Annotated in this window: 42 protein-coding genes and 1 other RNA gene (1 of these 43 cut by a window edge); 24 read left to right on the top strand and 19 right to left on the bottom strand. The window is 71.9% G+C overall.

Features of this window, described 5'->3' with window-relative positions:
* Nucleotides 1-346: 346 nt before the first annotated feature.
* Complete coding sequence (locus ACGFWI_RS20545; protein ID WP_393907393.1) at nucleotides 347-5308, top strand: NAD-glutamate dehydrogenase; 4962 nt, start codon at nucleotides 347-349, stop codon at nucleotides 5306-5308.
* A gap of 105 nt (nucleotides 5309-5413) precedes the next feature.
* On the opposite strand, the gene ACGFWI_RS20540 is transcribed toward ACGFWI_RS20545, so the two are convergent.
* Complete coding sequence (locus ACGFWI_RS20540) at nucleotides 5414-6211, bottom strand: ABC transporter ATP-binding protein (RefSeq protein ID WP_393907392.1); 798 nt, start codon at nucleotides 6209-6211, stop codon at nucleotides 5414-5416.
* Nucleotides 6204-7139, bottom strand: a complete 936-nt coding sequence (locus ACGFWI_RS20535; protein WP_393907391.1) for an ABC transporter permease — start codon at nucleotides 7137-7139, stop codon at nucleotides 6204-6206. The genes ACGFWI_RS20540 and ACGFWI_RS20535 overlap by 8 nt, the downstream gene beginning before the upstream one ends.
* Nucleotides 7140-7285: 146 nt before the next feature.
* Here ACGFWI_RS20535 and ACGFWI_RS20530 point away from each other — a divergent pair, with 146 nt between their 5' ends.
* Nucleotides 7286-7906, top strand: a complete 621-nt coding sequence (locus tag ACGFWI_RS20530) for a TetR/AcrR family transcriptional regulator (RefSeq protein ID WP_393907390.1) — start codon at nucleotides 7286-7288, stop codon at nucleotides 7904-7906.
* Between the two features lie 99 nt (nucleotides 7907-8005).
* Here ACGFWI_RS20530 and ACGFWI_RS20525 read toward each other — a convergent pair whose 3' ends face one another.
* On the bottom strand, nucleotides 8006-10366 hold the full coding sequence (locus tag ACGFWI_RS20525; protein WP_393907389.1) for a CDP-glycerol glycerophosphotransferase family protein: 2361 nt from the start codon (nucleotides 10364-10366) through the stop codon (nucleotides 8006-8008).
* Nucleotides 10367-10567: 201 nt separating this feature from the next.
* On the opposite strand from ACGFWI_RS20525, the gene ACGFWI_RS20520 reads away from it, so the two are divergent.
* Entirely contained in the window at nucleotides 10568-12772 is a 2205-nt protein-coding gene (locus ACGFWI_RS20520; protein ID WP_393907388.1) for a PIG-L family deacetylase, read from the top strand.
* On the opposite strand, the gene ACGFWI_RS20515 is transcribed toward ACGFWI_RS20520, so the two are convergent.
* From ACGFWI_RS20515 to ACGFWI_RS20505, 3 genes are all read right to left on the bottom strand, one after another.
* On the bottom strand, nucleotides 12730-13212 hold the full coding sequence (locus tag ACGFWI_RS20515) for a GtrA family protein (RefSeq protein WP_393907387.1): 483 nt from the start codon (nucleotides 13210-13212) through the stop codon (nucleotides 12730-12732). The two genes, ACGFWI_RS20520 and ACGFWI_RS20515, sit on opposite strands and share 43 nt — an antisense overlap.
* Nucleotides 13212-14198, bottom strand: a complete 987-nt coding sequence (locus ACGFWI_RS20510) for a glycosyltransferase family 2 protein (RefSeq protein WP_393907386.1) — start codon at nucleotides 14196-14198, stop codon at nucleotides 13212-13214. Before ACGFWI_RS20510 ends, ACGFWI_RS20515 begins: the two co-directional genes overlap by 1 nt.
* 78 nt (nucleotides 14199-14276) lie before the next feature.
* Nucleotides 14277-16892 carry a YfhO family protein gene (locus tag ACGFWI_RS20505; RefSeq protein WP_393907385.1) on the bottom strand — a complete coding sequence of 872 codons (2616 nt, stop codon included), beginning with the start codon at nucleotides 16890-16892 and terminating at the stop codon, nucleotides 14277-14279.
* 115 nt (nucleotides 16893-17007) lie between these two features.
* Between ACGFWI_RS20505 and ACGFWI_RS20500 the strand changes: the two genes are divergently transcribed.
* The 3 genes from ACGFWI_RS20500 (at nucleotide 17008) to ACGFWI_RS20490 (ending at nucleotide 19889) form a co-directional block, all read left to right on the top strand.
* Entirely contained in the window at nucleotides 17008-18948 is a 1941-nt protein-coding gene (locus tag ACGFWI_RS20500; RefSeq protein ID WP_393907384.1) for a glycosyltransferase, read from the top strand.
* 144 nt (nucleotides 18949-19092) lie between these two features.
* Nucleotides 19093-19473 carry a hypothetical protein gene (locus ACGFWI_RS20495; protein WP_393907383.1) on the top strand — a complete coding sequence of 127 codons (381 nt, stop codon included), beginning with the start codon at nucleotides 19093-19095 and terminating at the stop codon, nucleotides 19471-19473.
* Between the two features lie 143 nt (nucleotides 19474-19616).
* The gene (locus ACGFWI_RS20490; protein WP_393907382.1) at nucleotides 19617-19889 is read left to right on the top strand and encodes a DUF1876 domain-containing protein; all 273 of its coding nucleotides are present in this window, start codon (nucleotides 19617-19619) and stop codon (nucleotides 19887-19889) included.
* A gap of 55 nt (nucleotides 19890-19944) precedes the next feature.
* Here ACGFWI_RS20490 and galE read toward each other — a convergent pair whose 3' ends face one another.
* The 3 genes from galE to ACGFWI_RS20475 form a co-directional block, all read right to left on the bottom strand.
* The gene (galE, locus tag ACGFWI_RS20485; RefSeq protein ID WP_393907381.1) at nucleotides 19945-20922 is read right to left on the bottom strand and encodes a UDP-glucose 4-epimerase GalE; all 978 of its coding nucleotides are present in this window, start codon (nucleotides 20920-20922) and stop codon (nucleotides 19945-19947) included.
* A 53-nt stretch (nucleotides 20923-20975) separates the two neighbouring features.
* On the bottom strand, nucleotides 20976-22628 hold the full coding sequence (locus ACGFWI_RS20480; protein WP_393907414.1) for a glycosyltransferase family 2 protein: 1653 nt from the start codon (nucleotides 22626-22628) through the stop codon (nucleotides 20976-20978).
* Between the two features lie 263 nt (nucleotides 22629-22891).
* Entirely contained in the window at nucleotides 22892-26536 is a 3645-nt protein-coding gene (locus tag ACGFWI_RS20475) for a CDP-glycerol glycerophosphotransferase family protein (protein ID WP_393907380.1), read from the bottom strand.
* Between the two features lie 249 nt (nucleotides 26537-26785).
* Between ACGFWI_RS20475 and ACGFWI_RS20470 the strand changes: the two genes are divergently transcribed.
* Nucleotides 26786-27472, top strand: a complete 687-nt coding sequence (locus tag ACGFWI_RS20470) for a class I SAM-dependent methyltransferase (protein WP_393907379.1) — start codon at nucleotides 26786-26788, stop codon at nucleotides 27470-27472.
* 94 nt (nucleotides 27473-27566) lie between these two features.
* Here the strand turns inward: ACGFWI_RS20470 and ACGFWI_RS20465 are convergent, their stop codons facing one another.
* The 5 genes from ACGFWI_RS20465 to ACGFWI_RS20445 all read right to left on the bottom strand — a co-directional run bounded on the left by ACGFWI_RS20465 (nucleotide 27567) and on the right by ACGFWI_RS20445 (nucleotide 36285).
* The gene (locus ACGFWI_RS20465) at nucleotides 27567-28520 is read right to left on the bottom strand and encodes a class I SAM-dependent methyltransferase (RefSeq protein ID WP_393907378.1); all 954 of its coding nucleotides are present in this window, start codon (nucleotides 28518-28520) and stop codon (nucleotides 27567-27569) included.
* Nucleotides 28521-28885: 365 nt separating this feature from the next.
* Complete coding sequence (locus ACGFWI_RS20460; RefSeq protein ID WP_393907377.1) at nucleotides 28886-29800, bottom strand: carbohydrate ABC transporter permease; 915 nt, start codon at nucleotides 29798-29800, stop codon at nucleotides 28886-28888.
* Complete coding sequence (locus tag ACGFWI_RS20455) at nucleotides 29797-31158, bottom strand: carbohydrate ABC transporter permease (RefSeq protein WP_393907376.1); 1362 nt, start codon at nucleotides 31156-31158, stop codon at nucleotides 29797-29799. Before ACGFWI_RS20455 ends, ACGFWI_RS20460 begins: the two co-directional genes overlap by 4 nt.
* A gap of 45 nt (nucleotides 31159-31203) precedes the next feature.
* A complete protein-coding gene (locus tag ACGFWI_RS20450) occupies nucleotides 31204-32574 on the bottom strand; it encodes an ABC transporter substrate-binding protein (protein ID WP_393907375.1) in 1371 nt (456 codons plus the stop codon).
* 285 nt (nucleotides 32575-32859) lie between these two features.
* Complete coding sequence (locus tag ACGFWI_RS20445) at nucleotides 32860-36285, bottom strand: FHA domain-containing protein (RefSeq protein WP_393907413.1); 3426 nt, start codon at nucleotides 36283-36285, stop codon at nucleotides 32860-32862.
* A gap of 491 nt (nucleotides 36286-36776) precedes the next feature.
* On the opposite strand from ACGFWI_RS20445, the gene ACGFWI_RS20440 reads away from it, so the two are divergent.
* The 4 genes from ACGFWI_RS20440 to ACGFWI_RS20425 all read left to right on the top strand — a co-directional run bounded on the left by ACGFWI_RS20440 (nucleotide 36777) and on the right by ACGFWI_RS20425 (nucleotide 42450).
* Nucleotides 36777-38408, top strand: a complete 1632-nt coding sequence (locus ACGFWI_RS20440) for a serine/threonine-protein kinase (protein ID WP_393907374.1) — start codon at nucleotides 36777-36779, stop codon at nucleotides 38406-38408.
* Nucleotides 38409-38747: 339 nt separating this feature from the next.
* On the top strand, nucleotides 38748-40058 hold the full coding sequence (locus ACGFWI_RS20435; protein WP_393907373.1) for a serine/threonine-protein kinase: 1311 nt from the start codon (nucleotides 38748-38750) through the stop codon (nucleotides 40056-40058).
* 170 nt (nucleotides 40059-40228) lie between these two features.
* The gene (gene prfB / locus ACGFWI_RS20430; protein ID WP_393907372.1) at nucleotides 40229-41335 is read left to right on the top strand and encodes a peptide chain release factor 2; all 1107 of its coding nucleotides are present in this window, start codon (nucleotides 40229-40231) and stop codon (nucleotides 41333-41335) included.
* Between the two features lie 323 nt (nucleotides 41336-41658).
* On the top strand, nucleotides 41659-42450 hold the full coding sequence (locus tag ACGFWI_RS20425; protein WP_393907371.1) for a hypothetical protein: 792 nt from the start codon (nucleotides 41659-41661) through the stop codon (nucleotides 42448-42450).
* A gap of 101 nt (nucleotides 42451-42551) precedes the next feature.
* Here the strand turns inward: ACGFWI_RS20425 and ACGFWI_RS20420 are convergent, their stop codons facing one another.
* Entirely contained in the window at nucleotides 42552-42746 is a 195-nt protein-coding gene (locus tag ACGFWI_RS20420; RefSeq protein WP_393907370.1) for a hypothetical protein, read from the bottom strand.
* Between the two features lie 249 nt (nucleotides 42747-42995).
* Between ACGFWI_RS20420 and ftsE the strand changes: the two genes are divergently transcribed.
* The 5 genes from ftsE (at nucleotide 42996) to ssrA (ending at nucleotide 46909) form a co-directional block, all read left to right on the top strand.
* Complete coding sequence (gene ftsE / locus ACGFWI_RS20415; protein WP_168479372.1) at nucleotides 42996-43685, top strand: cell division ATP-binding protein FtsE; 690 nt, start codon at nucleotides 42996-42998, stop codon at nucleotides 43683-43685.
* 9 nt (nucleotides 43686-43694) lie between these two features.
* Nucleotides 43695-44609, top strand: coding sequence for a permease-like cell division protein FtsX (ftsX, locus tag ACGFWI_RS20410; RefSeq protein WP_393907369.1), 915 nt, complete (start codon nucleotides 43695-43697; stop codon nucleotides 44607-44609).
* Between the two features lie 68 nt (nucleotides 44610-44677).
* Nucleotides 44678-45898 (top strand): S41 family peptidase, encoded by a 1221-nt coding sequence (locus ACGFWI_RS20405; RefSeq protein WP_393907368.1) that lies wholly within the window; start codon nucleotides 44678-44680, stop codon nucleotides 45896-45898.
* An 18-nt stretch (nucleotides 45899-45916) separates the two neighbouring features.
* Complete coding sequence (smpB, locus tag ACGFWI_RS20400) at nucleotides 45917-46414, top strand: SsrA-binding protein SmpB (RefSeq protein ID WP_393907367.1); 498 nt, start codon at nucleotides 45917-45919, stop codon at nucleotides 46412-46414.
* 125 nt (nucleotides 46415-46539) lie between these two features.
* Nucleotides 46540-46909, top strand: a transfer-messenger RNA (tmRNA) gene (gene ssrA, locus ACGFWI_RS20395).
* A gap of 131 nt (nucleotides 46910-47040) precedes the next feature.
* Here ssrA and ACGFWI_RS20390 read toward each other — a convergent pair.
* Nucleotides 47041-48330 carry an MFS transporter gene (locus ACGFWI_RS20390; protein WP_393907366.1) on the bottom strand — a complete coding sequence of 430 codons (1290 nt, stop codon included), beginning with the start codon at nucleotides 48328-48330 and terminating at the stop codon, nucleotides 47041-47043.
* 130 nt (nucleotides 48331-48460) lie between these two features.
* Here ACGFWI_RS20390 and ACGFWI_RS20385 point away from each other — a divergent pair, with 130 nt between their 5' ends.
* Together ACGFWI_RS20385 and ACGFWI_RS20380 are read left to right on the top strand one after the other, a co-directional pair.
* Nucleotides 48461-49435: a LysR family transcriptional regulator gene (locus ACGFWI_RS20385; RefSeq protein WP_393907365.1), complete on the top strand. Its 975-nt coding sequence runs from the start codon at nucleotides 48461-48463 to the stop codon at nucleotides 49433-49435.
* A 114-nt stretch (nucleotides 49436-49549) separates the two neighbouring features.
* Nucleotides 49550-50089: a DUF4232 domain-containing protein gene (locus tag ACGFWI_RS20380; protein WP_393907364.1), complete on the top strand. Its 540-nt coding sequence runs from the start codon at nucleotides 49550-49552 to the stop codon at nucleotides 50087-50089.
* A gap of 6 nt (nucleotides 50090-50095) precedes the next feature.
* Here ACGFWI_RS20380 and ACGFWI_RS20375 read toward each other — a convergent pair whose 3' ends face one another.
* Both ACGFWI_RS20375 and ACGFWI_RS20370 read right to left on the bottom strand, forming a co-directional pair.
* Nucleotides 50096-50416 (bottom strand): DUF397 domain-containing protein, encoded by a 321-nt coding sequence (locus ACGFWI_RS20375; protein WP_393907363.1) that lies wholly within the window; start codon nucleotides 50414-50416, stop codon nucleotides 50096-50098.
* On the bottom strand, nucleotides 50416-51198 hold the full coding sequence (locus ACGFWI_RS20370) for a helix-turn-helix domain-containing protein (RefSeq protein WP_393907362.1): 783 nt from the start codon (nucleotides 51196-51198) through the stop codon (nucleotides 50416-50418). Before ACGFWI_RS20370 ends, ACGFWI_RS20375 begins: the two co-directional genes overlap by 1 nt.
* Nucleotides 51199-51351: 153 nt before the next feature.
* Here ACGFWI_RS20370 and ACGFWI_RS20365 point away from each other — a divergent pair, with 153 nt between their 5' ends.
* From ACGFWI_RS20365 to ACGFWI_RS20355, 3 genes are all read left to right on the top strand, one after another.
* Nucleotides 51352-51756 (top strand): ATP-binding protein, encoded by a 405-nt coding sequence (locus ACGFWI_RS20365; RefSeq protein ID WP_393907361.1) that lies wholly within the window; start codon nucleotides 51352-51354, stop codon nucleotides 51754-51756.
* Between the two features lie 141 nt (nucleotides 51757-51897).
* Nucleotides 51898-53379 (top strand): nitrate/nitrite transporter, encoded by a 1482-nt coding sequence (locus tag ACGFWI_RS20360; protein ID WP_393907360.1) that lies wholly within the window; start codon nucleotides 51898-51900, stop codon nucleotides 53377-53379.
* A gap of 259 nt (nucleotides 53380-53638) precedes the next feature.
* Complete coding sequence (locus ACGFWI_RS20355) at nucleotides 53639-54823, top strand: uroporphyrinogen-III synthase (protein ID WP_393907359.1); 1185 nt, start codon at nucleotides 53639-53641, stop codon at nucleotides 54821-54823.
* 104 nt (nucleotides 54824-54927) lie between these two features.
* Here ACGFWI_RS20355 and ACGFWI_RS20350 read toward each other — a convergent pair whose 3' ends face one another.
* Nucleotides 54928-55704, bottom strand: coding sequence for a class I SAM-dependent methyltransferase (locus ACGFWI_RS20350; protein WP_393907358.1), 777 nt, complete (start codon nucleotides 55702-55704; stop codon nucleotides 54928-54930).
* Between the two features lie 234 nt (nucleotides 55705-55938).
* Between ACGFWI_RS20350 and ACGFWI_RS20345 the strand changes: the two genes are divergently transcribed.
* The 3 genes from ACGFWI_RS20345 to ACGFWI_RS20335 all read left to right on the top strand — a co-directional run.
* A complete protein-coding gene (locus ACGFWI_RS20345; protein WP_393907357.1) occupies nucleotides 55939-56580 on the top strand; it encodes a CGNR zinc finger domain-containing protein in 642 nt (213 codons plus the stop codon).
* A gap of 101 nt (nucleotides 56581-56681) precedes the next feature.
* Nucleotides 56682-57221, top strand: coding sequence for a sigma-70 family RNA polymerase sigma factor (locus ACGFWI_RS20340; RefSeq protein WP_393907356.1), 540 nt, complete (start codon nucleotides 56682-56684; stop codon nucleotides 57219-57221).
* Nucleotides 57218-57671, top strand: partial view of an anti-sigma factor family protein gene (locus tag ACGFWI_RS20335; RefSeq protein ID WP_393907355.1) — the 5' portion only. Its footprint extends 290 nt past the window's final position; 454 of the gene's 744 nt are visible here — the first part of the coding sequence; its start codon is at nucleotides 57218-57220; its stop codon lies beyond the right edge, outside the window. The genes ACGFWI_RS20340 and ACGFWI_RS20335 overlap by 4 nt, the downstream gene beginning before the upstream one ends.

Raw genomic sequence — 57671 nt, 5'->3', positions numbered from 1 at the left:
GTTGTCCAGAAGGTCTAAGTTCGAGCCGGGGATTTGTACGCACACGGCCCATGACGGCACCCGTGTGGGGAGCGATAGCCTTGCACCGTGATCAGCGCGATAACCCGCGGGGGCATCGAGGCCCCTGCCGTGCGCCCGGGGCACCACCGTGACCGGGCGGTCGCTGGTCTTTGCGGCCAACATTCCCTGTCGACTTTGTCAAAAACTGTCGATAACGGCACGGCCCTCTCTCATCGCGGCATAGCGTCGACAGCGACGGGACACCCCGCGTCGCGGCGGCGTTGTGCGGCTTCCATCACGTTCTTCCACAACGTCACGCAACGGCGCGCGACAGGAGCCAGAGGACATGCAGACCAAGCTGGACGAAGCCAAAACCGAGCTGCTCGCCAGGGCCGCCCGGGTCGTAGAGAGCAGCCCGGCCGGGGGTAAGCACCCGGTACGGGGGCTCGACCCGGACACCCTTGCGGGATACCTCCAGCGCTACTACCTGCACACCGCGCCCGAGGACCTCACCAACCGTGACCCGGTCGATGTCTTCGGCGCCGCACTCTCCCACTACCGCCTCGCGGAGATGCGTCCTCAGGGCACCGCGAACGTCCGGGTGCACACCCCGACCGTCGAGGAGAACGGCTGGACCTGCACCCACTCCGTCGTCGAGGTCGTCACCGACGACATGCCGTTCCTGGTCGACTCGGTCACCAATGAGCTCTCCCGGCAGGGGCGCGGCATCCATGTCGTGATCCACCCGCAGGTGATCGTCCGCCGTGATGTCACCGGCAAGCTCATCGAGGTCTTCGACTCCACCTGCGACGCGCACGGCAGGAGCGGCCGGGGCAAGGGCGCGAAGCTGCCGCACGACGCGGTGACCGAGTCCTGGATCCATGTCGAGATGGACCGTGAGACCGACCGCGAGGACCTCAAGCAGATCACCGCGGATCTGCTGCGGGTGCTGTCCGACGTCCGCGAGGCCGTCGAGGACTGGGAGAAGATGCGCGCCGCCGCCGGCCGTATCGCCGATGAGCTGCCCGCCGAGCCGATCGCCGACGATCTGCGCGACGAGGACATCGAGGAGGCCCAGGAACTGCTGCGGTGGCTGTCCGCTGACCACTTCACCTTCCTCGGCTACCGCGAGTACGAGCTGGCCTCGGTGCCCGGTGAGGGAGGCGTCGACGAGGACGTGCTGACCGCCGTGCCCGGCACGGGCCTGGGCATCCTGCGCGCCGACCCGCCGCACCACGAGAGCGCCGACGGCCACCCCGTCTCGCCGTCCTTCAACCGGCTGCCCGCGGACGCCCGCGCCAAGGCCCGTGAGCACAAGCTGCTCATCCTGACCAAGGCCAACAGCCGCGCCACCGTCCACCGCCCCTCCTACCTCGACTACGTCGGCGTCAAGAAGTTCGACGCCAAGGGCAATGTCACCGGTGAGCGGCGCTTCCTGGGCCTGTTCTCGTCGGCCGCGTACACCGAGTCCGTGCGCCGGGTGCCGGTCATCCGCCGCAAGGTCGCCGAGGTCCTGGAGGGCGCCGGGTTCAGCCCCGACAGCCACGACGGCCGCGACCTGCTGCAGATCCTGGAGACCTACCCCCGCGACGAGCTGTTCCAGACGCCCGTCGACGAGCTGCGGTCCATCGCCACCAGCGTCCTCTACCTGCAAGAACGCCGCCGGCTGCGGCTCTACCTCCGCCAGGACGAGTACGGCCGCTACTACTCCGCGCTGGTCTACCTCCCGCGCGACCGCTACACCACCGGTGTGCGGCTGCGCCTGATCGACATCCTCAAGGAGGAACTCGGCGGCACCAGCGTCGACTTCACCGCCTGGAACACCGAGTCGATCCTCTCCCGGCTGCACTTCGTCATCCGTGTCGAGCCCGGCGCCAGCCTGCCCGAGCTCACCGACGTCGATGTGGACCGCCTCGAAAGCCGGCTGGTGGAGGCCGCCCGCTCCTGGGCCGACGGCTTCGGCGAGGCGCTGACCGCCGAGGTCGGTGAGGAGCGCGCCGCCGAGCTGCTGCGCCGCTACGGCCACGCCTTCCCCGAGGGCTACAAGGCCGACAACAGCCCGCGCAGCGCCGTCGCCGACCTCCAGCATCTGGAGAAGCTCACCGGCGAGCCCGGCCACGACTTCTCCGTCAGCCTCTACGAGCCGGTCGGCGCGGGCCCCGGCGAGCGCCGCTTCAAGATCTACCGCAGGGGCGAGCCGGTCTCGCTGTCGCGGGTGCTGCCCGGCCTGAACCGCCTGGGCGTCGAGGTCGTCGACGAGCGCCCGCACGAGCTGCGCTGCGCCGACTCCACCATCGCCTGGGTCTACGACTTCGGGCTGCGGATGCCGGAGCACATCAAGGGTGACGACGCCCGCGAGCGCTTCCAGGACGCCTTCACGGCGGTGTGGACCGGCGCGGCCGAGAGCGACAACTTCAACACGCTGGTGCTGCGGGCGGGCCTCAACTGGCGCCAGGCGATGGTCCTGCGGGCCTACGCCAAGTACCTGCGGCAGGCCGGTTCGACCTTCAGCCAGACGTACATGGAGGACACCCTCTCCAACAACGTCCACACCACCCGGCTGCTGGTCTCCCTCTTCGAGGCGCGGATGTCCCCCGGCCGGCAGCGCGCCGGCACGGAGCTGACGGACGGGCTGCTGGAGGAGCTGGACGGCGCGCTCGACCAGGTCGCCTCCCTGGACGAGGACCGGATCCTGCGGTCCTTCCTCACCGTCATCAAGGCGACGCTGCGCACCAACCACTACCAGACGGACAGCCAGGGCCGGCCGCACGCCTACCTGTCCATGAAGCTGGACCCGCAGGCGATCCCCGACCTGCCGGCGCCCCGCCCGGCGTACGAGATCTGGGTGTACTCGCCCAAGGTCGAGGGCGTCCACCTGCGGTTCGGCAAGGTCGCGCGCGGTGGTCTGCGCTGGTCGGACCGCCGGGAGGACTTCCGTACGGAGATCCTGGGCCTGGTCAAGGCGCAGATGGTCAAGAACACCGTCATCGTGCCGGTCGGCGCCAAGGGCGGCTTCGTCGGCAAGCAGCTGCCGGACCCGTCGCAGGACCGCGACGCCTGGCTGGCCGAGGGCATCGCCTGCTACAAGACCTTCATCTCCGGTCTGCTGGACATCACCGACAACCTCGTCGGCGGCGAGGTCGTCCACCCGCAGAACGTCGTCCGTCACGACGAGGACGACACCTACCTGGTCGTCGCCGCCGACAAGGGCACCGCGACGTTCTCGGACATCGCCAACGAGGTCGCCGAGTCGTACGGCTTCTGGCTCGGTGACGCCTTCGCCTCCGGCGGCAGCGCCGGCTACGACCACAAGGGCATGGGCATCACCGCCCGCGGCGCCTGGGAGTCGGTCGAGCGGCACTTCCGCGAGCTGGACCACGACACCCAGACCGAGGACTTCACCGCGGTCGGCGTCGGCGACATGTCCGGCGACGTCTTCGGCAACGGCATGCTGCTCAGCGAGCACATCCGGCTGGTCGCCGCCTTCGACCACCGGCACATCTTCATCGACCCGAACCCGGACGCGGCGACCTCCTACGCCGAACGCCGCCGGCTCTTCGAGCTGCCCCGCTCCTCCTGGGCGGACTACAACACCGAGCTGCTCTCCCAGGGCGGTGGCATCCACCCCCGCTCGGCCAAGTCCATCCAGATCAACGCCCAGGTGCGGGCCGCCCTCGGCATCGATGCCGGGGTCAAGAAGATGACGCCCGCCGATCTGATGCGGGCCATCCTCAAGGCGCCGGTCGACCTGCTGTGGAACGGCGGCATCGGGACGTATGTGAAGTCCTCGGCGGAGTCCAACGCCGATGTGGGCGACAAGTCCAACGACGCCATCCGGGTCAACGGCGAGGACCTGCGGGTCAAGGTCGTCGGCGAGGGCGGCAACCTGGGCCTGACCCAGCTGGGCCGGATCGAGTTCGCCACGGCCGGCGGCAAGATCAACACCGATGCGATCGACAACAGCGCCGGTGTGGACACCTCCGACCACGAGGTGAACATCAAGATCCTGCTCAACTCCGTGGTGGCGGACGGCGATATGACGGTCAAGCAGCGCAACAAGCTGCTGGCCGAGATGACCGACGAGGTCGGCGCGCTGGTGCTGCGCAACAACTACGCGCAGAACACCGCACTGGCACTGGCCCTCGCCCAGTCCTCCAGCATGCTCAACGCCCAGCAGCGCTTCATGCGCCGCCTGGTGCGCGACGGTGATCTCGACCGGGCGCTGGAATTCCTGCCCACCGACCGGCAGATCCGTGAGCGGCTGAGCGCAGGCCGCGGACTGACCCAGCCCGAGACCGCGGTGCTCCTGGCGTACACCAAGATCACGGTCGCCGATGCGCTGATCCAGACCGGGCTGCCGGACGACGCGTACCTCCAGCGGCTGCTGCACGCCTACTTCCCCTCGGCGCTGCACGAGCGCTTCGCCGAGCAGGTCGACGGGCATGCGCTGCGCCGCGAGATCGTCACGACGGTGCTGGTCAACGACACCGTCAACACCGGCGGTACGAGCTTCCTGCACCGGATGCGGGAGGAGACCGGCGCCTCCCTCGAAGAGGTCGTGCGGGCTCACACCGCGGCCCGTGTGATCTTCGGGCTGAACCAGGTCTGGGACGACGTCGAGGCGCTCGACAATGTCGTCGCGGCCGATGTCCAGACCCGGATCCGGCTGCACTCGCGCCGGCTGGTCGAGCGCGGCACCCGCTGGCTGCTCAACAACCGCCCGCAGCCGCTGGAGCTGTCGGAAACCATCGACTTCTTCGCGGAGCGGGTCACCGGGGTCTGGAAGGAACTGCCGAATCTGCTGCAGGGCAGCGACCTGGAGTGGTTCCAGACGATCCTGGACGAGCTGACCGGCGCGGGCGTGCCCGAGCCGCTGGCCGTCCAGGTGTCCGGCTTCTCCTCGGTCTTCCCGGCGCTGGACATCGTCGCCGTCGCGGACCGGATCGGCAAGGAGCCGCTGGATGTCGCCGAGGCCTACTACGACCTGGGCGAGCGGCTGCGGATCAACCAGCTCCTCGACCGCATCCTGGAGCTGCCGCGCAACGACCGCTGGCAGTCGATGGCCCGCGCCTCGATCCGCGAGGACCTCTTCGCGGCCCATGCGGCGCTGACCTCGGATGTGCTGTCGGAGGGCAATGGCACCTCGACTCCGGAGCAGCGGTTCAAGGCCTGGGAGCAGGCCAACGCGGCGATCCTCAGCCGCGCGCGGGCCACGCTGGAGGAGATCTACGGGTCGGAGGGGTTCGATCTGGCGAACCTGTCCGTGGCCATGAGGACGATGCGTACGCTGCTGCGCACCCACAGCTGACCTGTCCGGTACGGCGGACGGCCCCGGAAGCTCAGGCTTCCGGGGCCGTCCCCGTTTCCGTGCGTGCGGCGCCGGCCCGGCTCTGCCGGTGCGTCCGCGGCGTTGCTAGCGGTGCTCCTCGTACGCCTTGACCACTTCGTCCGTCGGGCCGTCCATCAGCAGCTCGCCGTGCTCCAGCCACAGGGTCCGGTCGCAGGTGTCGCGGATCGAATTGTTGTTGTGGCTGACGAGGAAGACCGTGCCGGCTTCCTTGCGCAGTTCACGGATGCGGGCCTCGGAGCGCTTCTGGAAGCTGCGGTCGCCGGTGGCCAGCGCCTCGTCGATCATCAGCACGTCGTGGTCCTTGGCCGCGGCGATGGAGAACCGCAGCCGGGCCGCCATGCCGGAGGAGTAGGTGCGCATCGGCAGCGAGATGAAGTCGCCCTTCTCGTTGATGCCGGAGAAGTCGACGATGCCGTCGTAGCGCTCCCGCACCTGCTCGCGGCTCATGCCCATGGCCAGGCCGCCGAGGACGACGTTCTTCTCGCCGGTCAGGTCGTTCATCAGCGCCGCGTTCACGCCCAGCAGCGAGGGCTGGCCGTGGGTGTAGACCTTGCCGCGCTCGGCGGGCAGCAGGCCGGCGACGGCCTTGAGCAGCGTCGACTTGCCCGAACCGTTGGAGCCGATCAAGCCGATCGACTCGCCTCGGTAGGCGGTGAAGGAGACGCCCTTGACCGCGTGCACCTCGCGCACGCCCGTGGAGGGCTTGCGGCGCACGATGCGGTTCAGGGCGGCGGTGGCGCTGCCCCTGCCGGCGCCGGTGCCGTAGACCCGGTAGACGATGTGCAGATCGTCCGCGATCACCGTCGGGATGCGGGCCTCGGCGGCCTTCGCCGGCTCGATGCCGTTGCTCTGCTCAGCCACGTCCGTACCGCTCCTCAGCCTTCCAGAAGTACACAAAGCCGATGACACCGGCCAGCAGGGCCCAGCCGGCCGCGAACGCCCAGACGTGCGGCGGCAGTTGCTTCGAGGTGAAGCTGTCGATCAGCGCGAAGCGCATCAGGTCGATGTAGACCGCGGCGGGGTTGCCGTTCAGCAGCACCACCACGAACTGCGGGAGGTGCTTGCCCTGGAGGATCACGCTGATGCTGAACATCACGCCGGAGGCGTACATCCAGGTCCGCATGATGAAGGGCATCAGCTGCGCCAGGTCCGGGGTCTTCGACCCCAGCCGCGCCATGACCATCGCCAGGCCCGTGTTGAAGATGAACTGCAGCGTCAGCGCCGGCACGACCAGCAGCCACGACCAGGTCGGGACCTGCCCGAAGCACAGCAGGATGACCGCGAGCACGCCCATGGAGTACAGCAGCTGCTGGAGCTGTGCCAGGCAGAACGAGATCGGCAGGCAGGCGCGCGGGAAGTGCAGCGCCCGCACCAGGCCGAGATTGCCGGAGATCGCCCGCGTACCGGCCATCACCGAGTTCTGCAGGAAGGTGAAGACGAAGACGCCGGTCACCAGGAACGGGATGTAGTCCGGGACGCCCTTTCGCGTGCCGATCAGCACACCGAAGATCAAGTAGTACACGCCGGCGTTGAGCAGCGGGGTGATCACCTGCCAGAGCTGGCCGAGCTTGGCGGTGGTGTACATCGCGGTGAGCTTGGCACTGGCGAACGAGGCGATGAAGTGCCGCCGGTGCCACAGCTGGCGGGTGTACTCCGACAGCGAGGGGCGGGCCCCGCTCACCGTGAGGCCGTGGCGTTCGGCCAGCGCGTGCAGCTCGGGATCGGAGGCTGCGCCGGGGGCGGGCGCCGGGGTGGGCGTCGGGGCCGGGGGCGCGAGGGTCTGGGGCATGGAGGAGGCCGCTTTCGCTTGCGTACGGGGGCGGTGGAACGAGAACGGGGGCCTACGACGGAACGGGTCCGTATCGTCGCGACGCCGAGACTAAAGGGAGTTCACGTCGAAACGCAACCGTAGCGTCGTGACGCTATGCTCAAGGCATGGCAAAGGGCAGCGGGAACGACTCCGCGGCGGCGCGCCGGACCCCGGCAGGCGCCGCCGTACTACGCGAGGACAAGACCGAGGCGATCCGCGCCGCGGTCTTCGAGGAGCTGGCCGCGGCGGGCTTCGCCCGGATGTCGATCGAGGGCATCGCGCGGCGGGCGGGCGTGGGCAAGACCGCCGTCTACCGGCGGTGGCGCTCCAAGCTGCACCTCGTTCTCGATGTGGTCTCCGCGGTGGCAGCGGCAGGTATGCCGACCCCGGACACCGGCTCGCTGTCCGGCGATGTCCGGATGCTGCTGGAGGTCGCGGCCCGGGCGCTGCGGCATCCGATGGCCTCGCAGATCATTCCGGACCTGCTGGCGGAGGCGGCCCGCAGCCCCGAGCTGGCGACCGCGCTCAAGGCCGCGCTGCACGACGGCCAGGAGGGCGTCGCCACGGCGATGGTGGCGCGCGCCGTCGAGCGCGGGGAGATCCCGGCCGGCGCGGACGGCCGGCTGGCCCTGGACCTGCTGACCGGGCCGCTGTACTGGCGGCTGCTGGTCGTCCGCGACGAGGTGCCGGCCGGCTATCTCGACGAGCTGACGGCGGCGGTGGTCAGCGCGCTCGGCGGGCGCTGAGACGGCAGGACCGGGCGCCGGGCCGGATCCGGAAGAGCGTGCGGGGTGCCGCGGCGGTGCATCCGCCGCGGCACCCCGCAGGTGTGCGTATCCGGTGGCTCAGCCCGCGAGCCCGATGTCCGATTCCTGGTCGGACGGCGTGCCCTCCCGCGGGGCGGGCAGCTTGTTCCCCTGGAGCGGCAGTGCGACCGGGCCGGACTCCCCGGCCGCGGCACGCGGGGACGGGGCGACGGTGCGCTCCGCCGGCGGCAGCGGGGCCGGGGCCGCCTCCTGGCCGAGGAAGACCCGGCGCACCACCCGCTCGGCGGCGTGCCCGTCGTCCCATGCGCAGAACCGCGCGCGGAACGCGGTCCGCAGCCCGGCGGCCCGCTCGTCGTTCCAACGGCCGCTGCGGAACGCCTCGATGAGCTCGTCCTCGCTGGTGGCGATCGTGCCCGGGGTGTCGCCCGGCCGGCCCGAGAGCAGGTCGAAGGTGACCCCGCGGGAGCGGACGTAGGTGTCCCAGTCGTCGGCGTAGTTGATGATCGGCCGGTCGAGGTTGGCGTAGTCGAACATGATCGACGAATAGTCGGTGACCAGGGCGTCGGCGGCCAGGCACAGCTCCTCGACGACCGGGTGGCCGGAGACGTCGATCAGCGCACCGTCCTCCTGCAACCGCTGGAGGCCGGGGTCCTGGTCGTAGAAGTAGTGGGTGCGCACCAGCAGCACGAAGTCCTCGCCCAGCTCGCGGGAGATCTTCTCCAGATCGAGCCGCGGGACATAGCCGACCTGGTAGTCGCGCATCGTCGGCGCGTACAGCACGGCCGTCTTGCCGGGGGCGATGCCCAGCCGCTCGCGGATGTCGCGCACGTCCTGGGCCGTGGCCCGGTAGTAGACGTCGTTGCGGGGGTATCCGGCGTCCACCGACGCGAAGCCGCAGGGGTAGACGCGCTCCCACTGCTCGGTGGTGTGCTGGTTGGCGGAGAGCGAGAAGTCCCAGCGGTCCGCGCGGGCCAGCAGCTTGCGGAAGCTCATGCCCTTGGCCGCGGCCGGATAGCGCTTCTGGTCGGTGCCCATGGACTTCAGCGGGGTGCCGTGGTGGGTCTGGAGGTGGATCTGGCCCTCGCGCTTGACCACCCCGTCCGCGAAGTTGACGTTGTTGACGAGGTACTTGGCGCGGGCCACCACCTCCCAGTAGCGCGGTGAGTTCAGTACGACGTAGTCGATACCGGCCGGGACCTCGCCGGCGTCGGCGAGCTGCTTCTTGACGACCCAGACGCCGTGCACCTGCGGCGCCAGCTCCTTGGCCTTCTCGTAGATCGCCAGCGGATTGCAGGACGGCAGCCGGTTCCAGTACGCGGAGTAGACCGCGAGGTTCTCGTCCAGCGGCTGCCGCATCAGCGCCTGGTAGCGCAGGTCCATGGCCTTGCGCTTGGCCTGTCTGACCCGCTTGCCGGCGTGCTTGCGCACGGTGCGCTGCACCTTGCCGGCGACCTTGAGGCCGGCCAGCGCCGGGTAGACGTCCTTGGCGAGCAGCGCGTACTTGCCGCCGGTCACCCCGCCGGGACGGACGAAGCCGGCCGGCACCCGCACGCGGTAGTCGCGGGCGGCGCGGTGGAAGAACTCGGCCTGGGCGTTGTGCGGGAGCCGGCCGGGCTTGTCCAGGACGGTCAGATAGTGGTCGACCATCTTGCGGAACATGTCCGGGCGCCAGCGCGACAGTTCGGGGTGCGCGTCCAGGTAGGTGAAGACCCGGGCGTACTGGTCGAAGACGTCGAAGTGCTTACGGCTGGTGGTGCGCAGGATGTTGCCGCCCTGCCGGCGCTGTCGGTAGTACAGACAGACCCGGTCGAGGACCGCGATCCGCTGTGCGGTGATCAGCGTGCAGAACGTCCAGGGGGCGTCCTCGTAGTAGCCCTCCGGGAACGCGAAGCCGTGCTCCTCGATGAAGTCGCGGCGGTAGGCCTTGTTCCAGACGATCTGCAGCAGATCGAGGAGCTGGGGGCGCTCGGCGAGCGGGAAGGACGGCGCGCCGGACTCGTCGAGCAGCTCGGAGAGCGCATTGCGCCGGGTGGAGCCGTCCCAGTAGGTCCGGGAGTAGTCGAAGATCAGGATCTCGGGGTTGTCGGTGGCGGCCAGCCGCTCGGCCAGGGCGCTGAGCGCGCCGGGGACGAGGGTGTCGTCGCTGTCGAGGAAGAGGACGTAGTCTCCGCGGACCTTCTCCAGACCGGCGTTGCGGGCCTGGCCCAGGCCGACGTTCTCCGGGAGGTGCAGGACCTGGACGCGGTCGTCGCGGGCGGCGTACTCGTCCAGGATGGCGCCGCTGCGGTCGGGTGAGCAGTCGTCGACGGCGATGAGCTCGAAGTCCGCGTCATCCTGCGCCAACACCGAATCCATGCACTCGCGCAGGAAGCCCTGCACTCTGTACACGGGCACGACGATGCTGAAGCGTGGTACGGAGTCGATGCCTATCTCGGACATGCGGTGCTACTCCTCGTGACGGGCTGAGTACAGAACGCAAAAAAGCCTCAAAGGGGTCTTTGCATTGTCAGCCTTCTGACCGCTGTTCACCCAAAAAGGTTGTTGTTCTTCACCTTAAAGTTCTGTGGTCGTCATCACGGATCTGGTTAAGTGGCGAATTTTCGGGCGGCGGGATCTTCCGGCCGACCGAATACTGAGGGCGTGTCACCCGCCCGTCCGCCCCGTGTATCCCGCCGTCGGCTGCTTCATGCCACCGGTGGCGGTGTGCTCGCCGCGACGGCGGGCGCGGGCGTATGGGCCTGGCTGTCGGACGACGTTCCCCGTACGGCCGAACCGGCGGGCTCCGGACGGTCGCTGACGAATCCGGCGGACCAGTCCTTCCTGCATGTCATCGCGCATGCCGATGACGGTCTGTACTTCATGAACCCCGATCTGGAGCAGTCCCTGCGCAGCGGGGCGCGCTCGGTCACCGTCTGCCTCACCGGCGGCGAGGCGGACGGCCGTAACGTCAGCCGGCACGCCCACGACCCCGCCCGCGTCCCGAGGAACCGGGCCGCCTTCTCCCGGGCGCGGGCCAACGGGCTGCGCGCCGCCCACGCCGCGATGGTCACCGGCGACCCGGCCGCCCGCTGGGACGTCGCGGCGCTCTCCCTGCTGCCCGGCTTCGAGGTGGAGATCCAGACACTGCGCGACGCCCCGCAGCACCAGTTGATCTTCCTGGAGCTGGTGGAGGCCAGGGCCGTCTGGCAGGCCCGTGCGACGAGTCTGCGCGGTCTGTGGCTGGGGGCCACCGGCACCCTCCCCACGCTGCGCCCCGCCGGCACCCCCGTGAAGCGGCAGTTCCACTACACCCGCGACCAGGTCACCCAGACCCTGGTGGCGGTGCTCGACCGGGTCGGGCCCACGGTCGTACGCACCCTGGACCCGAACGCGGTGCACTCCAGGAAGCGCCCGCCGGCCACCCCGGACCGCGACCCCCGGCTGGCCGGGCTGCGCTACTACGACCACCAGGACCACACCGCCTCCGCCTACTTCGCGCAGGCCGCGCTGGCCGCGTACGGGGGCCGCGGCCGTCCGCCGATCGTGGAGAACTACCTCGGCTACGAGGCCGGTGTGCTGCCCCATGACGTCGACCTCGGGACCGCCCGCCGCAAGGCCCGGCTGCTGTCGGTCTACGGCTGGGCCGACCACCGCGCCTGCGGCGACCCGGCCGGCTGCGGCGACCGCAAGGTGGGCGCCTCGGCACTCAACGGCGGCTCACGCAACTGGACCCGCAGCACCCGGCTGCGCGCACCCGGCTCCAACGCCTGGATCCGCCCCGCCGCTGACGGCCGGCTCGCCGCCTTCGCGGTGCTGGGCGGGACGGCGCACTGCTGGACGGAGACCCGTCCGGGCAGCGGGAGCTTCGGTGCGCCGGTGCCGGTCGGCGGAGACCTGTTGCAGGGTCAGATCCATGTGGTGCGCCGCCCCGGCGGTGCGCTCCAGCTGTTCGCCTCCCGCACCGTGCTGCCGGGCCGCAACGTCGCCCATCGCCGTGAGCTGCTGACCGCACCGCAGACCGGCACCGCTCCGGACGGCGGGCCCGTCTTCGCGCGCTGGGAGTCGCTGGGCTCCCCGGACCCGGACCCGGTCCGGTCGCTGGAGATCGGCTTCCCCGCCGCGGTGGCCACCCCGGACGGCACGGTGCACGTCTTCGTCCGGACCTGGGACGGCAATGTGGCCCACCGTAGCGGCCCGCACGGTGTGCACTGGTCGCTGTGGCAGCGGCTGGAGGGCCCGGTCAGCACCCTGAACGCCTCACCGCGGATCGTCGACGGGCTGGATGCCTGTGTGGACTCCGACGGGCTGATCCATCTGGTCGCGCCGACCGTAGGGACCGTGCAGCACTGGGTGTCCAAGGAGCCCGGGCACCTGCCGCGGCCGGCCGCGGCCACCGGGCTGCCGCAGCCGGCCGGCCCGGTCAGCGTCGTCCCGCTGGCCGACGGCGCGGTGCGGGCCGTCTTCCGGCGGTCGCTCACCGCCCAGGTGCTGATCGCCGAGCGGCAGCGGATGGTCGGCACCTGGCGGGTGTCGGCGCGCTGTGCGGCGGTCGGCGGCTACGGGCGGGTGGCGGTGGCGACGGTCGGCAGCGGCGACCGGATGGTGCTCGCGGCGCGCGATGACGCGGGCGAGGTACGGATGGCGATGGCCCAGGACGGCCCCGGGTCCTGGCAGCGGGGCAGGGTGTCGCACTCGGCGGCGGCCGGTGTCGCCCAGGACGCCGTCGGGCGGGCGGTGGTGGTCGCGCTGGGCCTCGACGGCCGGCTGTACTCGGCGCGTCAGATGTCGGTCGGGCAGACCGCCCGGTTCGGGCGCTGGCGGGCTCAGGCGGGTTCGCCGGAGCGGGCCGGCGGCGGGTCGGCCTGAGCGGAGGGATCGGTCCGGGCGGCGGGGCCGGTCCGTACGGAGGGGCCGGTCCGGGCGGGCGGGCGCAGAATGCGCCGGGAGACCAGATAGGTGAACGGGAGCGCGCACAGCGCCGCCGCCAGCGGCGCCACCGCGGTGTTCACCCCGCACCACCCCACCAGCGCCATCAGCCCCACGCTCTGCACCCCGTAGTTGGTGACCTGCGTCAGCGGGAAGAGCAGAAACTTCGTCCAGGTCGGGCGGGCGCGGTAGGTGAAGCAGGTGTTCAGGAAGAACGAGCCGACCATGCTCGTCACAAAGGCGGCTGTGTAGGCCGCGAAGTACGGCAGCAGGCGGTGCAGCGGCAGATAACAGGCGTAGAACGTCAGGGTGTTGACCCCGCCGACGGCGGCGAAGCGCACGATCTGGCCGCCGGGGCCGGGCGTCGGCAGACCGCGCATCAGCCGGCCTGCGAACCGGCGGTGGCGGCGCCCGCCGGGCCGGGGGCCGGTGCCGTGGCGGGGACGGCGGCGTTGCTCTCCTTGACCAGGAAGTGCGGCCGCCGCTTGGTCTCGTAGTAGATCCGCCCGATGTACTCGCCGATCAGCCCGAGCATCACCATCTGCAGCCCGCCCAGGCCCACGATGATGGCCACCAGCGTCACATAGCCCGGGGCGGTGACCCCGCCGACAACGGCCGCGCCGATGATCCACAGGGTGTAGACGGCGGCGAGCGCGGCCAGGCCGAGCCCGGCGTAGATGGCCCGCCGCAGCGGACGGCAGTTGAAGGAGAGCATGCCGTCGATGCCGTAGTTGACCAGTGCGCCGAAGTGCCACTTCGTCTCGCCGGCCTCCCGGGCGGCGTTGCGGTAGTCGAAGGTGACGGTGTCGAAGCCGATCCAGGAGAACAGGCCCTTGGAGAAGCGGTTGTACTCGGGCAGCGAGAGCAGCGCGTCCACGGCCGTGCGCGACAACAGCCGGAAGTCGCCCACACCATCGGTGAGTTCGACATCGACCCACTTGTTGACGGCGCGGTAGTAGAGCCTGCTCAGCGCGGTACGAAGCCGCCGGTCGCCGGTCCGGTTGCGCTTGGCGACGACCTGGTCGTGGCCGAGCTGGTAGAGGTCGAGCATCGTCTCGATGAGCTCCGGCGGATGCTGCAGATCGGCGTCCATGATGATCACCGCGTCGCCGGTGGCCGCCCGGAGGCCGGCCAGTATGGCGGGCTCCTTGCCGAAGTTACGGCTGAAGGAGAGATAGCGGGTGGTGCCGCGGTGCTGCTGGGCGAGGCCGCGCAGCCGGGCCAGGGTGCCGTCGGCGCTGCCGTCGTCCACGTAACACAGCTCGTACTCGACGGCGAGCCCGGCGAGGACCGCGCGGACCGTCTCGTCGAAACGGCTTAACACGGCCTCTTCGTTGTAGCAGGGGACGACGATGGAAAGCTTCATCAGCAGGCCTTTTCGCCGGGTTCAGGGGGCGGCTCAGGCACCGCCCCCTGGGGGTAATTCTACAAATCTGTTGGAATGTCACGATGTAAATAGCGTGGTGGCGTGAAGGCGCCGCCGACCGGGGACGGCACCGAAGCCGGCCACCGCGGCGATCGCCAGCGCCGCCGCACCGCTCGCCGCAAGCCCCGTGTGCAGGCCCGGCGGCAGATAGGAACACGACAGCCGCCGGGCGCCCCGGCCCAGCGGAACGGCCAGCAGACCGCCGAACGAGTGCGGTTCGTGCAGCGGTCCGCCGTCCACCGAACAGCCCCATCCCGCAACGGCGGGCAGCGCCAGCACCGCGCTGCCCCTGCTGCCCGGACGCAGCCGGGCCGTCAGCCGATGGCCGTCGGCCGTCAGTTGCGCCGGGCCCCGGGCGCGCAGCGCGCTCACCGCCGCCGTCAGCTGGCGTCCGGACAGACAGCCGATCGCCCGCGCGGGGACGTGCTGCGCGCCGTGGCCGGTGAAGCGCACCGACACCGTGCCGTCCGCGGGCACCCGGCCCAGGGTGCCCACCGGGTTGGCGGTGACGTCATGACTGCCGATCGCCGTGGTGTGCCCGCCCGGGCCGCTGACCTCCCCGGAGAACCAGGGCGCGTACCAGAGGGCGGTGCTGCCCGGGGTGCACCGTGCGCTGAAGGTGGTCCCCGCGCCGTTCGGGTCCGCGGCCGGCCGGCGCACGGCGGGCAGCAGCCAGCCGCCGCGCTCGGGCAGCGGGGCCGCGCCCGCGGTGGGTGTCAGCGCCGGCACCTGGTAGACGGTGGCGCCCAGCACCCGCTCCTGGCGGGCGAACACGGTCTCCTCGCCGGCGGGGCGCGGGAGGGTGCTCCGTACGGTCAGCAGCGGGGCCGGGCGCGCCGGATGCGGGGTGAACAGGGTGCGGCGCTGAGGCACCGGGGACAGATAGCTGCCGACGCCCATGAGCGCCCGGCCCACCGGGTCCTCGAAGCTGAGGGTGTGACGGCCCTTCATGTACCAGCCGGCGCCCAGGCCCCGCAGGGTGCGGGCGGTCACCGCGGGCACGAAGCTGCTGTAGTACGAGCCGCCCTCGCCGCCGATCAGCAGCGGGTCGTTGTTGGCGAACTCGTGCGGGCCCGGGTCGGTGCGGGTGTGCGGCCAGCCGGCGCGGGCGAGCAGCCCGTCCCGGGCGGTCAGCGCCGGCCCGGCCAGCGTGATCTTGGGCTGGAACCAGGCGATCTCGTCCCGTGCCTCGGTCACGGAGAGCGCCGTGTACGCCGAGCCGAGCAGGACCGTGCCGGTCAGCACGGCGCGGACGGCGGCACGGGTACGGGAGGTGTGCGGCACGGTGAGCGCGGCCAGTCCCAGGAGGGTCGGCGCGCCGCCGCCGGCCACCAGGATCCAGGTGGCGGTGCCGACCGCGCCCTCGTCGCGGCAGAGCCAGGCCAGCAGCGCGACCAGCGCGGCGCCCGCGGCCAGTTCGCGGGGCCGCGGGCGGTGCGCCAGGGCGAGCCAGGAGATCATCACGAGGATGCCGCTGAGGACGAAGGCGGCGCGGTACGGGCTTCCGTTGGGCAGCGCGAAACCGTGCCACAGCAGGATCGTCGGCTCCCAGGTGAAGGAGGCGGCGACGGCCGTCGCCAGGGCGTACCAGCCGAGGCGCATCCGGAGCGGTACGGCGCGCACGAACGGGAAGGCGGCCACCAGCAGCAGCCCGGGGACCCCGATGGAGATGTTGGGGACCGGGGCCTCGCCGTGGCCGCCCGGCAGCAGCTGCGCCATCTGGTAGAGCAGCGTCGGCGGGTCGTCGTAGGACATCGCGGGGGCGGGCTGGGCGGCCCGGCCGGCCTGGAGGGTGACGGTCAGCACGGGCGCGGCCAGCAGGATGCCGGTCAGCGCCATCGAGACGGCGCGGGCCAGCGCGTGCAGCCGGTCACGCCACGGCATCCGGGGGGCCGTCAGCAGCCGCATCACCAGCACCAGCGCCATCGCCAGGGTCGCCATCGCGGCCGTATAGAAGTTGCCCGCCCAGGCGAGGGCGACCAGCAGGGTGCCGGCCACCCAGCGGGTGCGGCGCAGACACCAGTCCGCGGCGATCCCGAGCAGCGGCAGTGCCACCAGGCCCCACATCCACATCGGGTCGGCGAAACCGTCGTTCAGCACCCAGGCGCACAGCCCGTAGCCCACCGACAGCAGCGCCCGCAGCAGCCCGGAGCCCTGCCGCAGCCGGCCCAGGAAGACGGTCATCAGGGCGGCGCCCAGGCCGATGCTGAGCAGGGTGACCAGGAAGACCGGCAGATCGGCCAGCGCGCGGGGGAAGAGCCCGACGAGCCAGGAGAACGGGTTCATCAGGTAGGTGAAGAAGTCGGCGAGGAACGGGACGCCGTAGCCGCTGCTCCAGTTGAAGAACAGGTCGCCGCCGGCGGTGCCGTGCATCAGGTCCCACAGCCGGGCGTGGAACGGCACGAACTGATTGCCCAGGTCATTGACGGCGCGTGAGCGCGGGCCGAAGGGGTAGCTGCCGTAAAGGGCGAGCGCGAGGCAGTACGCCCCCATGGACAGCGCCGCCGCGAGCGAGGGCGCCGTCAGCCGCCCGCGGGTCCGGCGCGCCGCGGCCGGGCGTTCACTTCCGGGAAGGGGCCGGGCAACCTCCAGGGGCCGGACCGCCTCTTGTGGGGTGGCGGGCGTCGGAGCCACCGGCACTCCTCCACGATCGGCGAACGTTCACCCAACGTTATATGTCTACGTAGTCCCTTTTATCCGGCTGGGACGCCGGGTATGTCGAGGGATTGCTGAAAGAACGGAGGGCACGGTGCCCGTCCCTGACGACCTCGTGACCGCGGCTTCCGCCGGGGCGGACGCCATGACGACACCGACCGTCTCCGTGATCGTGCCGGTGCACAACACCCGGCGTTACCTCGACCGCAGCCTCGGCTCGGTCTTCGCCCAGACGCTGGACCAGCGCCGGATCGAGGTGATCGCGGTCGACGACGGGTCCACCGACGGCAGCGCGGAATGGCTGGCCGAACAGGCCCGCCGGCACCCCAACCTGACCGTGCTGCGCCAGGAGGCCTCGGGCGGCGCGGGCAAGCCGCGCAACGCCGGGCTGGACCGTGCCACCGGCGACTACGTCTTCTTCCTCGACTCCGACGACCGGCTCGGCCCCGAGGCGCTGCTCGGGCTCACACGCATGGCCCAGCAGTGCGGCTCGGACGTCGTCTGCGGCCGGATCGTCGGCGCCGACGGCCGCGCCGCCCCCGTCGACCTGCGCACCACCAGTGAACAGGTCTCCGTCTTCGACTCCCCCGTCTACTGGTCGCTGGCCGCCTACAAGCTCTTCCGCCGCGCCTTCCTCGAAAAGCACCGGCTGCGCTTCGTCGAGGGCCGGCTGCTGGCCGAGGACCTGCCGTTCGGTATCGCCGCCCTGCTGCGCGCCGAGGTCGTCTCCGTCCTCGCCGACCACGACTGCTACTACCTGCACGGACGCGACGACAACAGCAACGCCAGCCGTCAGGACATCGACTGGTGCGAGTACCTCGACTACATCGCCACCGTCCTCGACGGCGTCGCGGCCGAGGTCCCGCCCGGCGAACAGCGCGACAAACTGCTGGTCCGGCACTTCCACGGCGAGATACTCATGCCCTTCGGGGCCGCCTACCTCGCCCGCGACCCGGCCGGCCGGCAACGGATGGCCGCCGCCGCCCGCCCCCTCGTCGCGCGCTACCTCACCGACCGGGTGCAGGCCGCCCTGCCGCCCGGACTCCGGCTGCGCGCCCACTGTCTGCGCGCCGGGCTCGACGAGGAGCTGACCGCCGTCGTCCGGGCCGACACCGAGCGGCAGCCGGACCCGCCGCACCTCGACGACAACGGCCGGGTGTACGCCGGCTACCCCTGCTTCCGCGACCCGCAGCACGCCGTCCCCGACGCCTGCTACGACCTCACCGACCGCGTGATACTGCGCCAGCGGCTGCTCCGCCGGAGCTGGGCGGGCGGCGTACTGCATCTGCGGGGCACCGCCGCCCTTCCCCCGCTCGGCGGCGACACCGTCGAGATCCTGCTGCACCGCAGCGGCGCCACCCACCGGGTCCCGGCCCGGTACGCGGACGGCGCGTGGCAGGCCGCCGTCGACCCGGCGACCGCGGCGGACGGCGGGCCGCTGCCCGACGGCACCTGGGGCCTCAAGATCGCGGTCACCGCGTACGGCGGAGCGGATGCGGCGGGGCCCGCCTTGTGCCGCGAGGCCTGGCTGGTCCCGGAGGGCGGGGCGGACGGGGACGAGTTCGCGCCGCGGATCGTGGGACGGGGCCCGGCCGGCCCGGCCGTCGCCGCGCTCTTCCTCTCCCGGCCGCACGGCCATCTCCACCTCGACCTGGACCGCGACGGGGCACGCCGGCCGCTCGGCGACGATCTGCGCGGCGCGGCGGACTGCACCCGCTCCGGGCGGGCCACCCTCACCGCGCGCCTCACCCTGCCCGGCTGCCCCGTGGACGCCGAGCTGCGGCTGGTCCTCTACGACGCGACGCGCACGGTGGCGCTGCGCACCACGGCCGAACGGGGCGCCGGCGACCACTACACCGTGCGCTCCGTGCTGCGCAGCGGCCCCCCGGGCACCTGGCGGGTGGCCCTGCGGGTGACCGCGGGCCCGCTCCGCCGCGAACTGCCGGTCCGGACGGCCGGCGGGCGGACACCGCTGACCCTGACCGTGCCCGGCGCCCGTTCCGCGAAGACGCTGCTGCGCCGCTCGCGCGGCTGACGCCGGGACCGGCCCGTTCGGCCACCGCCGAAAACCATTGTGCGATCCGCCCCGCTGGAACAGGCTGACCAACCATCAGGCACCCGTAGGGGTGCACCCGCGACCTTCATCTCGCGGGGCCGCTTGACCAAGGGGGAGCAACTCATGTCCGTATTGAAGCGAGCCGGAATGGCGGCCATGGCCGTCGCGGCGCTTGTCGTCCCGGCGGGCGTGGTGGTCGGCACGGCCGGAACCGCAGCAGCCGCGGGAGGCACCGTCCAGGGCTGTCCCTACGGGGCGGTCTGCATCTACCCGCAGAACGCCGGATGGAACGGCGGCCACCCGTCGCTCTTCTACTACAGCTATGGGGCCCACAACCTCAGCAACCAGGTCGGGACGCACCGCATTTACAACAACCAGTCCGGCGGCGCGACCATGCGGACCTGCACGGGTTACAACGGCACGGGGTGCCAGGGCTACCTCCCGGCCAACAACTACATCGACAAGGACCTCACGCCGATCAACTCGATCACCCTGGAGCGGTAGGGGACCGGCCGGCGTGAGCGCGCCCGGGGCGGGCCTCCAGCGGGAGGTCCGCCCCGGGCGCGGCCGTGCCGGGCCGGGGCACATCGTGCGCCGGCCGCCCGGCAGGCGCACGCTGGTAACAGGGGCCCCCGGAGGTGATCGTGATGCTGCAGACGACCGTCGGATGGCATGTCGAGATGGAATTCGAGGAAGACGCCCACCGCACCCGCGCCGCCGCCCTCGTACGGCTTCCCGACGGGAGCGAGGTACGGGCCCACGGATACGCCAGCCGCCACCCCGTCGACTCCAACCAGCCGAGGGTCGGCGAGGAGGTCGCGGGAGCCAGAGCGCTCAACGAACTGGCGATGACTCTGCTGACCAAGGCCCATGACGAAATCGACGAGGCTTCGGGCCGGACGTCGCACCCGCTGACCTGACCCGCGCCCCGGATCCCCGCCGGGCACCCGCGTACGCGCGCGGCGCGGCCCGCGCTCAGGCCTGCGGGCGGTGGTGCTGCCAGCCCGCCCACGCCGAGGTGATCATGTCGCGCACATCGTGGCGGGCCTTCCAGCCCAGCTCCGCGGTGATCCGGTCGGCGGCCGCGACCACCCGGGCCGGGTCGCCCGCACGACGCGGGGTGACCTCGGCGGTGACGCCCCGGTGCCCGGTGATCTCGGTGATCAGGTCGACCATCTCGCGCACCGAAATGCCCTCGCCGCGCCCGATGTTCAGCGTCAGATCGCGCACCGGACCCGGCTCGGCGAGCTTGCGGGCGGCCGCCACATGGGCCTCGGCGAGATCGGCGACATGGATGTAGTCGCGGATGCAGGTGCCGTCGGGGGTGTCGTAGTCATCGCCGAAGATGAGCGGTGCGGCGCCCTCGGTGAGCTTCTCGAAGACCATCGGGACGATGTTGTACACCCCGGTGTCGGCCAGCTCAGGGGCGGCCGTCCCGGCGACGTTGAAGTAGCGCAGACAGGCGGTGCTGATGCCGTGCGCCTTGCCCGCCGCACGGGCCATCCACTCGCCGACGAGCTTGGTCTCGCCGTACGGGTTGATCGGTGTGCAGGGGGTCTCCTCGGTGACCAGCTCGACATCCGGCATGCCGTAGACCGCGGCCGAGGAGGAGAACACCAGCCGGCCGACACCGCCTGTGGCCATCGCCTCCAGCAGCGTCTGCAGACCGTGCACATTCTCGCGGTAGTAGTGCAGCGGCATCTCGACGGACTCGCCGACCTGCTTCTTGGCGGCCAGATGCACGACATCGGTGACACCGTGCTCGGCGAGGGTGGCATCGAGCAGCCCGCGGTCGAGCGTGGAGCCGACGACGAGGGGGACGTCCTCGGGGATCCGGGCGGCCACGCCCGTCGTCAGATCGTCGAGCACCACGACCGTCTCGCCCGCCTGACGCAGGGCCCGTACGACATGGGCGCCGATGTAGCCGGCACCACCCGTGATCAAGTAAGACATAGCGCCAATCCTAGGTCGGGGTCGAAGAGTGCGGGGAGCGGGCCCGGGGCGGCTCAGCCGCGCAGCCGCCGGGCGGCGATCCGCCATACGCTGCGCAGGCCGGAGGCGACCCGCAGTGACAGGGCGCCGCCGGTCGTCGCATACGGCTGCACCAGCAGCACGGCATGGCGGCGGCTGGGCAGCACCCGGCGGCGCAGCCCCGGCCCCAAGGCCCGCAGCGCGGCCCGGAAACCGGCCCCGTCCGCGCAGCTGACCTGTGCCATCAGGTCCCAGGGCTCGGGGTCGGCGGAGTGCCGCCCGCCGCGCTCGGCCAGCGCCGCGAGATCCAGTACGACCTCGGCGGTCCAGCAGGCCTGGGACCCGCCGACGGCCGGAGCCGGGGTGAGGGCCGCGGTGTGGACCGGGCCGCGCCGGTCGTCCCGGCGGCGCCGCAGCTCGATATCGATGCTCTCCGGCCCCGAAGCGGCCAGCCGCCCGTACAGATCGTGCACCCGCAGCCGCAGCACACCGGGGCCGCCGGCCGTCGGTTCCGCGTCTATGGTCACCGGCAGCCGGTGCATCGGCTTGGTGCCGAGCGCGTCCAGCTCGACCTCGGGCAGGTCCTTGGACCACACCGCGCGGCCGTCGGCCTCCGCGTACGGCGGCAGCAGCCGGCCGGGCCGGGCCGCCAGCTGGGTCAGCCGTTCCAGGTCCCGCGGGGCCGGCGAGGCCAGCACGACCCGGGCCAGCCAACGGGCCGGGGCACGGGCCGCGCGCAGATCGCCCTCGTCGAAGCCGGCCAGATAGTCGCGGGTCAGCCGCCACCACTCGGCGCGGTAGTCGGCGCCGCGGGTGTGCAGCTCGCGGACGTACATCCGCAGATCGTGGTCGAGGAACTTGGTGTCCGCGGCGTGCGCCAGCGCCTTGTGCCCGGCGTCCTGGAAGATCTGCACGCTGGCGCGGTGCGCCGCGATCCGCGCCTGCCAGTTGGCGACGTCCTTGCGGTCCAGCGAGATCGACTGCCGGGCGGCCGAGCGGCGCACATGCCAGACGTAGACCCGGTCGGGGATCGTCGCCACGCGGGGGGCGGCGGCCAGCACCCGCGCGGTGAACACGAAGTCCTCGTAGGTGAAGCGGCCCTCGGGGAAGGTGATGGCGTGCCTGTCGAGGAACGCCCGCTCGTAGAGCTTGTTGACGCACAGCGTGTCCCGGACCAGCTGGGGGCTGGATTCGGGGGAACTGTGGACGGCCGGCTCGCGGTAGAGGCCCGGCTGCCAGGGGACATCGCGGTGCGCGGGCAGCTCACGGCGTACGCAGGCGCCGGCCGCGACCGGGGCGTCATGCTCCAGAGCGGCGGCCAGCAGCGCCCGGGCCGCGCCCGGAGGCAGCACATCGTCGCTGTCGAGGAACATCACGAAGCGTCCGGTGGCGGCGCGCAGACCGTCGTTGCGCGGGGTGCCGCAGCCGCCGCTGTTCTTGTCGCGGTGGATCACCCGGAGGCGCGGTTCGGTGTGGGCGAGGGCGTCCAGGGCGGCGCCGGTGCCGTCGGTGGAGGCGTCGTTCACCGCGATCACTTCGGTGACCGTTTCGCCGGGGGGCCCCTGCGCGAGTGCGGAGCGCACCGCATCGCAGACATGGCCGGCATCGTTGAAGGCGATGACGACGATGCTGACCTGCGCGGATGGCGTGATGGTGGGCCCCGTCAGCGGATCGAGGGCTTCTTTCACAGTCACTGAATCTACATTTCGTGTCGACAGCATCTCTTGGCGCGAGCGGGGTCCGAACCCATTTCTGATGGTTCAGAGGGCGAATCCCGTCGAGCGGTTGCACCCCCCGCTCCGCTTTTCCCGCCCTCTTGCCGTCTTCTTACCCGGCGGGAGCCGGGGCTCGGGGTGTGCAGGCCCGTAAGAGCGCCTGCACATGCTGTAACGACGCGAGTGCCGCACGATGCCGATCCGCACGCCACCACCTTGCGGCGGGCCGGCCCCGCTCACCCCTCCATCAGATCCGCGACCCGGCCCGCCGCACCTCCGTCGTCCCGGTGGCAGAAGGCTTCCCGGAAATCCGCGTACGCGTCCGCGCCTGCCGCGGCGATCGCCTCCAAGTCGCCCAGCGCGTCGATCAGTTCACCCGTCGAGGTGAGCAGCGGGCCCGGCACCCGGGCCTCGAAGTCGAGGGTGAAGCCGCGCAGGGTGTCGCGGTAGTGCGGCAGATCGGGCGTCAGAAACAGCATCGGGCGCCCGGTGTTGGCGAAGTCGGCGGCCAGCGACGAGTAGTCGGTGACCAGCACGTCCGAGGCCAGCAGCAGCTCGGTGGCGTCCGGGTGGGCGGAGACATCGAGGGCGAAGGGGGCGTGATGGGCGGGCAGCCGGTCGGCGACCAGCGGATGGCTGCGGACCAGGAGGACGTGGTCGTCCGCCAGTTCCTGCCGTGCCAGCTCCAGGTCGAGCGGCAGATGCAGCCGGTGGTGGCCCGCGTCGTAGGCCAGATCGTCGCGCGGTGTCGGCGCGTACAGCACCACTTTCCGGCCGGGCTCGATGCCCAGCCGCTCGCGGACCGCGGCCGCGGTCCGGTCGCGGTCGGCGGCGAAGAAGGCGTCGGTGCGCGGCAGCCCGGTCTCCAGCAGCCGGCCGGAGTAGCCGAGCGCGGAGCGCAGCACCGGGGTGCTGTGCGCATTGGGCGACAGCAGCACACTCCACTGCCGGCTGACCCGCGGCCGCGGCGCCAGATGGGCCAGCCCCGCGCACAGCGTCCCGGCCAGATCGGCGCCGATCCGCTTGAGCGGGGTGCCGTGCCAGGTCTGGATGATGCGCTGCCCGCCGCGCCGGGTGAACCAGCGGGGCAGATGGGTGTTGGTGACCACCCAGCGGCTGTGCGCCAGCGCGCCGTGCCATTCGGCGCTGCCCACCAGCACCGCACGGGCCGTCTCCGGCACCGCGGTCTGCGCATCGCGGACCGCCCACAGATGCTCCACGTCCATGCCCCGACGCACCAGTTCCTCGTGCACCGCACGCGGCGAATCCCCGTACGCGCGGCCGCCGAAGCTGCTGTAGAGGACGGTGTCGCGCAGCGGACGGGAGCGGTGCAGCGAGTAGTGCTGTTCGCGCAGCATCCGGCGGCGGTAGGGGCCGCGGTCGGTGGCGGGCAGCGCGGGTCCCGCCACCACGAGCGTCTCGTCGTGCCGGTGCCGGTCCAGGGTCAGCGGCTTACCGCGGACCGTACGGGCGGCCGGCAGCCCGTCGAGGAGGGACGGGGTGCAGCGGACCGGGGCGTCCAGCGCGGAGCCGGGCGCACCCTGCTCGCGCAGATGCAGTGTCCAGCGGCCCTCGCGCAGCGGCAGCGGGCCGGCGAGCGACGGCAGCGCGCCCAGCGGCAGCGCGCCGTGGAACCGGCCGTCGTCGTGGGTGGTGGGGAAGGCCAGCTCGGCGTCGTGCTCCCCGTGTTTGAGGACCAGTTCGGTGGCGTGCGGCGCGGCGTCCGGCAGCCCGCCCGCCACCAGCAGGGTGCCGTCGGCGCGCCACATCGCCCGGTCCAGGTACGGCTGCGGGGTGCGGTCGTGCAGGACGAGGTTCCCGGCCGGGCCGGCCGCCACGACCAGCTCGCGGCCGTGCGGGAGCGGATAGGCGACGGGCGCGAGCCCGGGGCCGCAGGCGATCGGGTCGGTGCCGCCGTCGGGCAGTACCACCTCGGGCGCCCAGCTCTCGGTGTGCGCCGGCGGGATCGCCCGTGGCGCGCCGTCCCGGGAGGGCCGGGCGGCGGCCAGCGCGTCGAGACGGATACGGAAGGTGAGCGGCGGGGACGCGGGGCCGGACGCCTCGCCGGCCTCCCGCGGCCCCGCCTCTGTCTGCGTCCCTGCGCCCGTGCCCGACCCCGCAGAAGGCTCCGTCTCCACCGGGAACGACACCACCGTGCCGGTCCCCTGGTGGGTCAGCCGCAGCGCGGCGGGCGGTGGTCCCGGTGTGGTGACGGTCAGGTCCAGGGCGCCGGCCGCCGCCGCATGGTGGCCGGTCAGCCGCCGGGCCGGGCGGACCACCGACAGCCGCAGCCGCCCGTCCGGGTACCGGGGCGTGATCCGTACCCCGCCGTCCGTGCCGTCCCCGGACCGCTCATGGGTACCCGGAGCGGCGCCGGAGCCGGTCTCCGCGGCCTGCAGCGCCGCGGCCCGCACCACGCCCGCCGACGCCAGCAGCACCCCGACCGACCAGTCGGCCTCCTCCCAGCGCCCGCCTTTGCGCAGCCGGGCCGGATCGAGCCGCAGCTCGAAGCCCGACCAGTCGTAACAGTGCAGCTCCTGACCGGACTCGGCGGTCGCCTCCGGCATCGCCGCCGCCCGCAGCGGCAGCAGGATCCGGCGCCGCCCGCACGACAGCACCGCCGTCCTGAGGTAGCTGTGCCGGTGCGCCGCGTCCAGATTCCGGATGTAGGCGTAGCCGCGCAGCACCAGCACGCCGTTCCGCCACACCGCTTCCCGGACCCGGGCCCGTACGGGGAAGTCGGCGCGGTCCAGCCGGGTCACCCCCGGCGGCAGCTCCAGCGGTGGCGTCAGCGGCAGCACCGCGCGCTTGCGCAGCGGCGGCCCGGCGACGGTGAACCCGGCCGGGTTGCGGGCCTCGTGGGTGAGCAGGGTGAGCAGGTCGGCCAGGCGCCCGGTGCGGATCAGATACCAGCGCATCCGCAGCTCGACGGGCAGCGTGGGGAACAGCCGCGGATCGACACCGGAGAGGAAGTCGCGGGCGCAGTCCAGGAACGCCGTCCGGCACTCCGGCGAGGCTCCCGGCAGCGCGTCGACCAGATCGAGCAGCCCGTCGGTGAGCTGCGAGCGGTCGTAGTCGCGCTGATGGACGCGCAGCCGGGCGTGGGCCGGGTCGGCGAGGAAGCGCCGGATGCCGGCCACCGCCGCGAACCGGTCCCGCACGCCCCGGGCATCGAGTCGCCGGTGGCGGTCGGGCCCTTCCGGCAGCCGCCAGTAACAGACGTGCTCCTGCAGGACGTCGATCGCCCCGGCGAGAAAGAGCGCGGGCAGCGTCACCGCCGCGTCGTGGCACAACTCGCCCTCGGGGAAGGCGAACCGATGCTTGTCCCAGAAGGCGCGGCGGAAGACCTTGTTGCGGGCGAAGTGGTCGGACAGCAGGCCGAGGTCTTCGCCGAGGTGGGTGCGCAGCGCGGTGGCACGGGCGGCCGGATGGTGCGCGGACTGGCTGCGGCCTGCCGCACCGAGCCGGTAGACGTTGCCGGTCGCCAGGTCCGCGCCGGACCGGTCCAGCAGGCCGACCAGGTCCTCGTACGCGCGCGGCAGCAGCACATCGTCGGCGTCGAGGAAGGCCAGATAGCCGGTGTGCGGATAGGCGTGCCGGGCACCGGCGTTGCGGAGCGCGCCGCAGCCGGGAGCCGGATCGCCCCCGGGATGGTGGACGATGCGGAACCGTGGGTCACGCTCGGCGAAACGGCGGGCGAGCGCGGCGGGAGTGCCCTCCGCGGCGGCGGCGCTCCCGTCCGCTGGCGGGCCGTCATCGACCATCACCACATCCAGATCGGTCAGCGTCTGAGCCGCGACCGACTCCAGGCACTCCTCCACATTCCGCTCGGACCCCTCGATGCGATGGACCGGGACGACGACGGTGAGCCGAGGCTTCATACGCGGACCAAGCCTTTCCGGACGGGCGATGCACAGGACCGGTCCGTTCAACTCGCCCGCGGCGGCACGGTCACCGGATCTGCGCTGAAAGGGTGAGAGGCCGCATCGGCAGTACGTGTGTGCATGATGACGCGCGGTGCGCGAATTCGGCGCGCCGCAGCGCCAGGGCCGTGTCCGATGCCGTAGACCCGTTGCACAGCTTTACGGCGCCCCACGCCGTGTTTCCCCAGGGAAGGTGACCGCGTCCCGATGCCCGGCCGAACCGACAGCTCCGCCGCCACCGACAGCCCCGACGCCGGGCCGCCCGGCAGCGACACCCGGACCGCCCGGCCCGCGCGCCCCACGGGTACCGCGCCCGCCGCCTCCACCGCGCGGCTGCCGGCCGACCGGGGACGCGGCGGCCCGGCGCGGCTGCTGCCCGCCCGGTCCCCGTACCGCAGCCAGCTGCGGCGGATCGGCAGCGGCCGGGTGCTGGAAATCGGCTGCGGGGCCGGCGACACGCTCGCCGACTGCGCGCGCGGCAGCGTCGGGGTGGACCACGACCCGCAGTCCGTGGCGCACTGCCGGCAGCGCGGACTGACCGCCTACACGGCGGACACCTTCCTCACGAGCCCGCATGCCCGGCCCGGCGCCTTCGACGCCCTGCTGACCGCGCATGTCCTGGAGCATCTGGACGACGAGCAGGTCGAGGGCCTGCTGCGGGCCTACGTCCGGTACGTACGGCCGGGTGGCGGGGTGCTGCTGATCACCGCGCAGGAGGCGGGACACCGGGCCGGCCCCACGCCGGTGCGCTTCACCGACTTCGCCCTGCTGCGCGCCTTCGCCGAGTCCGCCGGCCTGGTCGTACGGCGTAGCTACTCCCACCCGCTGCCGCGGCCGGCCGGGATGCTGCTGCGGTCCAACGCGTTCGTCCTGGTGGGGCAGGTGCCCCGCTAGGACGTGTCACCGGCTCCTCCGGCGCCGGACCGCCCCGGGCGCGGCAGCGCGCGGGCCGGGGCGGAGTGGCGCGCCCCGGCCCGCGCCGGGTGCCTCAGCGCGTACGGGCCCGCTTGCGGGCCTTCACCAGGGCGCGGGTGACGACCGGCGGCAGCACGTCCAGGGCGACCCGGCGCAGCGTGCTGCGCGAGGGGACCGGCGGGCGCGCGGCCGGGCGGGCCGCGGAGGCCTTCGGCGACTGCGCCGTCGGCCGCTGCGAAGTGCGGGCGGCGGACTTGTGCCGGGAGACCGGGTGCGCGGGCTCCTTGGCGCCCTTCGCGCTCAGCCGGACCAGCGGGGCGCCGTTGACGTACTGCACCTCGTGCCAGATGTCACCGCGCGAGGTGATCCACTCCACCAGCGCCTTCTGCAGCGGCTCGGGATCGCCCCAGGTTCCGTAGAACTTGGTGCCGGTGATGCAGATGGGGCGCAGCCCCTCGTTCGCGACGGCCTGCCAGGTGGCGGCGGCCACCCCCGGGCAGTGTTCGGCACGGTAGTCGTCCATCACCACGACGCCGTGGTCGGTGAGCAGCTTGCGCACCGCGAGGATGTCGCCGTGCACATGCTCGTACAGATGCGAGGCGTCGATATGGGCGAAGCGCACCGAATCCTCGTCGACATGGTCGCTGACGACCGAGCTGAGGCCCTGGACGATGGTGGGCAACTCGTCGTGGAAGGCGAGGTAGTTGGCCTCGAACGCGCGGCGGGTCAGCGTCGCATAGGACTTCTTCATCTCCTTGGAGTTGGAGGAGTCCTCGGCGGGGGAGTCGAAGAGGTCGCAGACCGTGAAGCGCTCCTCGTCGCGCAGCCGCGCACCGAGGAAGATGGCGCTCTTGCCCATATAAGCGCCCAGTTCGAGCAGGTCACCCGGCTCCGAACGGTCCTGCTGGTGCGCCAGGAACCAGTCGAAGAGCAACTGGTCGGCGGTGAAGAACCAGCCTTTGACATCGGACAGCCGGGTAGGGCGCGGGAGCTGTTCGGCACTCTGGTCTGCGATGGGGGCAGTCATGTGCGGTCCGTCTCCAGACGGTCGGGAACGTAGGGCTGAGTACGACGCGTGCGTGGGGGAGTACGTGCGGTATGTGCCGGCGCTGTCTGCCGTGGATGTGCCCGGTATGCGGGGATACGTCTGCTGTTGTTGCTAGCTCTGCAGTTATGGACGCGCCCGGCGTCCTGGCCGCTGCGCAGGGGCGCGGCCCCACGGGGACCGGGGCGCCCTCACTCGATTCGAGAGACGTTCGAGCGACACCCAGGCAGTCTCCACGACGAAGCCCGGTCGCACCATGCGTTTCACGGCAGTGACGTCATCGTAGGGGGAGGAAAATGAACGGGAGATGGCGCGGAGGCGGGCGCCGGCGGGCCCCCGCGCGGATCTCACTTCACCGCGCCGGCCATCACCCCGGAGACGAACTGACGCTGGAAGGCGAAGAAGACGATCAGCGGCACCACCATCGACAGAAAAGCGCCGGGCGCCAGCACATCGATGTTGTTGCCGAACTGCCGCACCTCCTGCTGCAGCGCGACCGTGATCGGCGGATTACCGCTGTCCGCGAAGATCAGCGCGACCAGCATGTCGTTCCACACCCACAGGAACTGGAAGATCCCCAGCGAGGCGATCGCCGGACCGCCCAGCGGCATCACCACGCGGGTGAACAGCCGCAGCTCCCCCGCCCCGTCCAGCCGGGCCGCCTCCAGCAGCTCGCGCGGGATCTCGGCGAAGAAGTTCCGCAGCAGGAACACCGCGAACGGCAGCCCGAAGGCCGTATGGAAGAGGATCACCCCGGCCGTCGTCTCGAAGAGCCCGACCGCACCGAACAGCTTGGCCACCGGGATCAGCGCCACCTGCACGGGCACCACCAGCAGCCCGACGACGACCATGAACCAGCCGTCCCGGCCGGGAAAGTCCATCCAGGCGAACGCATAACCGGCCAGCGAGCCGATGACCACGACCAGCACCGTCGCCGGCACCGTGATCGCCGCCGTGGTCAGCAGCGAGCCCATCACCTTGTCGTTGGACAGCAACTGGCTGTAGTTGTCCCAGGTGATCTGGGCCGGCTTGCTGAAGACCTGCCACCAGCCGGACTCGGCGATCTGCTGCGGGCTGCGCAGCGAGGACAGCAGCAGCCCCACCGACGGCATCAGCCAGAACAGGGCCACGAGAACCAGGGAGATCCGCATCGCACCGCCGCCGGTCCTCGCCACGATCCGGGCGGCGAGCGGCCGCCTGGCCCGTACGGCACCGGCAGCCCCGGCGCGCTCGGCCGGTACGACACCGTCCACGGTCGTCATCGGCGACGCTCCTTCCGTATGCGCCGGAGATTGACGTACATCACCGGCAGCACGAGCAGCAGCAGGAACACGGCGATCGCGCTGCCCAGGCCCTCGTCGACATCGGTACCGAACGACGACTGGAAGAGCTGGAGCGCCAGTACATTCGCGGATCTGATGCTGGAGCCCGGCGCGATGATGTACACCAGGTCGAAGATCTTCAACACATTGATCATGAGAGTGACCAGCACGACCACCAGAACCGGCGCCAGCAGCGGCACCGTGATCCGGCGGAAGACCTGCCACTCGCCCGCGCCGTCCACCCGCGCCGCCTCCAGCAGCTCACGCGGGACACCCGCCAGCCCCGCCGCGATCAGCACCATCGCGAAACCGGCCCACATCCAGACGTAGGAGCCGATGATGGCCGGGGTGACCAGCGCCGGGCCGAGCCAGTCGACGCCGTTGTAGGCCTCGGCGAAATTGGCCGCGGGCAGCCGGAGCCGGGCGCCGTCGGCCCGGCCGGACGGCAGCGCATAGGTCCCGTCCGCCGCCGTCGTCGCCGAGGCGACCACCCGGCCGCCCCTGACCGCCTCCACCGTCAGCCCGGCCAGCGCCTTCTCGTTGCCGTCGAGGGCATTGGGGCGGCCGCCGCCACCACGGGTGAAGTCCAGCCACACGGTGCCCGTGACCATGCCCGGCCGGGGCCCGGCGGCCGCCGCGGGCCGTGCGCCGCGCAGATCGTCCGGCCGGACGGCGACCAGCGGCAGATTCACCGGGGACCCCGCCCGTACGGCCGAGCGCGTGGTGAACGCACCGCCGCCGGACGGCACGAGGGCGGCTCGGGGCCGCGGTTTGGCGCCGGGGAACGGCGCCGGGTCGGAGAACGTGTCATGGATGCCGACCCACACCGCGTCGGCGACTCCGCGCTCCGGGTCCTGGTCGTAGACCAGCCGGAAGATGATGCCGGCCGCCAGCATCGAGATCGCCATCGGCATGAACACGATCAGCTTGAAGGCGGTGCCCCACCGGATCCGCTCGGTCAGCACCGCGAAGATCAGCCCCAGCACCGTCGAGACCGTCGGCGCCACCACGACCCAGATGATGTTGTTCCTCAGCGCCGTACGGATGCCCTCGTCCGAGAACATCGCACCGTAATTGCCCAGCCCCACAAAGCCGTTGCCGGACGCGTCGAACAGGCTGCGGTAGACGGAGAAGACGATCGGGTAGACGACCAGCGCGCCGAGCAGCAACAACGCCGGCAGCAGAAACGCCGCGGCGGTCCACGGGCGGGTGCCCGGAACACGGCCGCGCCGCCTGCCGCCACCACGCCGGCCGCGCTCCCTGCTGTCACTGACCTTGCTGACCTGTACGGCGCTCATCGTGACGGTCCCCCGGTCCCGGTCGAGGCGGTCGGCGGCAGCCGCTCAGTGCCCGAACGACTTCGCGGCGTCCTTCTCCAACTGCGCCTGGGTGCCCGCGATGTCCTTGGGGCTCTTCAGGAAGTCCTGCAGGTCCTTCCACTCGCCCTGCCCCGGCTTGCCGCCGAAGGAGGCGGGCGCCTGATCGGACATGTCGAAGCGGAAACCGTCGCCCGCCGCGATCAGCGCCCCGGCGATCTCGCGCATCACACCGTTGGCGTACGCCGCCTGGTCGAGCTCCTTGTTGGGCGAGACGAACCCGCCCGCCTGCGCCCAGATCTTGGCGGCATCCGTCGACGCCAGGAACGTCAGCAACGCCTGCGAGGCCTTGGTGTCCTTGAGAGCCACCGCCACATCGCCGCCGGTCACCACCGGGGACTTGGCGCCCACCGCGGGGAACGGGAAGACCTTGGCGTCCGTGCCGACCTTGGCCTTGGTCTGGGTGATGTTGGCCGCCGCGAAGTCCGCCGAGGAGACCATCGCGGCCTTGGGGGTGTCGCCGCTGAAGGTCTGGGTCACCGAGGTCGGGAAGTCCGTCTGCAGCGCACCGGAGTTGCCACCCGCGAGCAGGTCCTTACGGCCGAAGAGCTGACCGAGCGTGGTCAGCGCCTGCTTGACGGAGGCATCGGTCCACTTGATCTTGTGCTGCGCCAGCTGGTCGTACTTCTCCGGCCCCGCCTGGGAGAGATAGATGTTCTCGAACCAGTCGGTCAGCGTCCAGCCGTCCGAACCGCCCACCGAGACCGGCTCCACGCCCGATTCGGAGAGCGTCTGCGCCGTCTTGAGGAAGTCCTGCCAGGTCTTCGGCTCCTTGGCGCCGGCGTTGTCGAACGCCTGGGCGTTGTACCAGACCAGCGACTTGTTGCTGGCCTTGAAGTAGACGCCGTACCGGGTGCCCTTGTGGGCGCCGAGATCCTGCCAGCCCTTGGTGTAGTTCTTGGCGAGCTGCGCCTTGGCGGCCGTACCGAGCGGCTTGAGCCAGCCCTTCCCGGCGAACTCGTTGAGCACACCGACCTGCTGCAGCATCGCGACGTCCGGCGGCCCGCCGCCGGCGATCTTGGAGCCGATGAAGCCGGCCATGTCGTCGCCGCTGGGCACGAAGTCGACCGTGGCGCCGGTGCGCTTTTCGAACTCGTCCAGCACCTTGACGAAGTTCTCCCGCTCGGGGCCCGTCCAGACCGCGGTGACCTGCAGCTTCTGGCCCTTGAGCTGGGGGAGTTGCACGGTGGGGGCGGTGCTGCCGCCCTTGCTGCCACCACTGCCGCTGTCCTTCGTGCCGCCGCCGCTGCCGCACGCGGCCAGCGTCAGGGCGAGCGCCGTGGCCGCCGCTACAGCGGTGGTGGCGCGTACAGCCGTGCGGTCGAGTCCTCTGCGCATCCCCGTAGCCCCTTATCGCTGCGCCTGCCGTGCCGGGTGCGAAGGGGGCCGTGTCACGTCCTGCCGCGGCGCCCCTGCCGTGCCGTTCGCGTCGTGCCGTGCGGTGGTGCGTGATCGCGCTGCGCCTCGTCGTGCTCCGCGGTGTGCGGTGGTGCTCTGCGGTGTGCGACAGTCCTACGCCCTGGCCACGGGGTCCGCAATACCGCGTTCGGTGTCAACTGGCCTTTCGTGACGGTGCTGTTATGGGCGGCGCACCGGGGTTCACCACAGGCGGCGCACCGGGGTTCACACCAGGGGCGGGGCGGAGGGTGCGCCCGAGGACTGTGCGGCCCGCTGCAGCGCGCTGGCCAGCAGGGCCAGGTCCGTCGGGCCATTGCCCAGCTCGCGCAGCGGGCGCCGGGCCGGCGGGTCGCCCATCCGCTGCCACTCCAGCGGCACGACCGTCGGCCGGAGCGTGGACGTCCGGGGTATCCGGCCGGTCACCCGGCCCGCCTGGAACGGTGTCGAGGAGCCGTCGGCCGCGCGGTGCAGCCGTCCGCGGCCCGTGGGCACCGGCTCGGACGGATCACCGATGGCGCCCAACTGGACACGCAGACCGGCCCGTTCGCTGGTCGCGGTCTCCGCCGTACGGTCCGGATGGCCGGTGGCGGCTATCAGATGGACCCCGAGCGCCGCTCCGTCCCGGGCCACCGCCTCCAGGGCTCGCACCACGGAACCGGCGGCCGGCCGGCCCGTGCTGCCCAGTGCCGGCGCCACCAGGGCGTCGAAGTCGTCGACGAGCACGAAGAGCCGGGGCATCGGCGCGGCCGCTTCGGTGTCGCCCTCCGGGGCCGCCGGGCCGGCGGGCGGTGTGCTGCGTGCGCGCAGTCGCAGGGTTCCGGTCGTCGACGGGTTCGCCGCTGCGCCGCCGTCCGTTCCACTATCACGGCAACGATTACGGAGAGTAATCGGTTCCTGCTCTCCGTCACCGCCCTCGGCCGGGCGTCGGGGGGCGACGATCCGGGGGGCCGGCAGATGCTTGGCCCGCCACTCGGCGAACGGGGTGCCGGCCAGTATTTCCGCCCGCCGCTTCAGCTCGGAGGACAGCGCCTGGGCGAACTCCCGCATCCGGACCGGGTCCGAGGAGGCGAGATAGGTCGTGACATGCGGCAGGTCCGTACAGACCCGCAGCCCCTCGCCGCGCTCGCTGCCGCCGCCGTCCACCAGCACCAGCGACAGCAGGTCCGGGCGGTCGGCGGCCGCCAGCGAGGCGGCCAGCGAACGCAGCAGTTCGGTCTTGCCGGTGGCCGCCGCGCCTTCCAGGACGAGATGTGAGCCGTCGGCGACGAGATCGGCGCACAGCGGGCCGTGCGGTCCGGCACCCAGCACCGCGGCGGTGCCCGGCCGGTCGGTGTCCAGCGCGGCGGCCCAACGGGCCATCAGGGACGCCGGGGTGGCGCGGGCGAGCCCCAACTCGTCCAGCAGCCGCGCCGTATCGGGCAGCGGGACGGCCGCGCGAGGCGCCCTCCCGCTCCCGGAAGCGGCCGCCGCATCGGTCTCGCGCAGCGGCGCCAGCGCCCGCGCGAACCGCTCGGCCCAGGCGCCGGAGACCGCATCCACCGTCGCGACCGTGCCGTTGGGCCCGGAGCCCGGCTGGACGACGCGCAGCGCCGTGGCGACATCGCCGCTGAGCACCGCGACGGCCCCGCACTCACCGAAGGCCGGCGACGCCGCCCGGGCCGCTTCGTACGTCGCGGCCAGCGGGAAGGCGGGCGAGGCTGCCGGGGTCTCCGCCAGGCACAGCAGATGGATACCGGCGGCCGGGCCGCCCGCGGCGAGCCGGGCGGTGGTCTCGCGCAGCGCGGAGCTGCCGGGGTCGCCGTCCACGACGACGAGCGTGTACGGGCCCTGGTGGCGGGCGGCGGCGGAGGCGATCTCCGCCCGTTCGGCGCCGGCCCAGCCGGGGCCCAGCGGGCCGTCGTCGAGCCGGCGCACCAGCTCGGACGTACGGGCCGCGGCCTGGTCCTTGTCGTACGCGAGCAGCAGCCGGCAGTCCTGGCCATGGGCCGGGCGGACCTGCGGCAGCCAGCCGAGCCAGGACCAGTCCGCCACCCGCTCCTCGGCGGGGCGCGTCCGGTCGGTGCTGATCAGTACGAGGTCGAGGGTGCCGGGGGAGTGCAGGGCGGTGAGCTGGGCGAGGGTGCCGCGGGCCAGCCCGGTCAGCCGCGCACGCGGCCCGGCGAGGCCGAGGGAGCCCGCCCGGCGCAGATCGACGGTGACCGGTACGGCGGCCCGGCCGCCGTACCGGGCGGCCGTCCCCAGCCGGACGGTCAGTGCGTCGGGGTGGTCCGGGCCGCGCTCCCAGAGCCGGGGTCCCGGGCCCAGCGCGGTGAGCAGGACCGCGGCGGCATCCGGCCAGCGTTCGTCCGGGGCCGGTCCGGAGTGCGTTTCGGGTGCCGGGGCGGCCTCGGCGGCGTCCGTGAAGGCTGCCGTGGCGGCGCCGGCCGGTTCGTACTCCGGCGCGAAGGTGTCGTCCGGCTGTTCCAGGGCGGGCCGGCCGCCGGCCAGCCGCCGCGCCCAGGCGCCGATGCCGCCCCGCCGCCCGCCTTTACGGGCCCCCTCATCGGCCGGTGCCAAAGACTGCTGCCCGCCGTGTGTCCGGTCCTGTGCACCGGCGGGAAGGCCGTCGGTGCGCTCCCGGACCCCGGGGCCGAAGCCGTCCGCCGGGCCGCCGTCGGTGGTGCGGTCGTAGACATGGCCCGTGGCGGCGGCCGGGAAGGGCGCGGCGGCGCCGCCGCGCGGGGAGTCGTGGCCGGGGGCGTCGTACCGGGCCGGGGTGCCGCGCAGGGGCGTGTCCCGCCGCCGCGTCGAGCCCGCGGCCTGCGCGGAGGCCGGGGCCGGTACGGGAGCGGTTGCGCCGCCGGGCACCCGGGAGTGGGCCCCGGCTCCTGCGTACGCCCCTTCCGCGGCGGATGTGGCTGCGCGCGGACCCGGTGCCGTCCCGAGGTCTCCGTAACTCTCCGTCCGGTCCGCCGCCACCGCGTCCGGGCCCGCGCCGGCCGTCCCCGGGGCGATCCGCAGATGCCCCTCGCCGTCCGGGGCGGTCGGCAGGGCGGGGTCCGGGGCGCCGGGCGCGGCCTGGAGGCGCAGGGCGGATTCGCCGATGCGCAGCAGGGCGCCGGGCCGCAGGGGTGCGGGGCGTTCGCCGAGGTCGGTGCCGTCCACGGCGGTGCCGTTCGTGGAGCGCAGGTCGGCCACGTACACCGAGCCGTCCGGCTCGACGGTCACGGCGCAGTGCAGCCGGGAGACATCGGGGTCGTCGAGGGGGACATCGGCGTCGGCGGAGCGGCCGATGCGGATCTGGCCGCCGTGCAGCAGATGTACCCCGCCGGCATCGGGGCCGGAGATGACGCGCAGGCGGGCGGAGCCGTGCGGCAGGCCGTGAGCGGGGGCGGGGCCCGGGCTCTGGAGGGAGAGCACCGCGCCGTCGATCAACGGGGGTTCGCCGATCGCCGCGCGCTGCGGATCGAGCCGCTCGGTCCCGGCGTACAGCACGACGGGGCCGCTGCCGCTTCCGGAGCCGCCGACGTCCGCGCCGGAGCCCGCCACGGAGGCCGCGAGCGAGCCCGCCACCGCCGCCAGCGCGGTCCCGGCCGGGGCCGTCACGAGCACATCGCAGGTCCGTGTGGTGTGGCCGCTGCGCGGCCCGAGGACGGTCAGCCGGATCTGCATCGCCGTCAACGGTCCCTTCTGCCGGGATCCGGCAGGGGGCCCGCTCGCTCCCCCCACCACACCCGAGCACGTCGGCACGTACAAGTCCCAAGTGCACGTCGCGACAAAGACCGCGCGCCCCCACCGCATCGTGCTGGGTGCATCCTCGCACCTGCGACTGACAACACGCCCGCCGACCGCCATTCAGTGATCTTGATTGGTCTTCTAAGGGCGAAAAAGTGCCTGCTTGCGTGCCGTGCCCGGCCGGATTTCGACCGCCGTGGTCAGCTCGGAACGGTCCCCGGCAGGGTGCTGCGGGCGGTGCCGGACCAGGCCGGACGCGGCAGGCAACCATCCGTTCCCAAACTGCGTCTTCCCCACAAGCCCATCCCGGGCCGCCGGACCGAAAAGTTTGTACGACGGCACTACAGTGGGTCGGACGGCCGCGCGGAGTTGATCAGCTGACCCGGCGGGCCGGGTAAGAGAACCACCACGACCAGGGAGCGCATGACGTGCGGCCGGTAGGCAGCAAGTATCTGCTCGAGGAGCCGCTGGGACGCGGTGCCACGGGCACCGTCTGGCGTGCCCGCCAGCGGGAGACGGCGGGCGCCGAGGCCGCCGTGGCAGGAGAGCCCGGCGAGACGGTCGCGATCAAGGTCCTCAAGGAGGAACTGGCGCACGACCCGGACGTGGTGATGCGCTTCCTGCGGGAGCGCTCCGTCCTGCTGCGGCTCACCCACCCCAACATCGTCCGCACCCGCGACCTCGTCGTCGAGGGTGATCTGCTCGCCCTGGTCATGGACCTGGTCGACGGCCCCGACCTGCACCGCTATCTGCGCGACAGCGGCCCCTTCAGCCCGGTGGCCGCCGCGCTGCTCACCGCCCAGATCGCCGATGCGCTGGCCGCCAGCCATGCCGACGGCGTGGTGCACCGCGACCTCAAGCCCGCCAACGTCCTGCTCGCCGGGTCGGACGGCAGCAGCGAGATGCACCCGATGCTGACCGACTTCGGCATCGCCCGCCTCGCCGACTCCCCGGGCCTGACCCGCACCCACGAATTCGTCGGCACTCCCGCCTATGTGGCGCCGGAGTCCGCCGAGGGCCGACCGCAGACCTCCGCCGTGGACATCTACGGCGCCGGCATCCTGCTGTACGAGCTGGTCACCGGCCGCCCGCCGTTCGCCGGGTCGACCGCGCTGGAGGTGCTGCACCGCCACCTCAGCGAGGAGCCGCGCCGCCCCGGCACGCTCCCCGAGCCGCTGTGGACGGTGATAGAGCGCTGTCTGAGCAAGCGCCCCGAGCAGCGGCCCAGTGCCGAGAATCTCGCCCGGGCGCTGCGCACCGTGGCCTCCGGTATCGGGGTGCACGCCACCCCGGCCGCGGCCGAGGCCGCGCTCGGCGTCGCCGCGCTGCTCGCCCCCGACCCCGCGCCCGCGACCGTCCCCGGAACGGGCGGCGACGGCAGCCAGGGCGCCGGCGGCGACGCCGACCCCACCCAGGTGCTGCCCTCGGGCGCCGGTTCCTACGACCCGGCCGCGGCGACCAGCGTGCTGCCCTCCACGGGTGGACCGGGCCGCCCCGGCGGACCGGGCGCCGACCCGACCCGCGCGATGCCGCCGATGCCCATGGGCGCACCGGCCGGCGGGCCGCAGGAGGGCGACGGCCCTCATCCGTGGGAGTCCCAGATGCGGGCCGCACGGGACCGCAACGAGCAGACCCAGGTGCAGTATCTGGACCCCGCCGAGGATCCGCTGCGCCGGCGTCCGCAGCGCCAGGCCGCTTCCCAGCAGCCGCAGCAGTACCGCCGGCAGCCCGCTCCGGCGCCGTACGCCCAGCAGCAGCCGCAGGCCCCCCAGCGCCGCCAGGAGCCGCCGCCGCAGCGCTACGAACCGCAGCGGCCGCCCGCCCAGGAGCCCCGGCCCCGGCGTGAGCCCCGCCAGCGCAGCGCCAACCCGATGAAGATCCCTGGCCTCGGCTGCCTCAAGGGCTGCCTGGTCACGCTGATCCTGCTGTTCGTGGCGGCGTGGCTGGTCTGGGAGCTGACCCCGCTCCAGGAGTGGATCGGCACGACCCGGGGCTTCTTCTCCCAGGTCGGGCACGTCTTCCACAGCGTGCAGCGATTCGTGCAGAAACTCGGCGGCTGACGCCGGCCGTCCGCGGGCTCATCCGGCCCGCGGGCGCCCCGGAACCCGTTCCGGGCGGTCATCGACGGGCCCGCGCCACCTGTTCGCAGGCGGCCGGGCCCGCGCCGTTTCTCCGGTCCTGACGCGCCGGTCCCCGGTGCGCCGGTGCCTCACTTCGCCGACGCATCGGACAGGTGCGGGAACCAACCCGGTGGATTTGTCGACTCCTGACGGACAATTTCGCTCACAGAAGTGAAGGTTGCCACGTTCCGGGGCACTGAACCCCCTGGCACCCGCGTAGCTTTGACGCCAACCTCAGCCCCCGCAGGACGCTCGGGGGCCCGACACGTCGGAGCAGTCTTGGCACGGAAGATCGGCAGCCGGTACACCGCCCACCAGATCCTGGGGCGCGGCAGTGCCGGCACGGTATGGCTGGGCGAGGGGCCCGAAGGGGCCGTGGCCATCAAGCTGTTGCGTGAGGATCTCGCCTCCGACCAGGAACTCGTGGGCCGCTTCGTTCAGGAGCGGGCGGCGCTGCTGAGCCTGGACCACCCGCATGTCGTCGGCGTCCGTGATCTCGTCGTCGACGGCAACGACCTGGCGCTGGTCATGGACCTCGTACGGGGCACCGACCTGCGCACCCGTCTGGAGCGCGAACGCCGGCTGGCCCCGGAGGCCGCCGTCGCGATCGCCGCCGATGTCGCCGACGGGCTCGTCGCGGCGCACGCCGCCCGGATCGTGCACCGTGACGTCAAGCCCGAGAACGTCCTGTTGGACATGCAGGGTCCGCTCGGCCCCGGCGGTGCGCACCCCGCGCTGCTCACCGACTTCGGCATCGCCCGGCTCGTCGACTCGCCGCGCAGGACCCTTCCCCAGCCCCCGGCCGGGGGGACCGCCGTCTCGCTTCGCTCGACCAAGGTCATCGGCACCCCCGACTACCTCGCCCCGGAGATCATCGAGGGCCTTCCGCCGCGCGCCTCCGTGGACGTCTATGCGCTGGCGACCGTCCTGTACGAGCTGCTCGCCGGGTTCACGCCGTTCGGCGGCGGGCACCCCGGGGCGGTGCTGCGCCGCCATGTGACCGAGAGCGTGGCGCCGCTGCCCGGCATCCCCGACGAGCTGTGGCAGCTGTTGCTGCAGTGCCTGGCCAAGGCGCCGGCCTCCCGGCTGCGCGCCCCTGAGCTCGCCGCCCGGCTGCGCGAGCTGCTGCCCGGCCTGTCCGGTATCCCGCCGCTGGACATCGACGAGCCGGAGGACGAGCAGCCGGAGGACGAGCAGGAGAGCACCGCCGCATCCCGCGACGAGCCGTACTACCCGTCGGCGCCCCCGGGGGAGGCCACCCCGCCGCGCGGCGCCGTCCCGCTCGTCCAGGGCGCGGTCCCCGACTCCAACCGGGAGACGCACACCAGCATGCGGGTCCCCGGCCCGGACGAGCTGGCGGGCGGCGCACACGGCACCGCCCGTACCCCGCGCGCCGCCGGTGAGCGCCGGGCCGGCTCGGCCCGGCACCGCTCGTCGCCGGACGCGCTGCGCCGCCGCCGGATCAAGCTCGGCGCGGCCGCCGCCGCGGTGGTCGTGGCGGCCGGTCTGGGCGGCTGGCTGGCCTCGGGCGACGACGCGGCGGGAGACGCCACACCGGGTGTCCACCAGTCGGAACCCGATACCCCGTGACGGCTCCGCCGTGCGGGCGCCGGGCCCGGGACACGGTCGTCCGGCCCGGGTACCGGCCGGTGCACGGGTCTGCCCACGACCTGCAGGGGGATCCGCCGCCCGTGGTTCCGGGCGGGTCCGACCTGCCGGGGCCGGGTCACGCTGACGGCGGCAGCCGTTAGGCTGGGTGCGTGGCAGTCGTCGATGTATCCGAAGAGCTGAAGTCCCTCTCCTCGACCATGGGGTCGATCGAGGCCGTCCTGGACCTCGACAAGATGAGGGCCGATGTCGCCGTGCTCGAGGAGCAGGCCGCGGCGCCGTCCCTGTGGGACGACCCGGAGAACGCACAGAAGATCACCAGTCGGCTGTCCTACCTTCAGGGCCAGCTGCGCAAGGCCGAGGAGCTGCGCAGCCGGGTCGACGACGTCGAGGTGCTCTTCGAGCTCGCCGAGGCCGAGGGCGACGAGGACGCCAGGGCCGAGGCCGAGACCGAGCTGACCTCCGTCCGCAAGGCGGTCGACGAGCTGGAGGTCCGTACCCTCCTGTCCGGCGAGTACGACTCCCGTGAGGCGCTCGTCAACATCCGCGCCGAGGCCGGTGGCGTGGACGCCGCCGACTTCGCCGAGAAGCTGCAGCGGATGTATCTGCGCTGGGCCGAGCGGCACGGCTACAAGACCGAGCTCTACGAGACCTCGTACGCGGAAGAGGCCGGCATCAAGTCGACCACCTTCGCCGTCCAGGTCCCGTACGCCTACGGCACGCTCTCCGTCGAGCAGGGCACGCACCGCCTGGTGCGCATCTCGCCGTTCGACAACCAGGGCCGCCGCCAGACGTCGTTCGCCGGTGTCGAGGTGCTCCCGGTCGTCGAGAAGACCGACCACATCGAGATCGACGAGTCCGATCTGCGGATCGATGTGTACCGCTCCTCGGGCCCCGGCGGCCAGGGCGTCAACACCACCGACTCCGCGGTCCGGCTGACGCACCTCCCGACCGGCATCGTCGTCTCCTGTCAGAACGAGCGCTCGCAGATCCAGAACAAGGCGTCCGCGATGAACGTCCTCCAGGCCAAGCTCCTCGAGCGCCGCCGCCAGGAGGAGCAGGCGAAGATGGACGCGCTCAAGGGCGACGGCGGCAATTCCTGGGGCAACCAGATGCGTTCGTACGTCCTGCACCCGTACCAGATGGTCAAGGACCTGCGGACCGAGTTCGAGGTCGGCAACCCCACCGGTGTGCTGGACGGCGACATCGACGGATTCCTGGAGGCCGGGATCCGCTGGCGCAAGCAGCAGGAGAAGTAACGGGTTCGGCCCCTTCTGAAAGCGAAACAACTGCCTCCTTCGGGGAGGCAGTTGTTTTTGCTGTGGCGGTTTGGTCACAGTCGTATGTCCAGGTACCGCCCACTGCTTGGCAATTCGGGCATCAGGACTTTATTCGACCTTGACGAGGATGGCCGAACTGGGAAGGCTGAGCGCGGCATGCGTATGTCTGGGGCGCGTGTAGGAACGGGGAATTGAGTGGCCTGCCCGCAGTGCCGGGCCGAAGCTCGCGAACCCCGGCATCGGCTCGTCGCCCCGTACAGCGGTGTTCCCATGACGAGTTCAGCTACTGGGGGTAGCAGTACATGACGAAGAAGACGCGGCTGCGCGTAGCGCGCATTGCGGCCGGCGCAGTGATTGCGGCCGGTGCGTCGCTCACCGCCGCCGGAGCTGCATCTGCGGCTGAGGTCGGCGGCTCCGGCACGAACCAGGACGGCGGCGGCCTGCTCGGCGGCATCCTCGGTGGTGTCTTCGGCGGCGGCACCGGTGGTGACGACAGCACCGGTGGCACCACCGGCGGCGACGACAGCACCGGCGGCACCACCGGCGGCGACGATGGTGGCCTGATCGAGGGCCAGAGCGGCGGTGACAGCACCATCGGTGGCCAAACGACCGGCGGTGACACGACCGGTGGCGACACCACGGGCGGTGACACCACCACCGGCGGTGACACGACCGGTGGCGACACCACGGGCGGTGACACCACCACCGGCGGTGACACGACCGGTGGTCACACCACCACGGGTGGTCAGTCCGGCGGCGACACCACCGGCGGTCACAGCACCGGTGGTCAGACGGGTGGCGACACGACCGGCGGTCACAGCACCGGTGGTCAGACCGGCGGCGACAGCACCGGCACCGGTACCGACAACGAGGGCTCCAAGCCGATCGAGCAGCCCGGCCAGGGCAAGGAGCAGATCGCTGACACGCCTGGCAAGGCAAAGCAGCAGGCCAAGGGCGGTGAGCTGGCGGAGACTGGTTCCTCCGGCACCACCTTCCTGCTCATCGGCGCCGGGACGATGATCGCGGGCGGTGTCGGCTTCCGTCTGCTGCCCCGTCTGATCAACAAGAACGGTGGCGGCGCCGCAGCGGCCTGACGCCGACGCGGTACAGCTGGAGGGGCCCGGGACGCGCTTGCGTCCCGGGCCCCTCGGCGTTGGCGTGACCGGCCGCAGCCGAGTAAAGCCTCGTACGGGTGTCAGACAGCCTGGTGGAGCAGTACACCCAGCGCGATCAGCACGATCATCAGCGCCACCAGCATCGCCGGGCTGAGCTGGGCGAAGATACCGCCCGCTTGCTGCTGAAGACGTTCTCTGCTCGCCCGGCACACGGGGCAGCGGCCCTCGCTCACAGGGGCCGCGCAGTTGGCGCACACCAGTCGGTCGTACGTCATGCGACCTCCTTCTCCACTGCACCAACGCACCGGAAGGTGCATTGGTTCCCTCTCCCACTGTGCCAGCTCATGGCCGGAACGGCGCGTCCCGCGAGATTGTGCGCCTTTTGTCCCGTAGGTGCCGTGAATAAACGCACCAACCCCCTACGCCGACTGCGCCGCCCTGCGAGGTTCGCGTATGGTCACGCACACCGACGGGAGCCGCAACTCGGCAACCGTGCCCCTATTCAGGTCGACCGTGGTGCATCAGTGATCCGATTCGACAACGTCTCCAAGACCTACCCGAAGCAGAACCGTCCTGCACTCAGGGACGTCTCGCTCGAGATCGAGCGCGGTGAGTTCGTCTTCCTGGTGGGCTCCTCGGGCTCCGGTAAGTCCACCTTCCTGAGGCTGCTGCTGCGCGAGGAGCGCACCAGCCACGGCCATGTGCATGTGCTCGGCAAGGACCTCGGGAAGCTCTCCAACTGGAAGGTCCCGCAGATGCGGCGCCAGGTGGGCACGGTCTTCCAGGACTTCCGGCTGCTCCCCAACAAGACCGTGGGAGAGAATGTCGCCTTCGCCCTCGAGGTGATCGGCAAGCCGCGCGGCCAGATCCGCAAGACGGTTCCCGAGGTCCTCGAACTCGTCGGCCTCGGCGGCAAAGAGGACCGTATGCCGGGTGAACTCTCCGGTGGTGAGCAGCAGCGCGTCGCCATCGCCCGGGCCTTCGTCAACCGCCCCATGCTGCTCATCGCGGACGAGCCCACCGGCAACCTCGACCCGCAGACCTCGGTCGGCATCATGAAGCTGCTGGACCGGATCAACCGGACCGGTACGACGGTGGTCATGGCCACCCACGACCAGCAGATCGTCGACCAGATGCGTAAGCGGGTCATGGAACTAGAGAAGGGCCGGCTCGTACGCGACCAGTCGCGCGGCGTGTACGGCTACCAGCACTGAAAGGACGCCATGCGCGCCCAGTTCGTCCTGTCGGAGATCGGCGTCGGTCTCCGCCGTAACCTCACGATGACGTTCGCCGTCATCGTCTCCGTAGCCCTCTCGCTGGGCCTGTTCGGCGCCTCGCTGCTGATGCGCGACCAGGTCAGCACCATGAAGGGCTACTGGTACGACAAGGTCAACGTCTCCATCTTCTTCTGCAACAAGAACGACGCCGACTCCGGCGCCAACTGCGCCAAGGGTGCGGCCACCCAGCAGCAGAAGAACGACATCAAGGCGGAGCTCGACCGGCTGCCGATCGTGCAGAAGCCGGTGACGTACGAGTCCAGTGACCAGGCGTACAAGCACTACAAGGAGCAGTTCGGCGACACCCCCGTTGCCGGGCTGGTGACCCCCGACCAGCTTCCGGAGTCCTACCGCGTCAAGCTCAAGGACCCGACGAAGTACGCCGTCATCAAGTCGGCGTTCTCCGAGCGGCCCGGCGTCCAGGAGGTACAGGACCAACGGGACACCGTTGAGCCGCTGTTCAACCTCCTCAACGGCATGAACATCGCCGCGCTGGTCGTGATGGGGCTGATGCTCATCGTTGCGCTGATGCTGATCGTCAACACCGTGCGGGTGTCGGCGTTCAGCCGGAGACGAGAGACCGGGATCATGCGGCTGGTGGGAGCGTCCAGCTTCTACATCCAGATGCCGTTCATCCTGGAAGCCGCCATCGCGGGCCTGCTCGGCGCCGCTTTCGCCTGTGTGCTGATCGTCGGCGGCAAGTACGTCCTCATCAACAACTGGCTGGCGAAGAAGATCCAGGTGATCAACTTCATCGGCTGGGACTCGGTGGCGGCGGTCCTCCCGCTGGTCCTCCTGATCGGGCTGCTGATGCCCGCGCTCGCCGCGTTCTTCGCGTTGCGCAAGTACCTCAAGGTGTGAGCTTTGCCAAGGGGCGCCGTACGGTCAACTTGCCGTACGGCGCCCTTTTGTCCCCTAGACTCACCGGCATGTCGGGCCCGTGTTCGTACGACAGGCCCCGCCGCATTCGCCGCGGGGCGGCCCTGACGTTGTTCCTCGCGAGTGTCCTCGCCACCGGCGCTGCGACCGGCACGTGGAGCGACCGGGCGGAGGGTGCGGCGGAGCGGACCGCCGCGGGCCGTACGGCGTTCGGCGCGCATGCTCCCGAATCCGCCACGGCGGACCGCGAGGCCGTCGAGCGGGCCGCTTCCGAGGCCGTCGCGGACGGCAAGTCCGGTGCGCAGGCCGCCGCCGACGCCGTCAGCCGCAGCGGCGACCGCTGGTCGACGATCTACAGCGCGGGCGAGTTCAAGGACTTCCAGGCGCAGTTGGACGGCGCCTACGTCGGCGTCGGGCTCTGGGTGCGGCAGGTGCCGCACGGCCGGATCGAGGTGTCCCGGGTCCAGCCCGGCGGACCCGCCGCACGGGCCGGTATTGCCGCGGGCGACCGGCTGCGCGCCATCGACGGCCGCCCGTCCCGGGGCGCACCGGTCACCGAGGTCGTCGGCCGGCTGCGCGGTGCCGCCCCCGGCGGCTCCCACGGCCCCGCCGCCGCTGCCGGCACTCCCGTGACGCTGGACCTGCAGCGCGGCACCCGTCGCTGGACGGCCACCCTGCACCGCACCCGTCTGAGATCCCGGAACGTCGTCATCGACCGGCCGGCCGGTGCGCACGGCCCGACCCGCGTCAAGATCGCCGCGTTCGCCAAGGGCACCGGCGCCGCGGTCCGCCGGGCGGTGCGCAGCGCCTCCCCGCACGGCGGCATGCTGCTCGATCTGCGCGGCAACACCGGCGGTCTGGTCACCGAGGCCGTGGCCACCGCCTCCGCCTTCCTGAACGGCGGTCTCGTCGCGACGTATGACGTACGCGGCAGCCAGCGCGCGCTGTACGCCCGGCGCGGCGGCAACACCCACCTCCCGCTGGTCGTCCTCGTCGACGGCGGCACGATGAGCGCCGCCGAGCTGCTGTCCGGCGCCCTCCAGGACCGCGGGCGGGCGCTCGTGGTGGGTTCCCGGACCTTCGGCAAGGGCTCGGTGCAGATGCCCAGCGAGCTGCCGGACGGGTCGGTCGCCGAGCTGACCGTCGGGCACTACCGCACTCCGTCGGGCCGGAACGTCGACGGCGCCGGCCTCACCCCCGATGTTGTCGTCGGGAGTGGGGCGGAGAATCGGGCCCGCACAGTATTGAGTGGCCTCGGGGGCGGTGCATAGTGCGAAAATGGCCGCACTATGGCTAAGGACAAGGGCAAGGACAAGGACCCCGGGCGCAAGCTCGTGGCGCAGCACAAGAAGGCGCGGCACGACTACCACATTCTGGACACCTATGAGTGTGGCCTGGTGCTGACCGGCACCGAGGTGAAGTCGCTGCGGCAGGGCCGGGCGTCGCTGGTGGACGGTTTCATCCAGATCGACCGGGGCGAGGCCTGGCTGCACAACGTACATATCCCCGAATACGCCCAGGGCACCTGGACGAACCACAGCGCGCGGCGCAAGCGGAAGCTGCTGATGCACCGCATCGAGATCGACAAGCTGGAGTCCAAGAGCCAGGAGTCGGGGCACACGATCGTGCCGCTGGCCCTCTATTTCAAGGACGGCCGGGCCAAGGTCGAGATCGCTCTGGCCAAGGGCAAGAAGGAGTACGACAAGCGGCAGACGCTCCGCGAGCAGCAGGATCGCCGGGAGACGGACCGCGCGGTCTCGGCGGCGCGGCGCCGGCAGCGGTCCTGATCTGACCCGACGGACCGGTTCCGGCCCGTCCGCCGGGGAATGCGCTGGCAACGGCACGCGTTGGTCACGTACGATGGCATCACACCCCCGCGAGGGGTGTGGGTACCACCTTGATAAATCAACATGGGGATGATCGGTTTCGACAGCGGATGTCGAAGCAGGGGAAGCGAGTCGAGGAAGCGGCAATGATCTCGTAAACCATATGTCGCAACCAATAATCGCCAACACCAAGCGCGATTCCTTCGCCCTCGCTGCCTAAGTAGCGACTTGCGAAGTGTCAGCCCGGGGCTGTTCCCGACCCGGATCCTGGCATCGACTAGGGAACTAAACTTCTAGACCCGGTCACGGGGTCCAGAAGGAAATCAAACAGTGACTGAGCCCGTCGGAGACTTGTTCGCGTGATCTCCGGGGCCGAGAAAATCGCAGCGAACTGCACTCGGAGAAGCCCTGTTTCTGCACCGTTGGACGCGGGTTCGATTCCCGCCATCTCCACTCATCCCATGTGAGGCCCAGGCCCCGTCTGTCCGAGAGGACAGCGGGGCCTGAGTCGTTTCCGCCCGAGTTCGTTTCGCGGCCCGGCCCGGTCGTGGCGACCTTCCCCCGGCGGCTGCGGCACACGGACCCGATCAGCTGGCGGGCGCCGGCGGGCGGTCCGGGCGACGGCGTGCCGTCGGCAGGGTGACGGTCAGCGCGAGGGCGGCCGCCGCCGCGGGAACCCCGTAGGCCGCGCCCGCCCCGCCCAGGTGCTCGACCGCCCAGCCGCCGCTCGCCGATCCGGCCGCGATACCGCCCAGCAGCGCGGTCACGGCGAGCGTCATGCCCTCGTTCAGCTGACCGGGCGGCGTCAGCGACTGGACGAGTCCCATGCCGGTGACCATGGTCGGCGCGGTTGCCGTACCGGCCAGGAGGAGCGCGACGGCCAGCGTCGCCGGGCTCCCCGTCGCGGCCGCGAGCAGCGGGAGCAGCATCAGGGCCGCCATCGCCGCGGTGCAGGCCAGGAAGCGGTGGCCGGCACGGCCCGTGGGGCGCAGCAGGCCGTAGAGCAGCCCCGCCGCGCAGGAGCCCGCCGCCTGCAGGGCGAGCAGTCCGCCCGCCGCGGTCCGTACGCCGTGCCCGTCGGCGAAGGCGATCGTCACGACCTCCAGGGAGCCGAAGACCGCGCCGGTGGCGAGGAAGATCACCAGGAGCGGCGGCAGCCCCGGCAGACGCAGCGGGGAGCGGGGCCGGCCGGTGGCCGGTGGCGGCGCTACGGGGGGTTCGGTGCGGCGCTGGGCCGCGAAGAGCAGCACGCCGGTCAGCAGCAGCGCCGCGGCCACCGCCGTGCCCGCCTCCGGGAAGAGCACGGTGCACAGCAGCGTGGCGAGCACCGGCCCGAGCATGAAACACAGCTCGTCCGCGGCCTGTTCGAAGGAGTTGGCGGTGTGCCGGGCGGCCGGGTCGTCGCGGAAGAGGTGCGCCCAGCGGGCGCGGGACATCCCGCCGGTGTTGGGAGTGGTGGCGGTGGCGGCGTAGGAGGCGAAGAGGGTCCAGTCGGGCGCCCCGTAGCGGACGCACAGGAGCAGCGAGAGCGAGCCGAGGACGGCGACCGCGGTCGCCGGGACCGCGGTACGGGACTGGCCGTGGCGGTCGACCATCCGGGCGGTCCACGGCCCGACCAGCGCCGTTGCCGCCAGCCCGGTCGCGGTGACCGCCCCGGCCAGCGCGTAGGAGCCACGCGAGCCGGCGATCATCAGCACCGCGCTGACGCTGAGCATCCCCATGGGCAGCCGCGCCAGCAGGTTGGCGGCCGTGAAGGCGCGGGTGCCGGGGACGGCGAAAATCCGGCCGTAGGGGGCGAGGGCGCGGAGGCGGGCACGCTGCGGGGCCGGGCGTACGGGCGGGGCGGTGACCGGCCGGGCGGCGAGGAAGAGGATCATGCCTCTACGGTCGCGGACGCTCCCGCCGCCCGTCCAACACCTGATCAGCGCGCATTCACGCACTGGTGTTGTCAATGCGCATCGGCCCTCTGCATGCCTCGGCGGACACCGCTGCTGCCAGGATGACCCGATGCCGTACGACATCGATCCGCGTCTGCTCCGGGCCTTTCTCGTCGTCGCCGAGGAGCTGCACTTCACCCGGGCCGCCGCCCGGATGTACGTCGCCCAGCAGGCGCTGAGCCGCGACATCCGGCGCCTGGAGCGGGAGCTGGGCGCCGCGCTGTTCCTGCGGACCACCCGCCAGGTCACCCTGACCGCTGACGGGGCGCGCCTTCTGCCGTACGCACGGCGGGTGTTGACCGCGTACGACGAGCTGGCCGCCGCGTTCCGGGCCGCGCCCGAGCGGCCGTTGCTGGTCGATGTGGGTGTCCCGGTCGGTACCGCCCACGGGGTGCTGGAGGCGGCCAGGGACCGGGTGCCGGACATCTGTGAGCTGGTGGCCCGCTTCCACAGCGGGCTGACGGGTGCGGCGGCCGAGGTGGCGGCCGGACGGCTCGATGTCTCCTTCGGCCGGATCGCGGCGCTGCCGGCCGGCGTACGGGCCGGTCTCGATCATCAGCCGGTCCGGCTGGAGCCGATGGCCGTCCTGCTGCGCGAGGACCATCCGCTGGCCGCACGGCCCGCCGTCGCCCTCGCGGAGCTGGCCGGCGAGACGCTCTACGCGGCCGCCGGCAACCCGCGGACCGCGGAGTGGACGGACCTGGCCGAGCGGCTCTTCGCGGGGCGCGGCATCGCGACGGCCGAGCCGTTCCCGGAGATCGAGGGCTCGCAGGAGTTCGTACGGGTGGTGCGCAAGCGGGGGTGGTCGGTGCTGGCGAGCGTGGAGTTCATCGAGGTGCCGGGGATGGTGCTGCGGCCGCTCGTCGACCCCGTACCGCTCTCACCGGTCTCGATGGTGTGGCGGCGGGGGCTGCGGCATCCGGGGCTGGACGCGTTGCGGGCGGCGGCCCGCGAACTGGCCGACCGGAACGCCTGGTTGACGCCGCCCGGGAGTGCGTGGTGGCTCCCGGAGGAGGATGCGCGGGTGATGGGCGTACGCCGGTGACCGCCGGGCGTCCGCGGCGGCGCGGGCAAGAATGTTCGGCGCCGAGGCAACCGCCAACGCGCGAAATGTTTCCTTAACGGCAGGGAATTCTGTGCCGAACGAACAGGGGGAGCCGTGCGACGGCGTTCACTTCTCGCGGTGGTGGCGGCCGCGCTGGCCTTGACCGTCACAGCGGGCCTGGCCCTGACCGGCTGCGGCTCGGCGCGGATGGCGGCGCTGCACGCCAACTGCACGACCAAGGGCCTGCGCTGGCAGCTCACCGTCCTGAAGAAGAAGCCGCACACCGAGCAGCGTGAGGCCCGGCTGTCCATCGCCAACACCGGCGCGGGCCCCTGTGTGTTCCAAGGCTTCCCCCTCTTCGAGGTCCATGTCGGCAAGGGGCCCGAGTCGGATGCCGAAGGGCATGGCAAGGCCCTGCCGATAGACCTGGGGCGTGGCGGGACGGTCCTGGCGGCCCTGCGCTACAGGGACTGCCCCGGGAGCACACCGCCGAGCGCCGCGATGGTCAGCAACGACAGGGCCGTGGTGGCCGCGCCGCGCGACTACCGGGGCGCGCAGCTGGTCGAGGCACGGGACGAGAAGGGCAAGCGCCTGCGGATGACCCTCTGCGCGGACCGGATATGGATGGACCCGCCGCGCGAAGCGGCCGAGTAGCCCCGGTTACGGGGCCGTTGAGGCGGCAGCGGTACGCGCGGCGTACGAGGTGAACGAGGCCCAGGAACCCGGCGAGAAGTCGAGGTGCGGGCCCCGCGGGTCCTTGGAGTCGCGGACGTGGATGGTGGTGGGGTGGGCGGCCACCTCTACGCAGTTGTCGCCTTGTTCGCTGCTGTGGCTGGACTTGCGCCAGGTGTAAGCGACTTCCAGGCAGTTGCCGCCTTCGCTGCCGCTGTAGCTGGACTTGTGCCAGTCGTACGCCACTTCGAGGCAGGCGCCGCCCTCGCTGCCGCTGTAGCTGGACTTGAACCACGTCAGATGGGTCATCACTCTCCTAGCAGCCGGTCCAGCAGGCCCACGGTTTCCTCTGCGTTGAGGGCCTGCATTCGCAGCATTCCATATTTCTGAGCGAGGATGCTGACCTCATCAGCGTCCGAAGTCAGCTCGCTGCTGCGTTGCGCCTCGGTATAGGCGAGGTGTTGATGGTCGGCGGTTTCCAGCAGTACGAACGGTCCGTCGAGCCCGGCGTGATGCTCTCGCTTCAGTGGCAGGATCTGAATGGATACGCCGGTGAGTTCCGCGCACTGACGCAGGTGGGTGATCTGGCCCCGCATGACCTCGCGGCCCCCGATGTTGCTCAGCACGACGGCTTCGGAGATGACGAAGCTGGCGGAGACGGGGTTCAGCTTGTGCAGGATCTGCTGACGATCCAATCGGTCTGTGACGCTCTGCTCGACCTTTTCCTCGCTGAGGTGCGGAATTTTGCTGCGGAACGTGGCGCCTGCGTAGCCCTCAGTCTGGAGCAGGCCAGGGACGACACCGTTCTCATAGCCGCAGAGCGAGATCGCCTGCCGCTCATGCGCCATGAAGTCCTCCGCCCAGATCGGATACTTCTCCTTCGGCGGCAGCTTCGCGACCCCCGCCGCCAGCGCCCCGCCCGTGTTCAGGAGCTGGTCGAACTCGGTGGCCAGGTGCGGCATCAGGGCACGCCTGCCCTGCTCGATGGAGGCGATGGTCTCCTCGGAGGCGGTGGTGCGGTCTCCGAGGCTGCGCTGGGTGAGGCCGGCGTTGATGCGGAACAGCGCTAATTGGGCGCCGATGACTTCCATGGCTGCGGAGTGTCGGTTCTTGGGCTTGCTTCGCGGCTGCATGGCGTTCCACTCCCCGTACTTCGGTGCCGGTGACCGTGTGTGCGCCCGTACTCACCGCGAGTACGGGTTCGCGTACTGGGCAGCGTAGTGACCCACTGCGACCGTCATCGCATGAACGCAGAGACTCAACTCCCCTTTCCGCGCGAGCGGTTCTACCGGCGGGAGCGGCGATCGGTGCCGTTGGCGCGGGAGTTCGTGCGGGCGGCGCTCACGGAGTGGGGGGCCGGGGAGCGGGCGGACGCGGTGTTGCTGTGTGTGAGCGAGCCGGCGACGAACGCGCTGCGTCACGGGGTTCCGCCGGGGCGCGGTTTCCGGCTGTACGTGTGGCCGCCCGCGGGCGGGGTGCTGCGGCTGGAGGTGCACGACAGCGGGGACGGCTGGCCGGTGGTGCGGACCGGCGCGGGGCCGGTGGACGAGGGCGGGCGCGGGCTGCTGCTGGTGGAGGCGCCGGCGGACAAGTGGGGCGTGGGGGAGCGGAGGCCCGGCAAGGTCGTCTGGTGTGAGTTCGGCCTGTGACGAGGGGCGCGCCCCGCCCGCCCTCACCGGCCCCCGCTCCATCGCGTGAGTGCAAGGTTTCGTCCGCGTCACCGGGCGGCACGGTACGGAAACCCGTCGTCCCTAGCGTCAGGGAGCAAGGACCTGACCCCTGGAGGCGCCATGACGGCCGCGGCAGCCAAGACCCGTAGCGACAGCCCTGATGACATCCCTGCCGAGACTCTCGCCGAGAAACCTGACGACGGCCGTAGTGGCGGCCGGGTGCGCAGGGGCGGGCGGTGGATCGAGCACTGGGATCCGGAGGACGAGGGCTTCTGGCGGGAGAGGGGGGAGCGGGTCGCGCGGCGGAACCTCGCCTTCTCCGTGCTCTCCGAGCACATCGGGTTCTCCATCTGGAGCCTGTGGTCGGTGATGGTGCTGTTCATGGGGCCCGAGTACGGGGTCGATCCGGCCGGGAAGTTCTTCCTGGTGGCGATGCCGACGCTGGTGGGCGGGGTGCTGCGGGTGCCGTACACCTTCGCGGTGGCGCGGTTCGGCGGGCGCAACTGGACGGTGCTGAGCGCGGCGATGCTGCTGGTGCCGGTCGCGGTGGCGGCGGTGGTGATGGAGCCCGGTACCTCGTACGGCACGTTCCTGCTGGTCGCGGCGCTGGCGGGGGTCGGCGGCGGAAACTTCGCCTCGTCGATGACCAACATCAACTCCTTCTATCCGCTGCGGAAGAAGGGGTGGGCGCTGGGGCTGAACGCCGGTGGCGGCAACATCGGGGTGCCGGTGATCCAGCTGCTGGGGCTGCTGGTGATCGGGACGGCGGGGGCCGCGCATCCGCGGATCGTGCTGGCCGTCTATGTGCCGCTGATCGTCCTCGCGGCGGTGCTCGCGGCGCTGTTCATGGACAACCTCGCGCCGGTGACGAACGACACCGGGGCGGCCCTCGACGCCGCCAGGGAGCCGCACACCTGGGTGATGTCGCTGCTGTACATCGGCACCTTCGGGTCGTTCATCGGCTACAGCTTCGCCTTCGGCCTGGTGCTGCAGAACCAGTTCGCGCGCACGCCCCTCCAGGCCGCGTCGCTGACGTTCATCGGGCCGCTGCTGGGCTCGCTGATCCGGCCGGTCGGCGGGCGGCTGGCGGACCGGTTCGGCGGCGCCCGGATCACGCTGGGGAACTTCGCGGCGATGGGCCTGGCCACGGGTGTGGTGATCTACGCCTCGGCGGCGCGGTCGCTGCCGGTGTTCCTCGTCGGGTTCATCGCGCTGTTCGTGCTGACGGGGCTCGGCAACGGCTCCACGTACAAGATGATCCCGGGGATCTTCCAGGCCCAGGCGCTGCGGCGCGGGCTGGCGGGGGAGGAGGCCGCGGTATACGGACGGCGGCTGTCGGGGGCGGCGATGGGGCTGATCGGGGCGGTGGGCGCGCTCGGCGGGCTGGCCATCAATCTGGCCTTCCGGCAGTCGTTCCTGGTGGCCGGGTCGGGCACCCCGGCGTTTGTGTCGTTCCTGGTCTGCTACGTGGTGTGCGGGGCGGTGACCTGGGGCGTATATCTGCGTCCCGCGGTGCGCGGGCGGCGTACGGCACAAGCGGCGGACGGGGCGGACGCGGCGGCCGTGGAAGGGGAGCGGCGCCCGGTGTACGCGGAGGTGTGAGCGGCGGGACGGGCGCGGGGGACCGGTCCGATCCGGGCCGCCGCGCCCTGTTCCTGCCCCCTGTTGCTGCGCCGTGTGGGCGGCAGGGGGCAGGGGTGGGCATGCGGCCCGTCGTAACCGTGGGGAAATACTGGAGGACCGGGGTCGTCACGTGCCGTTGGCACCTTGGCACCTTGACACCCTGGAAGTTCGTGCCGCCCGAGCCGCGGCGGTACGGAAGCACGAGGCAGTACACCACTCTGGGCGGAGCGGGACGACCATGCACGATCAGCAGCAGGAGCACGGCGAGCAGGAGCGGACGGCGCCGGAACCGGCCGTACGGCCGCTGGACGGGTTCACCGTCGGGGTGACCGCGGCCCGGCGCGCGGAGGAGCTGGGCGCCCTGTTGGAGCGGCGCGGCGCGCAGGTGATGCATGCGCCCGCGCTGCGTATCGTCCCGCTGTCGGACGACACCGAGCTGCTCGCGGTGACCTCGGACCTGATCGACCGGGCGCCCGATGTCGTCGTGGCCACCACCGCCATCGGCTTCCGCGGCTGGGTCGAGGCCGCGGAGGGCTGGGGCCTGGGCGAGGCGCTGCTGGACCGGCTGGCCGGGGTGGAGCTGCTGGCGCGCGGGCCCAAGGTGCGCGGTGCGATCCGGGCCGCCGGGCTGACCGAGAAGTGGTCGCCGGCCTCCGAGTCGATGGCCGAGGTGCTGGACCGGCTGCTGGAAGAGGGCGTCTCCGGGCGCCGGGTGGCCGTACAGCTGCACGGGGAGCCGCTGCCGGGCTTCGTCGAGGCGTTGCGGGCCGGCGGTGCGGAGGTGGTCGGCGTCCCCGTGTACCGCTGGATGCCGCCGGAGGACATCGGGCCGGTCGACCGGCTGCTGGACGCGGTGACCTCGCGCGCCGTGGACGCGGTGACCTTCACCAGCGCGCCGGCCGCCGCGTCGCTGCTGCGCCGGGCCCAGGAGCGCGGGATCCGTGCGGAGGTGCTGGCGGCGCTGCGGCAGGAGGTGCTGCCGGTGTGCGTGGGGCCGGTGACCGCGCTGCCGCTCCAGGCGGAGGACATCCCCACGCTTCAGCCGGAGCGCTTCCGGCTGGGGCCGCTGGTGCAGGTGCTGTGCCGTGAACTCCCGGGCCGGGTGCGGCCGCTGCCGGTGGCCGGGCGGCGGCTGGAGATCCGCGGGCACGCCGTCGTGGTGGACGGCGCGCTGCGGCCGGTGCCGCCGGCCGGGATGGCGCTGCTGGGGGCGCTGGCGCGCCGCCCCGGCTGGGTGGTCTCCCGTGCGGAGCTGTTGCGCGCACTGCCGGGGGCGGGCCGGGACGAGCATGCGGTGGAGACCGCGATGGCCCGGCTGCGGGGGGCGCTGGGCGCGCCGAAGCTGATCCAGACGGTCGTCAAGCGCGGCTACCGGCTGTCGCTCGACCCGCATGCGGACACGGACAAGTACGGCGGGGAGTAGCGGCCTCGCGCGGGGCCGGAGCCGGGGCCGGTCCGGCGGGGAGCCGCGGCCTCGCGGGCGGGGGAGCGGGGACCGGCCCGGCGGCTCGGGGGCGGTCCGGCGCCCTACGCGGGGTTGTTCACCCGGATCTTGGACTGGCCGTGCGGCCGCTTCTCCCAGTCCGCCATGAAGCGCGCCTCCAGGCCGTGTGTGCGGGCCAGCCGCAGCAGGGTCTCGGTCCGGTAGTAGAAGTCCTCGCGCAGCACCTGGTGTTCGGCGCCCTCGGTGCGGTCGAAGGTGAAGTCGAAGAAGCCGCCGGGTGCCAGGATCCGGCCGACGTGGGCGAGGCACTCGTCGATGACGCCGAGCGGTGAGTGCGAGAAGACGCTGTGCGCGTGGACGACGTCGAAGTGGGCGGACGGCAGGAAGTCCAGCGTCAGGTTCTGGGTGATCGTCAAGTGCGGAAGCTTGTCCTGGAGCTCGTAGGTCGTCAGGGTCTGCTTCGCGGATATCAGGATGTCCGGCGAGATGTCGATGCCGTAGTAGTTGCCGGTGTCCAGATGGGCGATGAAGCGCCAGCCGGCGCGCAGATTGCCGCAGCCGATGTCCAGCATCCGGTGGCCGGGCTTCAGCCCGTGCTCGGCCAGGTAGTCGAACTGCATCTCGCCCAGCGCCAGCCAGCGTTCATGACTGCGGCTGCCGACCGCGGCCTCCGGGTTGCGGCCGGTGTCCGAGGACATCACCGCCCGGTAGTACGCGACATGGTCGGGGTGCTTGAAGCGGAGCCATGTGTCGCGGGCGGTGCGCTTGGCGTACGGGGCGATCCGGGCCGGGTTGCGGACCGCGTAACCGATCTTGTGGGTCAGGCCGGCGCGGTTCGTGAGCAGGGACTTGCGCGACATGGAGACCTTCGTCCTGGAGGGGCAAGGAGCGCTACGACATGCGGCGGGCCGGGGCGCGAGGGCCCGCGGACCGCCGCGCCGCGGACTATACATGAGATGTATACACACAGCGTCTACGTACGAGGTTCCTGTGCGGTGCATGCGTGGAGTGATCGCCTCCGGAGGGTTCCGGCGAGCCCCCGGGGCGGGCACTCTGGGAGCACACACGTTTGGTCCCTAAGGAGTGACAGGCACATGGCGTCGCCTTGCGACCTGCGGTTCGACTGCGGGCGGATCTGCCTGGACCTGGCGGCCACGACCGACGGCGCCCCCGCCGAACGGCTCACCGGCCCCGACCAGTTGCGGGCGTGGCTGGTCGGAGCGGGGCTGGTGCCGCGCGGCACCCCGCTGGACGGCGTGGACGGCAGCTGGGTCGGCCGCTTCCGCGCACTGCGCGAGCTGCTGCGCCGCGTGGTGCACGCAGAGCTGCGGGGCCGGGCGGACGACGCCGATCTGGCGCTGGTCAACTCCGCGGCCGGGTCCGGGCAGCCGCCCGCCCTGTGCGCGGTACGCACCGCCGACGGCACCCTCGCCGGTGCCCTCCCCGGCCCGCCCGACTGCGCCGGGCTGCTGGCCGCGGTGGCCCGGGACGCGATCGGGCTGCTGACCGACGAGGTGGCCCGCGCGCAGCTGCGGCAGTGCGCGGGCGAGAGCTGCACCCTGGTGTATCTGGACACATCGCGCGGCCGGCGCCGCCGCTGGTGCTCCAGCGAGGTGTGCGGCAACCGGGAGCGGGTGGCCCGGCACCGGAGGCGGACGACGGTGCGCAGGGAGCAGGACGGAAGCGCTGGTCAGGGTGCCGTGACCGGCGCAGAAAAATTTTCCGCCGAACTCTGAGTAACCCGTCCGTCCCGTCCGTACTCCTCACCGCAAGTCCGATTCATGGCAGGGTCCCCCGGCGATCTTGGGCGATCTGGGCTATCGACCCGGGAGTTGGAGTGCGTAAGGATGCCGTCGTGGCAGACAGGACGACACCTGACGAGGAGCTCATGCGAGCCCTCTATGACGATCATGCGGGCCCGCTACTCGCCTTCGTCCTGCGATTGGTGGCGGGCGACCGGCACCGCGCGGAGGACGTGGTGCAGGAGACGCTGGTGCGCGCCTGGCGCAACGCCGACCAGTTGCAACGGGCGACCGGCTCGATACGCCCCTGGCTGGTGACCGTCGCACGGCGGATCGTCATCGACGGGCACCGCAGCCGTAAGGCTCGGCCCCAAGAGGTCGACCCGACCCCTCTGGAGACGATGCCCGCCGCCGATGTGATCGACCGGGCACTGCGCCTGATGACGATCTCCGAGGCGCTGAGCGACCTGAGCCAGGCCCACCGAGAGGCCCTCGTCGAGACGTACTTCAAGGAACGTACGGTCAACGAGGCAGCGGAGGTGCTGCGCGTACCGGCCGGGACCGTGCGGTCCCGGGTGTTCTACGCGCTGCGCTCCCTGAGACTCTCGCTCGAGGAACGAGGAGTGACGGAGTGAACCCGCCCACGCAGCCGGACCGGCACACCGACGTCGGCGCCTACGCGCTGGGCGTCCTGGACGCTGCCGACGCCGACCGGTTCGAGGCGCATCTCGTCGGCTGTCACCAGTGCGCGGCCGAGCTCGAAGAACTCATGGGCCTGTCGCCGGTACTGGCCGAGTTCAAGCAGTCCGCGCCCACCCCGCAGACGATCACAGCCGTCCCCGGCCCGGGGCTGCTGGACGGACTGCTCGACGAGGTCGCCGTCACCCGGCGCGGCCGTGCCCGGCGACGGCTGTTCCTGGTCGCCGCGGCCGCCGTGCTGATCGTCGGCGGGCCGCTCGCCGCCCTCACCCTGAAGCCCCAGGGCTCCGAGGAGAAGCCGACGCCGCCGCTGGCGAACGCCGTCCGGGCCCAGTACGCGGCGGGCGAGAAGGCGAGCTCCGTCGACCCGGACACCAAGGTCTCGG

This window comes from Streptomyces sp. NPDC048434 (assembly GCF_043200375.1).
GTDB lineage: Bacteria > Actinomycetota > Actinomycetes > Streptomycetales > Streptomycetaceae > Streptomyces.
The sequence above is the reverse complement of the archived record's forward strand: the minus strand, read 5'-3'. Positions and strand labels throughout refer to the sequence as shown.

Excerpts from the sequence above, each read along its gene's own strand:
- smpB (WP_393907367.1), top strand. The coding sequence starts at position 45,917 with ATGGCTAAGGACAAGGGCAAGGACAAGGACCCCGGGCGCAAGCTCGTG.
- ACGFWI_RS20375 (WP_393907363.1), bottom strand. The coding sequence starts at position 50,416 with ATGACCCATCTGACGTGGTTCAAGTCCAGCTACAGCGGCAGCGAGGGC.
- ACGFWI_RS20460 (WP_393907377.1), bottom strand. The coding sequence starts at position 29,800 with ATGACGACCGTGGACGGTGTCGTACCGGCCGAGCGCGCCGGGGCTGCC.
- ACGFWI_RS20360 (WP_393907360.1), top strand. The coding sequence starts at position 51,898 with ATGACGGCCGCGGCAGCCAAGACCCGTAGCGACAGCCCTGATGACATC.
- ACGFWI_RS20355 (WP_393907359.1), top strand. The coding sequence starts at position 53,639 with ATGCACGATCAGCAGCAGGAGCACGGCGAGCAGGAGCGGACGGCGCCG.
- ACGFWI_RS20405 (WP_393907368.1), top strand. The coding sequence starts at position 44,678 with ATGTCGGGCCCGTGTTCGTACGACAGGCCCCGCCGCATTCGCCGCGGG.
- ACGFWI_RS20365 (WP_393907361.1), top strand. The coding sequence starts at position 51,352 with ATGAACGCAGAGACTCAACTCCCCTTTCCGCGCGAGCGGTTCTACCGG.
- ACGFWI_RS20530 (WP_393907390.1), top strand. The coding sequence starts at position 7,286 with ATGGCAAAGGGCAGCGGGAACGACTCCGCGGCGGCGCGCCGGACCCCG.
- ACGFWI_RS20345 (WP_393907357.1), top strand. The coding sequence starts at position 55,939 with ATGGCGTCGCCTTGCGACCTGCGGTTCGACTGCGGGCGGATCTGCCTG.
- ACGFWI_RS20385 (WP_393907365.1), top strand. The coding sequence starts at position 48,461 with ATGCCGTACGACATCGATCCGCGTCTGCTCCGGGCCTTTCTCGTCGTC.
- ACGFWI_RS20490 (WP_393907382.1), top strand. The coding sequence starts at position 19,617 with ATGCTGCAGACGACCGTCGGATGGCATGTCGAGATGGAATTCGAGGAA.
- ACGFWI_RS20470 (WP_393907379.1), top strand. The coding sequence starts at position 26,786 with ATGCCCGGCCGAACCGACAGCTCCGCCGCCACCGACAGCCCCGACGCC.
- ACGFWI_RS20350 (WP_393907358.1), bottom strand. The coding sequence starts at position 55,704 with ATGTCGCGCAAGTCCCTGCTCACGAACCGCGCCGGCCTGACCCACAAG.
- ACGFWI_RS20545 (WP_393907393.1), top strand. The coding sequence starts at position 347 with ATGCAGACCAAGCTGGACGAAGCCAAAACCGAGCTGCTCGCCAGGGCC.
- ACGFWI_RS20495 (WP_393907383.1), top strand. The coding sequence starts at position 19,093 with ATGTCCGTATTGAAGCGAGCCGGAATGGCGGCCATGGCCGTCGCGGCG.
- ACGFWI_RS20370 (WP_393907362.1), bottom strand. The coding sequence starts at position 51,198 with ATGGAAGTCATCGGCGCCCAATTAGCGCTGTTCCGCATCAACGCCGGC.
- ACGFWI_RS20425 (WP_393907371.1), top strand. The coding sequence starts at position 41,659 with ATGACGAAGAAGACGCGGCTGCGCGTAGCGCGCATTGCGGCCGGCGCA.
- ACGFWI_RS20445 (WP_393907413.1), bottom strand. The coding sequence starts at position 36,285 with ATGCAGATCCGGCTGACCGTCCTCGGGCCGCGCAGCGGCCACACCACA.
- ACGFWI_RS20525 (WP_393907389.1), bottom strand. The coding sequence starts at position 10,366 with ATGTCCGAGATAGGCATCGACTCCGTACCACGCTTCAGCATCGTCGTG.
- galE (WP_393907381.1), bottom strand. The coding sequence starts at position 20,922 with ATGTCTTACTTGATCACGGGTGGTGCCGGCTACATCGGCGCCCATGTC.
- ACGFWI_RS20465 (WP_393907378.1), bottom strand. The coding sequence starts at position 28,520 with ATGACTGCCCCCATCGCAGACCAGAGTGCCGAACAGCTCCCGCGCCCT.
- ACGFWI_RS20420 (WP_393907370.1), bottom strand. The coding sequence starts at position 42,746 with ATGACGTACGACCGACTGGTGTGCGCCAACTGCGCGGCCCCTGTGAGC.
- ACGFWI_RS20510 (WP_393907386.1), bottom strand. The coding sequence starts at position 14,198 with ATGAAGCTTTCCATCGTCGTCCCCTGCTACAACGAAGAGGCCGTGTTA.
- ACGFWI_RS20475 (WP_393907380.1), bottom strand. The coding sequence starts at position 26,536 with ATGAAGCCTCGGCTCACCGTCGTCGTCCCGGTCCATCGCATCGAGGGG.
- ACGFWI_RS20535 (WP_393907391.1), bottom strand. The coding sequence starts at position 7,139 with ATGCCCCAGACCCTCGCGCCCCCGGCCCCGACGCCCACCCCGGCGCCC.
- ACGFWI_RS20390 (WP_393907366.1), bottom strand. The coding sequence starts at position 48,330 with ATGATCCTCTTCCTCGCCGCCCGGCCGGTCACCGCCCCGCCCGTACGC.
- ftsX (WP_393907369.1), top strand. The coding sequence starts at position 43,695 with ATGCGCGCCCAGTTCGTCCTGTCGGAGATCGGCGTCGGTCTCCGCCGT.
- ACGFWI_RS20455 (WP_393907376.1), bottom strand. The coding sequence starts at position 31,158 with ATGAGCGCCGTACAGGTCAGCAAGGTCAGTGACAGCAGGGAGCGCGGC.
- ACGFWI_RS20450 (WP_393907375.1), bottom strand. The coding sequence starts at position 32,574 with ATGCGCAGAGGACTCGACCGCACGGCTGTACGCGCCACCACCGCTGTA.
- ACGFWI_RS20515 (WP_393907387.1), bottom strand. The coding sequence starts at position 13,212 with ATGCGCGGTCTGCCGACGCCCGGCCCCGGCGGCCAGATCGTGCGCTTC.